Raw genomic sequence first — 57,671 nt, 5'->3', positions numbered from 1 at the left:
ATCCTTGGGTTCTTCGGTAACTTATTAGCGTCAACAACACACTATAGTAGTGGTCCAGCGCCTATTCTTTATGGCTCAGGCTACATCACACAAAAACGTTGGTGGACAATGAATATCGTATTAGGATTCGTCTACTTTATCATCTGGATTGGCTTAGGCTCATTATGGATGAAATTAATCGGTATATTTTAATCAATTCAATATCAATTAAAAAATCATCACCTATACCACATATGCTTGGGTAAGGGTGATGATTTTTCTTATTCTGTAATTGGTCTTCTTTTCATTTTTAAATATTGAGATGTACTGTATAACACAATACCTATCCAGATAAAGATAAACGTAATCAATTGATTGATATCAAACGGTTCGTTAAATAAGAAGATACCTAAAACAAACATAATGGTTGGTCCAACATATTGGATGAACCCTGTTAAAGATAGTGGAATACGTTTTGCGCCTGCTGAGAATAGTATTAAAGGAATCGCTGTAATCGCACCAGAGAATAACAACCAGAACGATGACATGTTCATACCAAAGCTAAGTTGGTGCTGTTGCCATAAATAACCAACATAGATTAATCCTGCAGGAGCTGTGACAATACATTCTACTGTAATACTACTAATCGCATCGATATGGACAACCTTTTTCAATAATCCATAAATTCCAAATGAAAATGCCAACATGAGAGACACGATTGGGAATTCTCCTACTTTCAATGTCATGTAAAGTACACCAATAAATGCAAATAGTATCGCTAACCATTCAAATTTATTAAATCTTTCTTTTAGGAAAATGAGCGCTAATAAGATACTCACTAACGGATTAATATAATAACCTAAGCTAGATTGTAATACATGTCCATTCGTCACCGCCCATATAAACGTCCCCCAATTAATCGTTATCACATAACCAGCAACGACGATGGCTACAAGTTGTATAGGATGTGTCACCAATTGATTCACATCTCGAATAAATGCTTGTCTCTGATTCTTGCCAATCAATAAAATAAAAATCATGAATATCGCTGAAAAGATAATTCTAAAGGCTAAAATTTCAAATGCACCAATATGATGAATCAGTTCCCAATATATAGGCAAAATGCCCCATAAAACATATGCACCTAGTGCGAAAAATATGCCTTTTTTATATTCATTATTCATCAAAGTCCTCCCTTCACACGTCTCAATCGTTATAATAATATCAGTCTACTAATAAATGAATCAGAAAAACAATAGTTTGTTTATAAAAATACATCCCAACATATTGAACGCTTAATTCAACAATTGGGATGTTCATTCATATACTCATTATCAACGATTAAAGATAGTTTATTTAAGGACTCATAGTCAGTCATTAGCCACCGAAAAAGAGATCAATGATATCTGATTTTCTATTCTTATCATCTTTATAAAATTCCGTATAACCACAATTTTTACAAGTAATGGTTATAAAATTATTATGTTGTAAATCAAAAACTTTTGAGAGCCCTGAACCAGTTGCAGAAAGTGTGCCCTCTTCGACTTCAGTATGTCCGCATTTAACACACCCTTGATGTTCAACCATTTGTCATCTCCCCCTTTATTTAAAAACTTGTCATTAATCTATACCTGACAATATAATCATTCAAACGTTTAATCTATTAACCTTATTTAATTGAAATATTAATTAAATAATAATTAAAACTAATTTATTTTCGGCATAACATTTTTGTTACACCAATAAAATTTTCTATGCGTTTATCATCAATCGGAGTATGATTAATTATTATGTTTATCAGAAAGAGGGTATTATTTTGAAATCAATGCAACGACAATCATTAAGTTGGTTACCATACATAAGCATTGTCATCTTACTACACATTATTGGATTTAGCTTTTTATGGTTTGCAGGTAAAGATCATCATATTTTATTTGGCATGGGTATATTGGCATATACGTTAGGTTTACGTCACGCTTTCGATGCCGATCATATCGCTGCTATCGATAATACAGTTAGAAAGTTATTACAACAACGTCGCGACCCTGTAGGTGTCGGCTTTTACTTTTCAATCGGTCACTCTACCGTCGTATTTTTAATGGCAGTATTACTAGGCATATCAGTCAAATGGGCTAAAAGTGAATTACCCCATTTCCAAGACATAGGTGGTACGATTGGCACGTTAGTTTCCGGATTTTTCTTAGTTTTAATTGGTATCTTAAATTTAATTATTCTAGTATCTCTAGTTCAATTATTTATGAAATTACGTAAACAAAAAGGCATAGATGAAGAGGAAGTGAATGAACTTTTAGAATCTAGAGGCTTTATCACTCGATTTGTAGGAACTTACTTCAAAGTCATCAGTAGAAGTTGGCACGTATTACCATTAGGTTTCCTCTTTGGTTTAGGGTTTGATACAGCAAGTGAAATTGCATTGCTCGCGTTGTCATCTGGTGCTTCTCAACAAGCTATTTCATTTATAGGTATCTTATCATTACCTATTTTATTTGCAGCAGGTATGAGTTTATTAGATACCTTAGATGGTGTAGTGATGAAATCTGCCTACAACTGGGCATTCTTTAATCCTATTCGTAAAATCTATTACAACATTACAATTACAACCATTTCAGTTATCGCAGCTTTAATAATTGGCCTAATAGAATTGTTACAAATTATGGCTGATAAATTGGCGTTATCAGGTGGCTTTTGGTCACTAATTCAATCCATTCAATTTGACTATTTAGGTTATATTTTGGTTGGTTTGTTCTTAATCACATGGTTGATTTCAACATTGATTTGGAAATTCGGAAAAGTTGAGCAACGTTGGTCTTAAATCTTTGCTATTCCATTGATAACCACGTAAACTTAGCGCAACTAATCATTTAAATAAAAATAATCGGGGTATTCGTTCATGAATAAAAAAATCGCATTAATTACTGGGTCTTCAACAGGCTTAGGCTTAGAAACTGCTTCACTACTTGCTAAAAATGGATATAAAGTATACGCAACGATGCGTCATTTAGAAAAGCAAGATGGACTCATACAATTATCACAGCAAGACGGTATAGACTTAGAAGTCAAACAACTAGATGTTACAAACTTAGATCATATCAATCAAGTCGTTACTGACATTATCAATACTGAAGGTCGTATTGATATCCTTATTAATAACGCAGGTGCTGGCTTTGTTAAAACAACGGAACTCGCAACAGATGATGAAATCATGTGGCAATTGAATTTAAACTTAATGGGCGTCATACGTATGACAAAAGCAGTCTTACCATATATGAGAAATCAAAGAGAAGGTCGTATCATTAATATATCTTCTGTTGGCGGTCTTGTAGGTCAACCATTTAACGAAATTTATTGTGCAACTAAATTCGGTGTAGAAGGTTATACGGAAGCGATGGCTAGTTACGTTCAACCGGAATTCAATATTAAATTTACTCTCATTGAACCAGGTGGCATTCAATCAGAATTCACAAACAATGTGATGGCACAACTACAGTCTACGGGTGGTCTTAAAGATGATGAGTACAAGCCAATCCTTGATTCATACTTAGGTGGTCTTAAAGAGAATTATGGCGCGGGGTCATCTCAAACTTCTGAAGAAGTCGCTACCGTCATACTTAATACGTTAGAAATGGAAGAACCACCTATTCGTACTCGTACATCAGACTGGTCTGAAGCATTTACTGAACTTAAAACACAAGCTGATCCAACGGGTAAAGAACAACAACGTCGCGTTGTTAAATTATTAGGAAAATAGATTTACAACATAAAAGCAGTAGTAAGTCATTTTAAACACTGACCTACTACTGCTTTTTTAATTTATTTAATCAAGTTATATTTAGCCATACTATCAAGCGCTTCTAGAATTGCCTCTTCTTGTGTTCCAATTGGGCGCCAACCAAGTATTGATTTAGCGTGTTCGTTACTTACATTTCTATTCATATCAAGTAACAATTTACCTTCTTTAGCCTCTTTATTAAACTTCGCACCTAAACCTAATACAAAGTTAGGCAATTTCTTTGTAGATGTATGAGTAGCTAATTCAGGACGTTGATGTTTAATTAATTGGGCAATTTCTGGCATTGAAATTTGTCCGTCTGCCGTGGCGATAAATCGTTGGTTATTGGCCTCAGGTGTAGTCATCGCTAAAATGTGTAAACGCGCCACATCTCTGACATCAACTACATTTAATGGGATATTAGGCACACGTTTCAATGAACCATTAACGAGATTTTTAATAATATTAAAACTTCCGGATACGTGGCTATCTAATGATGGCCCTAACATTGCTACAGGATTAATCGTCGCAAATTCTAAATCATTATCCTTATTCTTAACGAAGTCCCATGCCGCCTTCTCTGCTAATAACTTAGATTTTTCATAAGCTGACAATCCCGGTTCATCTTGGTTTGTCCAGTTTTCTTCGGTAGTGACACTAGATTGATCTTTATTACTAAAACCAACAGCACCAAAGTTTGACGTCATCACTACACGTTTCACATTCGCTTTCTCCGCTGCTCTCAAAATTCGTTGAATACCTTCAATTGCTGGTCTAATGACTTCCGTTTCATCTTCCGGAATATCAAAAAATACTGGTGAAGCGACACTCAATACATATTTACAATCTTTCATCGCTTCATTCCAATGTTCATCCTTCGATAAATCCGCTTCTACAAATGATAATTTTTCAGTTTTTATGTGGTGATCATTTAATGTTTTAATTACTTGTTTCTTTTTATCTAAAGAACGTAACGTCGTACGTACCTCATAGCCATCTTTTAATAGTTCACTAATGATACGCATTCCTAAGAACCCGCTACCACCTGTGACCAAGACTTGTTCATTCATATTTAACCTCCTCAGGTTAACTTATTTGAGCTTTGATTATAACAGGTTATATGACATTCAACTAATTATATGAATATTACCAATGTTTTGTTATCATTTTAAATCAACCGAAATTTTATGAAATAAGCGTAAAAAATGGTATCTTAAAGTAATCTAATCACGATAAGCTATACAATGGCCTTATCTATTTACAAAGGAGGATACAACCTAATGTTCTTAGCTTGGAATGAAATTAAAAGAAACAAACTTAAGTTCAGTTTAATTATTGGGATTTTAGTACTCATAAGCTATTTATTATTTTTATTATCTGGACTTGCAAATGGGTTAATCAAAATGAATACAGAAGGCATTGAAAAATGGCATGCTGACGCTATTATTTTAAACAAAGATGCCAATCAAACCGTAGAACAATCTGTATTTGATCAATCCAAAGTGAAAGACAACTTCAAAAAAGCAACATCCTTGAAACAACAAGGTGTCATCGTTTCTAATAAACAAAAAGAAGAAAATGCCTTACTCTTCGGTGTGACATCTCATTCATTTTTAGTGCCAAAATTAGTTGACGGGCATCAAGTAAAAAAGACTAATGAAGTGGTGATTGACCAAACCCTTAAAGATAAAGGATTCAAAGTTGGCGATACATTATCAATGTCACAATCAGACGAGAAATTGAAGGTCGTTGGTATTACAGAAAGTGCGAAGTACAATGCATCACCAGTGATTTTTTCTAATAACAAAACGATTGAAAAGATCAATCCAGCGCTATCAAAAGATAAAACCAATGCCATTGTCGTGAAAGATAAAAATTGGAAGGATCATAAGCTCGATAGTGATTTAGAAGGCGTATCTATCAATGCATTTATTGAAAATTTACCGGGTTATAAAGCGCAAAATCTAACTTTAAACTTTATGATTTCTTTCTTATTTGTAATTTCAGCAACGGTTATCGGTGTGTTCTTATACGTCATGACGCTACAAAAGACTAATCTATTCGGCGTCTTAAAAGCACAAGGCTTCACTAATACCTATCTAGCTAAAATGGTATTAGCACAAACCTTTATATTGTCACTGATTGGTACGGCAATTGGACTGGGACTAACATTATTAACGAGCACTATCCTGCCTGACGCTGTTCCAATACAGTTTAATATCATCACACTACTTATATTTGGTATAGTACTCATCATTATTTCATTATTGGGAAGTCTATTTTCAGTCTTATCTATTAGAAAAATTGATCCATTGAAAGCAATTGGATAGAAAGGAGTATGCAAATGTTACAATTTAAAGCTGTCACGAAATCATTTAAAGATGGTAACCAAACCATAGAAGCTGTTAAATCAACTGATTTGTCGTTTAATCAAGGCGAACTCATCGCCATTGTAGGGCCATCTGGTTCTGGGAAAAGCACTTTTTTAACAATGGCAGGCGCATTACAAACACCTACTACGGGTGACATATGGATTAATCAACAAAATATTACCCAATTAAAACAAAAGGCCCTTGCCCGTATTAGAATTCAAGAAATTGGATTTATTCTACAATCCACTAATTTAGTGCCATTTTTAACGGTTAAACAACAATTTCAGTTACTTAAAAAGTATAAAAAAGATGTACTCAATAAAGATGAATATAAAGATTTACTAAATCAATTAGGCCTGACCGAAATAGAGAACCAACTCCCTAGCGAAATTTCAGGTGGTCAAAAGCAACGTGTTGCCATTGCCAAAGTAATCTATACTAACCCATCAATCATATTGGCCGATGAACCCACTGCTTCGTTAGATACAGACAACGCGATGGCCGTTATGAAAATCTTAGAACATCAAACAAAGCAACGAAACAAAACATGCATCATCGTTACTCACGATGAACGATTAACCCAATTCTGCGACAAAGTCTATCACATGCAAGACGGTGTGTTACAAGCCCAACAACAATCATGGTTCTGATTTAAAATCATTTCTACTATTTCAAACAATGTTGTTATAATAAAAACAAATTAACTATTGTGAGGTTTTAAAATGCTACGTACAATTGAAATGTTAGCGTGTGTGGTCGTTTGTTTATTAGCAATTGTCATGATTGTTTGGAATATCATCCATGGTTTTAGTTTATCTGTATTTATTCCATTTCTTATTATCGCATGTATTAGTATTTATTATTTTGTTAGAGCGTTTAAGGACAATCATAATTAAAACGAATCATTTTTCATATAAAAGTTGGACACATCATTAAAGTGTGTTCAACTTCTTTTTGTATATTAAATGTTTTTACATCAATTAAGTATTATTATTTTAATAAGTTGCTACAAAACTATTTATTTAATTTGTTTAATAGTATATATTAAAGTTATGAATAATAACGAGGTGACATAATGAATAATTATCAGTTTGAAAGACCAACAAACCGAGTTGTGGAAATGATTCTAGGCATTATGGGAAGTATTTTCGGTATGCTTGGTGGATTATTTGCGATTATGGTGGGTAGTATCGGTAATGAATTTGAGGCATCAGATAGTGGACAAGTTTTCGGACTAGGTGTCGCTGTCATCCTTACATGTATTATCACTTTAATCTTAAGTTGTATCATCAATAAGAAAAGAGTTTTAATGGGTGTTTTATTAGTAATTGGTGGCCTGTTAAACTTCATCTTTATCGGTTTCTTTGGTATCTTATCAGGTATTTTAATTTTAGTTGCTGGTATTCTGGCTTTAATTCGAAAATAGCAACGCACTGACCTTCATCATTCTATCGGATGAAGGTTTTATTTTTTATATTAAATTAATATCCCCTACAACATCAAATGTAATCAATAGCACAAATCACTTCAATAGCACTACTTTTTTATTTATACCAAATGATATTTGGTCATTTTTTATAATTTTGTGATATTATTTCATTAATAAGTGATATTTTAAGGGGAACATAGATGATCAGGGAACAATTAAGACCATTTCGTAATAAAAATGTCGTAGTCACTGGTAGAGTTGAATATGTAGGTTATAAAAATAAATTGAATCGCGATATTCCATATTTGCGCAATGTCAAAATCTTATTAAAAGATGTCCAAATTAATGGCGCTATGATTGACCATATATGGCTTTTTGAAAGGCAAAAATATTATGACATTGGGTTTTCACTTCTTTATAAAAAAGTAAAATTCAGAGCAACTGTAGTACCCTATTTAAAAGTGGGAGAACACTGTTTCAAAGAAGATTACGGTATCCAACGAAAAAGTCGATTGATGACTGAAGCAGAATATAATGACAACAAACCTTTTATTAAATAACTTCTATCATACATTAATGCGCATGTTATCTAAGTACTTCACGTACTCCTAGATACATGCGCATCTCATTATTCTTTCATTTTTGATTTTCTAGCTTGTTGTGCACGTTGCCATTCTCCTAATAACATAAATAATCCCATAATTGTTAAGAAGATGATAGGCATTAATCCTAATTCAAAATAATTCATCATATAACCATATGTGACACCTACAACTAATACAACTGGCATAATTAAACCTAATATTTTACTACCTGTTCGAGATAAAAAATATTGCAACGCTAAAATGATGACATAAATAATAACAGGAAAGAAAATACTCAAAAATTTCAACGTGCTATTCCGTCCTTTCGTTAAAATTTAAAAATACTTCATTCATCTCTTTATTCATCATTACATTTATATCATTTCACATGCAACCCTCTATAGCGATTCAACGTACCTATCAGTTCTTGTTTACGTGGTAAGGCTAAATTACCTGGATGACCTTGATGATGTGACATCGCCTCTAACCCTTGTTCGTCAATCAATTGATAAATAGCATCGACTATCTCTACAATCGTCTGCTCGTTATTCACCTTATGACGTTGCATATAATCTAACATCATTGCCAAACAATTAGTCTGACTATCATCTACTAATTGTTCTAATCCAGATATATCAATCGCCTCTTTACCATACATCACTGCATGTTGGCCTTTTCCTTTTAATCGACCGTCTTTACCCTTTTTAGTAAAACTTGACGTAAGTGGGACTCTTGACGGGATGTTACCAAATGATTGTTGTGAAATCATATCTCGTTCATATCCAGTGGAATGTGCTATTGCCTTAGCTTCTTCAGTGACATCTTTGAGTACATATTCATCCATCATCAGTACTTGATCAGCCACTTCAAAGTAATCGCCTGATCCACCTACAATTAAAATAGTCGATACATCATAGTCATCATATAATGGTTTCACTTTATTTGAAAATGGTGTAATGGGTTCTTTCTCGGGCGCTATTAACTTTTGCATACGGCCATCACGAATCATAAAATTCGTAGCCGAGGTATCTTCGTCAATTAACATTACTTTTGATTGTGCTTCAAGTGCTTCCATGACATTGGTGGCTTGTGATGTACTACCACTTGCATTATCTGTTGAAAATTGACTTGTGTCTTTTTTACCTGGTAGGTGATCAATAAATGGTTGTATATTAACTTTTTCAACGCTACGACCGTCTTCAGCGCGAATCTTCATTGCACTGTCGTTGGTAATAACATATTCTCGTCCATCACCTGCAATATGGTCATAGACACCTCTCTCTAATGCTCGTAATAATGTTGACTTACCATGATAGCCACCACCCACAATAAGGGTAATGCCTTTAGGTATTCCCATACCCTTCACCGCTTCACCAAACGGCACATGCATAGTCGTCTCAAATGACTTAGGACTTATAAATGATTTAGCCTTGGACATTGGTCCATCAGATATACCACTTTTCCTCGGTAATATGGCACCATTAGCTACAAATGCGATAAGTCCTTGTTGCTCGAGTTGCGCTCTAATATAAGTTTGATTTAATTTTAATTCAACCTGTTGTTTTAAAGATGCTTGATCAATTTGTTGATAGTTAAGTGCTTGAGATACAAGCTGAGGTAATAGTTCGGTCAGTGTTATTGCTGCAGCTTTGCCTAATATTTTGCGTCCTGCAGCTGGAAGACCTACCTCGAGACGCACTTCTATATTATTGTTGTTAATTACTACTGATGTTCTTTTCAACATTTCTTGACCACAACGATCGATCAATAGCTTGTGTTGTCCTTTTGATTTAGAAACTAACGATTTCAATACATGTGTGACATTTCTTGTTAAAAAGTCAGCAACAGCTACACGCTTTTCTTCAGTATCTAAATATTTATCTGGTATCTCTACAATATCTCTATCAATGATTAATCTTATTTTAGATGGCGGCGCATATGGATCCACTTGTATATGATCAATGGCTAATTGAAAGTCATTAAAATCATAGACATTTTTAATACGTTTATAAGCACCGTACTTTTGACCATCTAATTGAAATAATGTCTTTTTTAAGTCTTGTGCTTGTTTCATTAATCATTCTCCTTAGTATTTGAATCATCTATTCATTCATACTACCCGATAGCCATTTTCCACTAAACACATAAAAGCCATCTTTAGCTATAAAACTAAAAATGACTTTTGTTTTGACTCCATTATTCTATTTTAGACTGACGTTATTCTGACCAACCTGCGTTAATAATGTCGTCTGTTTTACGTACACGCCCCATGAATGGGAATATATAGTTTACTTCATACTCATATTCTTGTGCTGATAATGCGCCCATCGCATCTTCAGCAAAAATAATATGATACCCATGTTGATACGCTTCTCTAGCTGTTGTATCTACACCGAAACCTGTCGCAACACCACTTAAGACAATGGTATCTATACCACGACGTCTTAATTGTAAATCTAATTCCGTACCATAAAAGCTACCCCATTGATGTTTTGTAATACGGAGCGCGTGCTTAATGTCATCTAATTCAGGTGTTAACTGATCAAATTTTTGACGGTCACCCATATCAGCAGCTCCTTTAGCCACCATACTTCTATCGGCAATTGGATTTAACATATCCTTACCATCTGTAGTACCAACTTTGAAAAAGACATTCAATGCACCTGCTTGTTCAAATGCACGTGCTAATTTACCTGCATTTTCAGTAATTGTAGCGTATGGATAAGGATGATACGTCATCGGTAAATCTTTCTGTAAATCTACAGCTATAAATGCTACTTTTTTAGGATTAAGTGGTTCTAATTGATTATCCATTAATATCATACTCCTTTATAAATTAAATAATTGCTGCACATTTTTGTATAAAATCTTATCTTTATCTTCCTCACTGATATCTAATTGATCAACAAAATCTAATGTATCTTTCATAGAAACATATGGATAGTCACTAAAATATAAAATATGATCAGCACCTACTTGTTCATACATTTGCATAAATGGTGGTGCATAAGTATAACCAGAAATTGAATAATAAATATTCTCTTTAAGATAATCACTGACTTTTTTCTTTAGATGAGACAATTGTGGTGGAATTAAAGTATCCAATCTTTGAAGTGCGTATAATACACCTTCCCCATTATGTCCTGTCACTATTTTTAAATCGGGATACTTATCAAATGTACCACTCAACACGATGCGAATTAAGTGAATAGCTGTTTCGATGTGCCAGCCCCATCCAGCAGAAGCAAATTGCATTGCAACATCACTTGAAAAATTACCTTTGTAATACGTATCAATCACATTGTCAGGTGGAATGGCTGGATGTAAATAGATAGGTACATTTAATTGTTCAGCCTTTTCAAAGAGTATTTCAAATTTAGGATGGTCTAAATAGTCTCCTAACGTATGCCCATTTATAATCGCGCCTTTAAATCCAAATTCATTCACAGTACGCTCTAATTCTTGTGCGGCTAATTCTGGCTCAATGGTGGGTAGCGTTGCAAATCCAGCAAGTCTTTCAGGATGCTTTTGAACTGCTTCACCAAGTAAATTATTTGCCTTAGTAGACAGTTGGATTGCCTCATCTCTCTAATTGTTGTGTACAAGGTGCAGTTAGAGACACAATTTGCTTTGCCACTCCCGCTTCATCCATTTCAGCAATACGATTGTCACCTAAGTTCTTCAAACGGTTCATGATAGGTGCTACCGCTTTCGCATGTGGACCATTAGGATCTTCATCTTTAAAAGAATCTAACTCCTCTATAACAAAATGTTCTTCAACAGCAATGACTGGTTTAGATTGAGTCATATAAAAAAGCCTCCTTACAGCAAGAGATATAAAACATCTCAAACTACATTTATATATAAATCAAATGAATTATAACGCTTACCGTATGACAATGCGAATAATTGGGTTGATTTAATTTTCAATACTTTACTAACTGATAGTAATCCATATTATTGGTCAAATCATATTTATAACGATTGAAATCCGTTATAAAACCATCAAATATAAAATGATGCATTAATACAAATATATATTTACACTCCTTGAATTTAATATAAATTTACAAAACATTAACTTAACAATTACTTCAAATCAATTTAATTATTTTATTCTATTAATGTAACAATTATATATAATATTGGGAGGAACGTTTGTATGTTTTTAAATTCAAAATGGGGAAAGATGACTATCGCAGGTTCAATTTTAACGATGACTTTATTTAGCACAAGTCATCCAACACTAGCTTCAGCAGGTGGTCAAGCACCCGATAGTCAAAATACTAACAATAGCGAAGCCATTGCCATGGGTAATACTAAAAATCCTAAGAATGTAATCTTCTTAATTGGGGATGGCATGGGACCATCATTTAATACAGCCTACCGTTACTACGCTGATAATCCTAAAACTAAAGAGATGGATAAAACAGCTTTCGACAACTATCTTAAAGGAACAATGCGCGTACATAACGATGATGATAAAGAAAATATTACCGACTCAGCAGTTGCTGGTACAGCACTTAGTACTGGTAAGAAAACATTTAATGGTGCTATCGGTGTAGATAATAACAAACAAGCTCAAAAAACAGTATTAGAACAAGCAAAAGAAAGCGGTAAGTCTACGGGATTAGTTTCGACTGCGGAAATTACTGACGCTACACCCGCTGCATATGCTGCACATGTTGACGACCGTGATAAAAAAGATGAAATCGCTAAACAATTTTACAATGATAAAATCAACGGCCAACATAAAGTAGATGTACTTCTTGGTGGTGGCTCTAAATACTTTGGTAAAGAAAATGGAAACCTAGATAAAAAATTCAAAAAAGACGGTTATGACGTCGTATCAAATAAAAATGAATTAGCTAATTCTAAAAGCGACCAAGTATTAGGTCTATTTGCGGAAGAAAATATGCCACTACAAATTGATGCACCTAAGAAAAATCCAATGTTAGCTGATATGCAACAAAGTGCATTAAAGAAACTTGAGAAAAATAATAACGGTTTCTTCTTAATGGTAGAAGGTGCTTCAATCGATAAGACAGCCCACGCTAATGATGTCATAGGTGTCATGTCAGAAATGGACGGTTTCAACAAAGCATTTGAAAATGCGATGTCATACGCTGAAAATCGTGATGATACTTTAGTTATCGCAACGGCAGACCATTCAACTGATGGTATGACAATTGGTAGTGGCGAGGAATATAAATGGAACCCAGATGCTATCCATAAAATGAACAAATCAGGTGCACATATGACAGAACAAATTGCAGAGGGTAAAGATGTAGAAAAAGTCATCAAGAACGGATATGGCTTTGACATGAAGTCTAAACAAATAGATAAAATCAAAGACGAAGCAGATAAATTAAAAGATGTAAAAGATAAAGCCAAAAATGAAGACGATCCTAAAATTGAAAAACAACAAGGCAAACTTCAAGATGCTATCCAAAAACCTATTAACGACAAATCAAGAACAGGTTGGACAACATACGGTCATACTGGCGAAGATGTTAACACATACGCATATGGCCCAGGTTCAAACTTATTAAATGGCAATATCGATAACACCGATCAACCTAAAAACCTATTCGACTTCTTTAGCAGCGACGTCACATCATCATAGAATGAAATAAAGCAACATAACTTACTCTCATGCCACAATATCATTGTGAAATAAGTCTTAATCATTATATATATCCTTTGTTAAATATCAAAAATGCCAACTACCATTGATTTATTGTGGTAGTTGGCGTTATTTGATGTATTTATTAAAATTAAAGTATGTCATCTAATTTTCCTTCTATATTTTTTAATTCAATCTTTGCGCTATCAACCCAATCTCCCTTAGTTGAATCTTCCATTTTATTAATAAATTTTTGTGTGTTCTTATAGTGCACGTCTTTAGGAGTAATACTGTCAAACACTAAGTGTGCATCTGCACCAATGTCTTTATATACGTCATTAGCCTTATTAGTACCAGTCATTCCTATCGTTACTTTATTTGTATTCTCATCTTTAAAAGCGACTGATGTAGTTCCTGTTGACTTATCTGTATAGCTATCGATATATTCCAAGTTATCAGGAAAATCCCCACCATCTTTCAATTTACTCATTTGTTCTTCAACCTTGTTATAACTTAAATTCTTAAGATTAGCATTCTCTATCTCATAACTTATTTTTGAAATAGCCGTTGTTTCTTCAGTATCACTATTGATATATGTACTTAATTCACTATCTTTATTATTCATTTGATATTCACTACTCAATTTAATTCCATTCCTTTCTTGAAATTTCAAGATTTTTTGTTTTTTTAAATTAAGGTTTACTTACTTTTTTAGTAGGTTCATACATTACTCTGTCTGTAAAGTAAATATCGTTATGTTTATCTTGTACAAATGTATACTCTATTGATTTATTACCTATAGAAGACCCCTTTAAATCACCGTTACCTTTTAATATAAGTTTAGGCTCTTTATTTGTAGGAATATTAAAATGTTTTCTTATTTTTTGCACATTACTATCTTTATTAGAAAGTTGATATTCTGCGGAATAGCTAGGGACTTCAGAATTATATTCTATATGTCCATTTTTATAATTTGTTAAATCATCAAAATTAGCAAATTGAGAGAAAAATTTAAAATCTTTTATTTTTTGTTCTAATTTCTTATTTGTAATCTTTTTATTTATTTCTATACTCTGTTTCTTAATTTTAATAGGAATTCTTGTTTCATCATTATGTCCTTTTCCTTCGCCATCTTTATAAATTTTTCTTATATAATAGTGTCCATTAGCTTTTTTGGTATTTCTATTAATATATAATCATTCCTTCTGTAACTAACTTTCCTTTTTTATCAGTTACCGAAATATCAGAACTTACTACCCAAGTTCCTTTATCATCTTTATCAAATTCTTCATCTCTATAACCTTCTTTATCATACAAATCTTCTAAATTTTTAATTGGATACATGTTTAATGTTTTTGAAAAGCTTTCTTTAATTTCATTCTCTTTTTTAAGTTTCATTGAATACCAAATCCCTCCTATGATTAGTACAATTGCTAAAGGTATGATGATGACTAAAAACCATTTTTTAGATATATTCATAGATTCACATCTTTCTATAAAATAATATTCTTCATTTTTATTTTAATATAAATTAACATGTTTTTCATTGAAAAAATTTGACATAATACAATTATGTTATATAAATAATTCTATCTTTCTATGTAATATAATCTTTATTAGCTTTACCTTTTCGAATATTTGTTAAAATCATATCTATAATTATTACTCATGTTTATAAATTAAAGAATGACTAAGCAACTTTTACATTGCTTAGTCATTCTTCAATTCATTTTACTCTTCTTCTTGTTCTTTAATGAACTGTTCAATTTCTTCCTTTGCATAATCAAATTCAGGTACAATACAGAATTTTTTGTATCTATAATAATTAAATCCAGTAACTTGTCCAAGGGGTGCTACAGATGCTTTATCTGTATAACTATCAATATAATTTAAATTTTTAGGCAGTTCTTTATTTTTTTCTTAGATTTACTCAAGTTTAATCCCTCTTTTTAAAAATTAATATGTGGGTTGATAACTTATACTATCAGAAAATTTAACCATTTCTTTTTTATTACGCACAAATTCATAATCTATTGTTTTGACGTCACCAGATTCACCACTTAATTTCCCTGAGCCCTTTAGTATTAATTTAGGTTCTTTATTTGTAGGAATATCAAAATGATCTCTTATTTTTTTCACATTATTATTACTATTGGATAAATTATATTTTAAAGAATAACTTGGAACTTCCGGATTATATTCTACTTTTCCATTTTTATAAGTAGATAAATTTTTAAAATTACCAAATTGTGAAAAGAACTTAAAATTTTTGATTTTCCTTTCTAACTCCTTATTATTTATTTTTTTAGTTAGTTGTAATTTGTTATTTTTTAACTCTATAGGATATCTCCTTTTTTCTTCATCATCTTCATAATTATCAGGATTATTTTTATACCTGTTTATAAAATAGTAACCTTTTGCTTCTTTTTTGTTTCTGTTAACTTTCAAAAGCATACCTTCTGATGTTAAATCTTCGTTCTTTTTTTGCAATGACAGAGACGATTGTAATATCCATACTCCTTTATCATCTTCATCAAATTCTTCATCTCTATATCCTTCTTTATCATACAAGTCTTCTAAATTTTTTATTGGATACATCTTTAATGTTTTTGAAAAGCTTTCTTTAATTTCATTCTCTTTTTTAAGTTTCATTGAGTACCATAAACCTATAATAATGATTACAGTGCTAATAGATATTGTGATGACTATCAACCATTTTTTGGATATATTCATAAATTCTCAACTTTCTATAACATATTATTAATTATTCTCATTTTAATATATGTTGCCATCTTTTCATTAAAAAATTGGATATTCTTCACTTCATTTTTCTCTCTTCTTGCTCTTTAATGAATTGTTCTATTTCTTGAATTTCTTCTTTTGCATAATCTAATTCAGGAATCATACCGAATTTTTGTATCTATAACAATTAAATTTATTTTGCAGTCGGTTGGAATTCAATAGAATCTGTAAAATAAATATTATTTTTCTTTCCTTCTTCAAAAGTATATTCTATTGACTGATTTCCTAAAGAATCTCCACTTAGTTTCCCTGTACCTTTTATAGTAAATTTAGGTGCTTTTTTTGTTGGTACTTTATATATTTCTCTAATTTTTTTCACATTAAAATCACCATTAGATAATTGATATTTTGCTGAATAACTTGGAACTTCAGGATTATAATCTATATCACCATTTTTATATTTTTCTAAATTTTTAAAATTAGCATATTGAGCAAAAAATTTGAATTTTTCAATTTTATTTTTTAACTTTTTATCTTTGATTTCTTTATTAAGAATAATTTTATTTTCTTTAAATTTAATTGGGACTTTAATCTCCTTATGTTTAAGTCTACCATCTTTATCTTCATAAACTTTTTCAATATTGTATGATCCCTGGGTTTCTTTAGTATTTCTATTTATGTAAATAACCATGCCTTCTGATACTAATTCACCACCATCCTTTTCAACATTCATTGTTGATTGCAATATCCACTCACCCTTATCATCTTTATCAAACTCTTCATCTCTATATCCTTCTTTATCATACAAGTCTTCTAAATTTTTTATTGGATACATCTTTAATGTTTTTGAAAAGCTTTCTTTAATTTCATTCTCTTTTTTTAGTTTCATTGAATACCATCCCCCTACAATTATAATTACAATAAAGGGATTATGATTACTAACAACCATTTTTTAGATATATTCATAGATTCACATCTTTCTATAAAATAATATTCTTCATTTTTATTTTAAATAAATTGACATGTGCTTCTTAGTATCTATAACAATTAAATTTATTTTGCAGTCGGTTGGAATTCAAGAGAATCAGTAAAATAAATATTCTTTTTCTTGCCTTCTTCAAAAGTATATTCTATCGATTGAATTCCTAAAGAATCTCCGCTTAATTCTCCTGTACCTTTCATTGTAAAAGTTGGTGCTTTTTTAGTGGGTACATCGTAAGTTTCTCTTATTTGTTGTACATTAAAATCGTTATTATTTAATTGATATTTTGCCGAATAACTTGGAACTTCCGGGTTATATTCAATATCACCATTTTTATATTTTTCTAAGTTCTTAAAGTTAGCATATTGAGCAAAAAACTTAAAATTTTCAATTTTATGTTTTAATTTTTTATCTTTTATGTCTTTATTGATATTAATCTTATTGTCTTTTAACTCAACAGGGTACTTTGTAATTTTCTTTCCTAAATCATATTTATTAGAATCATTACTGAACTTATTCACAAAATAATATCCTCGAGCTGTTTTTGTATTTCTATTAAGTTTTAACAGCATTCCTTCAGAAACTAACTCGCCGTTACTATTAGTTGTAGTCATATCTGAATTCAACACCCATGTCCCTTTATCATCTTTGTCAAACTCTTCATCTCTATATCCTTCTTTATCGTACAAGTCTTCTAAATTTTTAATTGGATACATGTTTAATGTTTTTGAAAAACTTTCTTTAATTTCATTCTCTTTTTTAAGTTTCATTGAGTACCATAAACCTACAATTATAATTAAAATAAATAAAGGGATTATGATTACTAACAACCATTTTTTAGATATATTCATAGATTCACATCTTTCCATAAATAATATTCTTCATTATTATTTTAATATAAATTAACATGTTTTTTCATTGAAAATTTTGATATTATCCAATTATGTTATACAAATAATTCTATTTTTCTATGGAATATAATCTTTACTAGATTTACCTTTTCGAATATTAGTTAAAATCATATCTATAATTATTACCCATCTTTTTAAACTAAAGAATGACTAAGCAACTTTTACATTGCTTAGTCATTCTTCAATTACTCTTCTTCTTGTTCTTTAATGAACTGTTCTATTTCTTGAATTTCTTCTCTTTCATCTTCAAATTCAGGTATGATTCCAAATTTTCTGTATTCGTAATAATTTTCTCGAGCTAAAGGTCCAAATTCAGAGTTTTTCCAATCGATATAATCAAAGGTCACATTTAATTTACCTTCATTATTAAAATCAAATTCACATGATGTCCATGGTTCTTGATTATTTTCTATGAATAGTTCTCTGAGGCTTTTAAATAGTTTATAGAGAGTAAAAGATAACTTGCTAAATATCTTTTCTGAAACATTATAATCTTTAGGAATATCAGTATAGTAATGTAAATCGTCACTTCCAGGTATAGTATAATTAAAAAATACTTCTCCTCCTTCTTCATCTATATAAGCCATTGTATAAATCTGTTCCCATTCTGTTGGTATCATCTCATTAATATGATTCGCAATTTCTTGATACATTTTATTTAAGTTTTCTTCAAATGCCATTTTTCTCACTCCTAAATATTTTTAATACTTTTTATGTCTTTTTCATTATTTATTTCATATTCAACTTGAAATTCTGTAGGTCTTTGACTGTTCCCTCTATATTTCACTTCAATTTTAATGTTTTTTTACTTCTCTGCCTTTGTCAATGGCTTTTTGCCATTCTTTCTCCATCTTATACCATTGCCCATTCTCTTTAAATGGTCGGTTGATGTATTTACTTTGAGGTACGAGATTGTCTATATCTTTAGACCCTCCGAATGCTCGTGCTATTAAATGACCACCGTCATCATCTGGTAATCGGTCTTCTCTTCCAACTGTTCGTTGCGCGTATGGATTGCGGCCGCCATCATGAGGTGTAAAATCTTCTGCATATACTTCTTTTATACGACCTTTGTGATCCGTTCGATACACATGTCCATGCGATGTTGTATATTCGATATTGGCTTTCAATTTTTTAGGTTTCATAAATCTTTTTTCATAATGGTCACCATACTCAACCTTTGTAAGATTTGGGTCTTCTTGATAATGAACATGGTTGGAACCATGACTTTGACTACTACTTACATGCTTACCTTCACTCTTTACCATACTATCTTTTGGTGTGTGTGTCACTTGATGATTTGGTGTGAAAGTACGTTGAATATTCTTTATAGATATTCGGAATTTTATAACAAAAAATGGAGTAGATGACTGGTTTTTAAATTAAAAAACAGGCTGGGACATAAATATATTTCAAGTTACATTCATATTTAGGCAGTAGTTGACTGTAAAGTCATTCTTTTTCTTATAGAAATTAGAATGACTTTCACATGCGTATTGACTCATGTGTTCAAATTAAGCTTTAGCGGTATACATGAACTAAAGTTCATGCATAAAACCGTCTAAGTAATACATTACAAAGACGTTCTAAATGTTCCAAGCTTTTTCATTTCTAGTCATCCTTGCCGGGGGGACGGGCCCCAAACATAGAGAATTTCGAAAAGAAAATCTACAGACAATGCAAGTTGGGGATGGACAAAGATAAAGAAATACTTTTTTCTTTAGAAATTAGTATTTCTTATGCATGAGTTTCACTCATGTATTTCTATTTTAAAGTACACATTAGCTGTGGCTAATGCGTAAGAACCACTACATAATCAATGATTAATGGTTCTTTATTATTTCTGTCCTACTCTCTATAACTATAAAAAATAGCTATGAAAAATCTATCGTCATAGATTTCTTCATAGCTAATCTTAGTATGTTTTATACGTCATCATTTGATTAAAACTTTTTGTAATAAATTTTGATACCTATGATGGTCAACATACCTAGTAATACTAGTCCGGCAATTGCCATAAATACGTATAGAAAAATCATACCCCAATGTGTCGTAGGTTCGACTTCTACGGTAGGTGCTTGATGTCCTTTCGTAAATTGACGATCGTAATCGACATATAATTGATTATCGTCAGACACTTTTAATTGATATTTACTTTTATCTTTAGGTACTAAATCATATAAATCTTTTTTTACTTCATATTTTTTACCGTCTATTTCATGTTCACCTTTTGAAATGACTTTACGGTAGTCGTATTGCTTAAATGCATGTTCAGTTAAAGCATTCGCCAGTTTTTGACGGGCATGCTTCGCTTGTTCATCAGGGTACGGCTTAACATTGAATATGCCTGTTACGATTCTTAAATGATTTCGTTTGGCAGTTAATTCTAAATTGTATCCATTGTCACTTGTCCCTGTTTTTAAACCATCAACATCTTTCATACCATCTGCTTCATTAGGTGATGATGTATTGGTATTATGTAATTCTTGATTTGACTGCTTATCTTTAGATAGTTTTGTAATTTTTAAAACATCTGGATGTGCATTCAATATATGATTACTTAATAATGACATTTCACGTGCAGTTGTATGCGAAATCGTATCATCTTTATAACTTTTAGGCTCATATGGTTTTAATATTTTATTATTAGCTCCACTTGGATTCGTAAACTTTGTATCCTTCATGCCTAAGTCTTTAGCTTTTTGATTCATTCTATCTGTAAATTTCGAAGAACTACCATCAATATGTTCTGCCAATACTAATGTCGCAGCGTTACTTGATTCTAATGCCGCTTGCTTCAATAATTGATTGATTGTAACGGTTGTTCCTTCTTTAAGTGGAAATGTAGTTAAATTAGGTAATTCTGACATTTTTTCATATCGTGATGTTATTTTCACTTTATCATTCATTTTAATTTTGCCTGATTTAATATTGTCATAAACCAAATTCATCGTCATCAATTTAGTAGTAGATGCTGGATCTACTTGAGTATTTGCATGATAATCATAAAGTATTTGACCATCTTTAGTTGTTACTATCATCCCTTTTGGATTGTATTGCTTATCAATATCTTGATGTTCTTGTTTAGCAATATCGACCGGAGACTGTTCAGCAAAAACAGTTGGCGATATTAAGACTAAACACATCATAATCATCATTAAACTAGTAAAAACTTTTTTCAACGATGCTCCCCCTTTAGTTTGCTTTACGCAATCATTCTTAAAACTAGATGTAACTTGCATTAATATACATTGCTGAAGTCATTAACGTTTTTCGCACAAAACACTTTTAAATCCTCAAATTAAATTAATTATATGTATATTGCATACGCATAAGTATTATAACGCAAACTTATATCCAATTTAAAATCAAAATCAAATTTATTCGTTTTTATTAATTTAATCATTTGAACCGGACATCATGTGTCCTCTTAAAAGCTTTATTACTACTTCTATATGTAATGCCTTTGAATTTATTTCAAAAAAAATCAAATACGTGGTTGCATTGAAAATAATCTTATAGTAGTATACTAACAATATCAAGTATATAAAATATATTTAAGGGAAGGTAAGTATTTATGCGCTTAGGATACTATTAATTAGACTGATGTTAGGTATTACATTTACAATACATGGATCACAAAAGGTATTTAGCGGATTTAAAGAGCCTATGGAAATGATGTCTGGGTTAGGATTTCCTGCATTTTTAGGAATTATATTAGGATTATTTGAATTTATCGGTGGTATTTTAATGATTATCGGATTATTTTCAAATTACGTTGCTGCTGGATTTATCGTCATTATGTTAGGTGCCCTATTTACAGTACACTTATCACAAGGTTACATGGCTTCTGAACTCGTCATCTTATTACTAGTTATGAGCATTGCGGTTATGGTTTCTTATAACTGGAAGAAATTATTGGAAATATATTAAAAAAATTGAAGCCTGAGACATTTTAATTATGTCCCAGGCTTGATTTTCATATAGAGGATTTATTTTAATCGTCTTTTTGATTGTCTAATACTTTTCCAGTTTTAGCATCGACAGTCACTTCATGCTTTTCTTTACCTTTTTGTAGATCAAAGTTATAAACTAACTTGCCATCATCTTTTGATAATGACCACTCTTTCACATCTCCATCAAAGTCTTTTTGCGCTGATTTAATAGCATCTTTATAATTCTTCACATCACTGTATTTAAATGTGTCATTAGACTGATTAGATTCACCTTTTTCAGTTTCTTTGTGAATCACTTTTTTATCTTTATCATTGATGATAACTTCTGACTCTTTATTATTTTTCGTGTCTTGTTGTTCTACTTTATAGACCCAGTCACCATTTGATTTCTCATAAGAAATATCTTTTAAATCTTGGTTTTTATATGTTTGTTGTGCCTTTTTAATTGCATCTTCAGGCTTTGTCTTAATATCTTTAACCGCTACAGTGGCGTCTTTCGTACCTTCATCTTTCTTATTTGAAGCAGAATCACTGCCACCATTACCGCACGCACCTAATAAAATGGCTGCTGATGATAATAAAGCTATTGTTTTAGTATGTTTCATTACTAATCTCTCCTTTATATTAGATAATTTTTCATTCCCGCTTCCAATATAAAGAAACCTCTTTTAAAGTTTTGTTAATATATTGTAAAAATATCGTTAATAAACAAAAAATAATGAATTAATATTCACTATTTGATTTAAACTCTCTTTTTATTACCCTTATACATTTTACTAATCTCTTAAATTATACAATTAACACTTATATTAACTATGTATATATGTGTATAAAATTAAATTTATTTATACATTTGAAATTGATGTAATTGTTTTGTAATATTGTCATTGAATCGTAACATTTTACTTTTTTAACGATTCAACTAAAAATGAGAGGGAGATTCGTATGAATAAAACTGCCAAAGCAATTGTCTCATCAACTTTAGCCATCGGAACAGTATTCGGAGTCGGAGCCTCATTAGATGTAAATCCTAATCAAGATGTACATGCCGCTACAACACCTTATTATAATTATAAAGGTTATGTTAATAATGACGGATCATTCTTACTAAATAAAAGCTTTAAGAATGCCGTAAAATATGGAAATGTTACTTTCAATGGTACAAAAATTGTTAATTTAAGTGGCACTTCGTCTAAAATTAATGATTTTACTAAATATGACCAATCTTTTTCTTCTATTAAACCTGGGAAAAAGCAAGCAACATCTGTACACATCAAAGTCAATAATATTACTATTAAACAATTAAAATCTGTTTATGGTAATGATCTTCAAGAAATGAGAGATATACAAGGTAATAAACATCCAAACACTGACTCTTATCAACTTAAAAGTCCAAAAACAGGTTTTTACCATACTCCGGTAACCATTTCACAAAAAAATGGACAAGTCACTTCAGTAACAATAGGTTTTGACGGATCAGGCGCATAATTAATATATAAATAGTAAAATAAATGCATATAAAAATGGGGCATCCTCATTCTCAGGATGTCCCTTTTTATATATATTATACGTCGAGTCTTCTACTTGTTAATGCTTTGATCATTTCTGGATCGGCATGTGAGAAGAATTGACTATCGTTACTATCTAATGTTGCGATTTGTGCTTTATCTTCATCTGTTAGTTCAAAATCAAAAATATCTAAGTTTTGTTTCATTCTTTCTGGATTAACTGATTTTGCTAAGACAACAATGTCTCTTTCTACTAACCAACGTAGTACAACTTGTGCGATTGATTTACCGTATTTGTCACCAATATTTTGTAACGTTTCGTTACTAAATAAATTATTTTTCCCTTCAGCAAATGGTGCCCAAGCTTCAACAAGTACACCTTCTTTTTGCAGTGATTGTACTTCATTTTCTTGTTGATGGAACGGATTAATTTCAATTTGGTTTACTTGAGGTTGCACTTTGTTATGAATACCTAGATCAACAACGCGATCAACACCAAAATTAGATACCCCAATCGCTTTGATTTTTCCATTTTCTTGTAGCTCTTCTAATGCTTTCCAAGATCCGTAAACATCATTATATGGTTGGTGAATTAATACTAAATCAATATAATCTAATTGCAATCTTTCTAGAGAACGTTCGATTGATTTTAATGTATCTTCATAGTTAACATTTTCAATCCATACTTTTGTAGTAATAAATAATTCGCTTCTATCAATACCAGATGCTTTAATACCTTCGCCTACTTCTGTTTCATTCATATAACTTTGTGCTGTATCTATATGGCGGTAGCCTGCTTGAATCGCATTAACTACGGCGTCTTTTGTTTGTTCTTGTGGAATTTGAAACACACCAAATCCTAATGCTGGTATTTCAATTGTTTCGTTTAGTTTTATTGTTTTCATATGAAAACCTCCTACTATTTATAACTACACCTTACACTATAGAGTTCACTCTATAGCAAATTTATTGTCTTTTATTTTCCCAAATCTTTTTCAAATTATATTCTTGAGCCGCTTCATCATTGATTTTAGCAATATGGTCATCATATGTTTCAATTTTATATTTTAATAATTCTCTTGCATTATGAATGGTCTTCAAATGTTCATCTAATTCTTCAAGTTGTTTGTTGAGTACTTCTTTCTGTTGGTTTTGAACCGCCTCATCTTTAGGTAATTGACCTAATCTGCAAAATTCAACGAGCAATTCAATCGTTACACCAGCTTGTCTTAAATGCTTAACTAAGTATATCCAATTTAAATCTTTCATTTGATAGATGCGATATCCATTTTTATCACGTTCAACTGGTGGAATTACGCCTACCTTTTCATAGTATCTTAAAGTATCTTGAGAAATATCCATCAATTCGACAACTTCTTTTGTATTCATGACTACGACCTCCACTCCTGTTACAAACATTGTAAACCATGGAGCGTGCTCAAGGGCAAACCTTTTTTCATACAAAAAGCCATATCATAGTGAATCGTGATCACTACAATATGACTCAATCAATTTTATAAATCCAAGTCGAGTCTCTGACCCTTAAAATAATCTATCACGTAAGGATCGTGTGAGATGATAATCATTTGAATTTGTGTTAATTCCTTTAGCATGTTGAGAATCGTTTCTTCATTAATAATGTCTAAATTCGTAGTTGCTTCATCAAGTATTAATATTTGCGGCTCTATAATAAGTGCTTTAGCAATCCAAAGTCGCTGAAATTGGCCACCACTCAATGTACTTACACGTTGATCTAAAATCGACTGAGGTAGAAGACATTGTTTAAGCACTGCCGCGATTCTCTCTTGATAAGTTGAAGGATCAAAATGATAATTTTTTAACGGGGCTAATAAGATATCACGTACTCTTTTTCGATAATCTAATGTATTGCTTTGATATTGTGGTACATATTGAATCTGTTTCATCCATCTTTTCATTTGAGTGTCTTTTCTTGAAATGCCATTGTACTTGATTTGGCCAGTATAATCTAAATCTAATCCAGCTATTATTTTCGCTAAAGTAGACTTCCCGCTACCACTTTTTCCACATATCATTAAATGACCTTCTGTTAAATCTAATGTTATATCTTTTAAAATTGGTTGATGTTGAATACTTTTAGACAGTTGTTTGATTGTAAGCATATTGCTTTCTCCTATGCGCAATGTCGATTAATTTCTTCGTATAATCATCTTTGGGATGTTGAAGTATCTCCTTAGCAGTACCATTTTCTATGAGATGACCTTCTTTCATAATACTAATATGTGTCGCATCATCTTCTACTAAATTAAGATCATGTGTAATAAATATCATCGTCATCTGCTTTTCCTTCATTAACTTAGAAAGATAACGCATTACCTTTTGACTATTTTTCTGATCAAGTGCACTTGTAGGTTCGTCTAAAACTAAACATTGAGGCTTGCTAATCAATGCCATCATTAGCGCAACTCTTTGAGCCATACCACCACTCAATTCGAAGGGATAAGATTTTAATAAACGTTGCGGCTCTTCTAAACCAAAGGCTGTCATCATTTCAATCAACTGCACACGTCGCTCTGGCTTGGTCAACTTCGATGATTGTGCTTGATATAACATATCAAAGTGTTTATCAAGTGTAATATTTTGAAACATGTTACTCGTTGTATCTTGAAACACTGCATCAACATTGGCCAAATTGATATCAATTTGCCCTTGATACGATAATTCTGAAGAAGTCATATTTAATATTGTACGAATTAACAAAGACTTCCCACTACCACTTTCACCTATAACACAATGAAACGCACCCTTTTGAATATCTACAGAAATTGAATTTAATAATGTGCGCGCATTGTTAAAAACACTTAACCGATCGACACTCACAAAGGTTGTTATTTCATTATTTTGTTGTTGATCATTTGAAATAATAAAGCATAACCTCCTAATAGTAGTCCCGGAAAGAAGAATAACCACGGCGCCGCACTAAAGTAACTCTTACCATCAAATAATATTGTCCCTAATTCAGGTGTGGGTGGCTTAATCCCTAGTCCTAAAAAGGCTAACCCTGAAATGCTTAACATAATTTTACCTATATCTGCAGTAATTAGGGCTAGTATATTACTCATTAGATGAGGAATAGTATGCACCAATGTTGTTTTCATCTTAGAATTACCACTTAATACTGCGTAAGTAATAAAAGGTTGTTTTTGTAAATCTCTAGTTAAATTTCTAAAGTAACGTAAATAGCGTCCTAACCATCCTATTGTGAGTGCAAATAGTAATCCTAGCATTGAATCACTCACTAAACTTAAAACAACTAAAGCAATAATAAACGATGGGATAGCTAATAATAAATCCGCTAAAAACATACAACTTTTATCAAACCAACGTCCCTCTATACCTGCAATTAATCCCAGTATTAAACCGATACCGATACTTAACACGATTACTGTCATCGTTAATCCAATCGTCACGATACTTCCCTGAATAAGACGCAATAGAAAATCTCTACCTAACTGATCTGTTCCTAATAAGTGATTGAAATTAGGTGGACGTAATCCTAATGCCTCATTCAACTGTTGTGGGATCAAACTAACAACTATAGTTGCAATCATCATGAATATAAAACCTACTATTATATGTACAGATTTATGCTTATTCATGATTACCCATCCTTTCTAAATTAGGTTGAGTTAACTGCTTGTGCTGAATTCGAGGTTCATTCTTGATCATTAGTATATCTCCCAAGTAATTCGTGACCATAATTGCGACAATCACTATCATGATAATGCCTTGAATTACTGGATAATCACGTTGATTGATTGCAGTAATCAATAATTTGCCTATACCTGACATACTAAAAATCACTTCTAAGATAACAACCTTACCAAACAAATGAATCATACTATTAATCATGATCGTTATTAATGGTGCGATAATATCTTTAATCTGCACATAGATTCGATGTTTTAGTTTAAAACCACGTAATAAGGTTAATTGGTAAGCATCACTTTTAAGCGTTCCTTCTATTAAATGTGCTGTCATTAGAATAATATGACAACCTTCTACTATGACTAGAACTGTAACAGGTAGCACAAAGTGTAACCACGTACTGCTTCCTACAAAGGGTAACCATTGCAAACGAATGCCAAAGTAATACACGAATAATATCGCCAACCAATATTCCGGCATTGAGGTTAAGATTTGAGCGATACTTCTAAGCATTACCCCCCATTTATGACCTGGATTGACGCCAACCACATAACCAATAGCGAATCCTAACGGTAATAAAATAGCCGTTGCAACTACCATTAATGTCAATGTAGGCGTTAATGATTGAATAATCATAGAAGTCACTGGCTCACGAGTACTAAAGCTATAACCGAGATCGCCTGTAAAAGCATGCGAAACCCAGTCTAGATACCTTAATATCACATGATGACCTAGACCTAGTTGATGTTGTACTGCTTCTATATTTTCCTGGGAAATATGTGTGTACCCATGCCTCTGTAAATACAAGATGGCTGGATTTCCTGATGTCTTTTCCACTAACAGAAATATAATGAATGAACTCATAAATAAGTACAGCAATAATTTCAACGTACGTTTAAACATTTTATTGCTTAACTTTCAAATGTTTATAGTCGATAGGCGCATCAGTTAGACCTGAGAATTTAAATGATTCAATTTTATGACTCGTCACAAACGTTTCATTTGGATAAGCAATTGGCACACCATAATAACTACGATTAAAATGTTTAAAGATATCATCCATTGCCTGTTGTTGCTCATCACGGTTAATCTTTTTAGGATATGCATCTAATTTCTCTGATAACACTTTATCGTTTGCAAGCACCCCTGATTTACCATCAATATTTTTAAATACTGAATTCATAAAGTTATAAGGCATTAAGGCATCTGAGTATGTTCTATAGAAAATGAGATCAAAGTCTTTTTTTGTCCATAATGTATCATAATACGATTGAGAATCTAATGTTTTAATCTTTAATTCGATACCTGCTTTTTTCAATTGATCTTGAACTTGTTCTGCTTTATCTTTCCAATTTGGAAATTCTGCAGTTTGAATGACAAGATTGAATGATAATGGTTTACCATCCTTTTCATAAATGCCATTATGATTTTTCTGATAGCCTTCCTCTTTAAGAATTTTTTCAGTATCTTTAATATTATAGTCATGCTGTTGTTGGTTCTTATCATTTACAAATTGAACATCATTTTGGAAAATGCCGCGCATATGTTGATCTGATAATTGATTTGTATTGATGGCTTTACTTATTGCTTCTCTTATTTTGTCATCTTTTAATGTCTTATGATCTGGATTAAAAGCCATTAAATGACTGACTGTACTTGGTCGGTCTTCTATTGTTAAGTCTTTATTTTTCTTATCTTGTTTTAATTGTTGGTCTGATAACATTCCTAACGAACCACCAGAAATATCTACAGAACCACTCTGTATAGCTGAATCTCTAGAATCACCATCTTCTATCGTTTGGAAAGATAAGTCGTATTTAACTGGATGCTCGTGATTGTAATACTTATTCGGTTTCATTGTAGTTTTTTCCTTTCCTGCTTTGTCTACAACGAATGCACCCGTACCAATTGCCTTCTTAAACTTGCCATCGACCTTGCCACCTTCAACTGCATGTGGACTCATAATACGAAGAGGTCTCACTTGTGTTAGTTCATTCAACACCTGATTAGACGGTTGTTTCAATATAATCTGTACTGTATGTGAATCTTTTACTACCACTTGATCTAATTGCTTTAATGTTTCAACAGTCGTTTCTTTATTCATCTTTTTAGCACGTTCAATTGAAAATTTAACTGCTTTCGCATCTAGTTTAGACCCATCAGAGAATTTCACATTATCTTTCAAATGAAATTCATATTCTTTTCCTGAGTTATCAACTTTCCAACGATCTGCTAGACCCGCTTTGATGCCTTTCTTCTTATCGTACTGAACAAGTGAATCATATACTGCGCTATAAACCGGCATCGCAGCATCATAACCTTGTGCATCTAATTTATCTGCTTTCGCTTCTGTTGGTAATGACACATTAATATTGTGATCCTCTTTAGTATGACTTGAACAACCCGCTAATAGTAACGTTGTTGTTGCAACTGATAATAATATTCGCTTTTTCACTATTTTGTTCCTTCTTTCAATGTAGCTTTAATTAAGAATGATTCTTCAAATAATGTACGTAAGTAGTCATTCGGAGATAAATAAAAATCACTATAGTTTGTAAGATTGATAACGTCAGGTACGCTTTCTTTTATCACTGCTACTTCAAAACCTTCTGCGACAAAGCTATCAACGATATGTTTTAATGAATGATCTTGAGATGGCGTCGCACCATATTTATCGATAGTTTCTTTCATAAAATATCTACTTGGATTATTCGTATGATCTGCAAATGTGGCGTAATAAACACCCTTTTCTTTTAAAACTGCTTTTAAATCTCTTGCATGTTGAGGCACATCTTCAATGAGATATAACACTGACGTACTTATAGCTGTATCAAACTTATATCCTGTTGTTTGAGGCTTATCCGTTAAATAGTATTCGAGGGGAAGTTGTTCTTTTAATGTGTTCGCCTTTTCTAATGAGTTGTATGCTAAATCGATGCCCACACCTTTATCAAATTCATGTGTCTGATACAGTTGTCGTAAAAAACCACCCTGATTACAACCAAAGTCTAAAATTGTTTGTCCCTTAATATGGACTGGATCAAGCATCTGAATGATTCTTTGCCAAGATTCTTGATGGTCCCTTGCCATATCATCATCCGTTTCTTCTCCCTTTTTCCACCAAACATCGTATGTATTTCCCATATTATTATCCTTAACTTTTCAAATCGTAATTATTTCGTTTTAAAGATTACTATAAAAAAGTAAATAATACAATATAAATTTATAGCCACAATTAAATTAATTAAAAAAGCCTAAGTGATAGCATGACAGCATATCAATTAGACTTTGAAGACTTATTAAGCTCATTTATCTTTAACCTACTACTATTAAGACGGATGTTAGTTTGACCTCAGACAAACCGAAGTGTACCCTTATCAAATATCTTTCATTATCTCTTTTTATATTGAAGTCGTCTTCACCCTATTTACTTGCAAAGTTATAAAAATAAGATTTCTCAAAAACATTTAACTTAATTTTAATTGCTTTCTAACTATAATTGTCGACAAAAATATTGCAAACACAATATTAATTAATTTAGCTCTATTCGTTACTAAAAAGTAACAAATTCATTTTCCTCTATTCGTTACTAAAAAGTAACAAATTCATTTTCCAAATAATATTATTATTTATTATTCTTTATATGTGGTATATTTGTATTGTAATATTGAAGTTATATATTAGTGTATTATTACATTGAGACTAACCCATTCTTACAAAGCAACATTTAAAAGGAGTATGGTTCAATGTCAAAAAGACAAAGAAATTTAAAACACAGTTTAGAAGAAGAAAAATCACGGGTTAAATTATATAAATCAGGCAAACACTGGATTAAATCAGGTATCAAAGAAATTAAACTCATGCAAATCATGGGATTACCTATCTTTTCTAATCACACAAGTGAAGGTCCTGATGAAACACAAGACAAAGGTAATTTCGTAAAAAGAAATGCTATAAAAGCTACAACCATAGCTGGTGGTGCTTTTACAGTGAACATGTTACATAATCATCAAGCTATGGCGGCTTCTGAATTGCCTATAACTTCAGAACTTTCCACGCAAAGTGAAGCTGTTGCAAATCAAAATTCAACAGAACTTAAACATGCAAGCACCAACGAAAATCCTTCAAATAGCGAATCGGTTTCCTCAGAAAAAACACAAAGTTCAGAAAAAAATGACAATGCTGATAGTACTCAATCTACAGATAGTCAAAGTGATCAATCAAACACACAATCAAGTGAGAGTGTGAAAGATCAAACTGAACAACAAAGTGAATCCGATCAATCACATAACGACAGCCACTCAGAACAATCATCCAAGCAAGATCAATCAGAACATAATAGTACGACATCTAGTGAAAGTGATAGTAAAGATGCTAAAAGTACAACATCTTCTACTAACGACAAATCAACTGATGCACAATCATCACAGAAATCTACATCTAACTCACAAGACCAACAACAAAGTACGTCTAGTAAATCTAAAGTAGATACTAATGAAGGTCAGTCTCAATCATCAACACAAAGTAAAGATAGTCAAACACCAAACAATGCTACAACTAGTGAATCATCATCTAATCAAAATAACATTGTTAAAAGTGAATCGATTACAAATCAAACATCCTATGTGAATGAAAGAATGACACATACTGCTTCTGAAAGTGTAGTCACAACACCTGTTGCAAGTGAGTCTACTAAACCAGCTAATACAACTAAAGTACGTGCGTTTAGTCGATTAGCAGTCAATCGTTTAGCAGCAACATCACCTACACCTATTGCACCAACAACATCACAAGTTGTTGTTGATAAAAACAACTTTACTGATCATTTCACAACAGTAGGTTCTGCAACTTTTGATAAAAACACTGGTATCGCTACATTAACACCTGATGTAGGTAGTCAAAAAGGTGCCATTTCACTAGGTACTAAAATTGACTCAAATAAGAGTTTCCATTTCACTGGTAAAGTTAACTTAGGAACGCGTTATGAAGGTTTTAGTCCTGATGGGGTTACCGGTGGAGATGGTATTGGATTTGCCTTTTCACCTGGTTCTGTAGGACAAATCGGTAAAGAAGGTGCTGCTTTAGGTATCGGTGGCTTAAATAATGCATTCGGATTTAAACTAGATAGTTATCATAATACATCTCAACCGAACGCATCAGCCAGTGCCAATAAAGACCCTGCGAACGTATCAGGTGGTGGCGCATTTGGTGCATTTGTAACTACAAACTCAAGCGGTGTCGCATCAACATATACGGATAACACAAAAACAGCCAATGCAGCGAAATTAACCACACAACCTAATGGTACCTTCCAAGATTTTGTCATTGATTATAATGGTGATACAAAAGTAATGACAGTCACTTATGCTGGACAAACATGGACAAGAAATATTTCAGACTGGATTAAAGCAAGTAAGAACACAAACTTTTCACTATCTATGACTGCTTCAACAGGTAGCGCACGAAATTTACAACAAGTTCAAATTGATCAATTCACCTATACAGAAACTGCTACAGCACAAGTGCACTATGTTGACGCTGATACTGGGAAAGAAATCGTTCCACCTAAAACATTGGCTGGAGATGTTGATAATACAGTTAACATTGACGATCAACAAAGTACAATCACACCTAAAGGCTATCAGTTAGTCAATGTAGATAGTACATATGCACCGACATACAATGCTACAAATAAAACTGTTAAGTTAACTAATGCTGGTCAAGCTATCACCATCTTCTATAAAGATGTTAAAGCGCCAACAATTAATATGACGAACCAAACTAAAGAAATTAATAGTCCTATTTCACCAATCACAGTGAATAGTACAGATAATGGTACCGGAACAGTTACTAATACTGTCACGGGATTACCTGCTGGATTATCTTATGATTCAACATCAAATACAATCACAGGTACACCAACTCAATTAGGCAATAATACGGTGACGGTTACTTCAGTAGACCAAGCAGGTAATTCATCATCATCTACTTTCACTATTAATGTCGTAGATACTACTAATCCTGTGATTGATATCGGTAATCAGTCTAATCAAGTGTTCACACCTATTAACAATGTCACTATCAATACAAGTGATAATAGTGGTTCAACGACTGACACAGTAACTGGGTTACCACCAGGATTAACATATGATCCATCTACTAAAACAGTAAGCGGTACACCATCACAATTAGGTAGTTATACTGTGACAGTTACTTCAAAAGATGCAAGTAACAATACAACAACTAAAACATTTACATGGAATATAGAACGTAATGCAGCTAGTGATTCACTTTCCAACTCTCAAAGCACGTCTACTATAACTAGTACAAGTACCTCTAATAGTACATCAAATAGTAATAGTATTTCGGCTTCGAACAGTACAAGTACGTCATTGAGCGATTCGAAAAGCAACAGTTTAAGTGCATCGACTTCGACGAGCGCTTCGACTTCTAATAGTACAAGTGCGTCATTAAGTGGTTCTCAAAGTGCAAGCACATCTGCAAGTACTAGTAGTAAATTAAGTGATAGCGCAAGTGCTTCAACAAGTGCCAGTGATTCTACTTCTTCTAGTACGTCTGCGAGTGATAGTGCATCCACTTCTAGCAGTACAAGTGCGTCATTAAGTGGTTCTCAAAGCGCAAGCACATCTACAAGTACTAGTAGTAAATTAAGTGATAGCGCAAGTGCTTCAACAAGTGCCAGTGATTCTACTTCTTCTAGTACATCTGCAAGTGATAGTGCATCGACTTCTCGCAGTACAAGTGCGTCATTAAGTGGTTCTCAAAGCGCAAGCACGTCGACTTCGTTAAGTGATAGTACGTCGACAAGCGACAGTACGTCTTTAAGCGACTCTCAAAGTAAAAGTGCTTCAACTTCGTTAAGTGATAGCTCGTCTACGAGCGGTAGCACATCATTGAGTGACTCTGAAAGTACAAGCACGTCTACATCACTGAGCGGATCCGAAAGTACAAGTACATCCACTTCTTTAAGTGATAGTACTTCAACAAGCGACTCAACGAGTACGTCGCTTTCTAACAGTTCATCAACAAGCGGTAGCACATCATTGAGTGACTCTCAAAGTACAAGTACGTCGACTTCATTAAGTGACAGTACTTCTACTAGTGACTCAACAAGTACTTCACTTTCTGATAGCTCATCTACTAGTGGTAGTACGTCATTGAGTGATTCTGAAAGCACTAGTACATCCACTTCTTTAAGTGATAGCACTTCGACGAGTGACTCAACGAGCGGTTCAACGAGTACGTCGCTTTCTGACAGTTCATCGACAAGTGGTAGTACTTCATTAAGTGATTCTCAAAGTACTAGTACGTCGACTTCACTAAGTGGATCCGAAAGTACAAGCATGTCATCATCATTAAGTGATAGCTCGTCTACGAGTGACTCAACAAGTACTTCACTTTCCGATAGTTCATCGACAAGTGGAAGTACATCACTAAGTGACTCTGTAAGTACAAGTACGTCAACTTCTTTAAGTGACAGTACTTCAACGAGCGATTCAACGAGCACTTCACTTTCTGATAGCTCATCGACAAGTGGTAGTACTTCATTAAGTAATTCTCAAAGTACTAGTACGTCGACTTCACTAAGTGGATCCGAAAGTACAAGTACGTCATCATCATTAAGTGATAGCTCGTCTACGAGTGACTCAACAAGTACTTCACTTTCCGATAGTTCATCGACAAGTGGTAGTACGTCATTGAGTGATTCTGAAAGCACTAGTACATCCACTTCTTTAAGTGATAGCACTTCGACGAGTGACTCAACGAGCGGTTCAACGAGTACGTCGCTTTCTGACAGTTCATCTACGAGCGGTAGTACTTCATTAAGCGATTCTCAAAGTACTAGTACTTCAACTTCATTGAGTGACAGTACTTCAACTAGCGACTCAACGAGCACTTCACTTTCTGATAGCTCATCGACAAGTGGTAGTACTTCATTAAGTGATTCTCAAAGTACTAGTACGTCGACTTCACTAAGTGGATCCGAAAGTACAAGTACGTCATCATCATTAAGTGATAGCTCGTCTACGAGTGACTCAACAAGTACTTCACTTTCCGATAGTTCATCGACAAGTGGTAGTACGTCATTGAGTGATTCTGAAAGCACTAGTACATCCACTTCTTTAAGTGATAGCACTTCGACGAGTGACTCAACGAGCGGTTCAACGAGTACGTCGCTTTCTGACAGTTCATCTACGAGCGGTAGTACTTCATTAAGCGATTCTCAAAGTACTAGTACTTCAACTTCATTGAGTGACAGTACTTCAACTAGCGACTCAACGAGCACTTCACTTTCTGATAGCTCATCGACAAGTGGTAGTACTTCATTAAGTGATTCTCAAAGTACTAGTACGTCGACTTCACTAAGTGGATCCGAAAGTACAAGCACGTCATCATCATTAAGTGATAGCTCGTCTACGAGTGACTCAACAAGTACTTCACTTTCCGATAGTTCATCGACAAGTGGAAGTACATCACTAAGTGACTCTGTAAGTACAAGTACGTCAACTTCTTTAAGTGACAGTACTTCAACGAGCGATTCAACGAGTACGTCTCTTTCTGACAGTTCGTCAACTAGTGGTAGTACTTCATTGAGTGACTCTGAAAGCACAAGTACGTCTACTTCAGAAAGTAGTAGTGATTCAACGAGTACGTCACTTTCTGACAGTTCATCTATGAGTGGTAGCACGTCATTGAGCGATTCTGAAAGCACAAGTACGTCTACATCACTAAGTGACAGTACTTCTACTAGCGACTCAACTAGTACGTCGCTTTCTGATAGTTCATCTACCAATGGTAGTACTTCATTGAGTGACTCTGAAAGTACAAGCGCTTCTACTTCATTAAGTGATAGCACTTCAACAAGTACATCGCTAAGTGATTCAACTAGTACGTCACTTTCCGATAGCTCATCTACCAGTGGTAGTACTTCATTAAGTGGTTCCGAAAGCACAAGTACATCCACTTCATTAAGTAATAGTACTTCAACGAGTGATTCAACGAGTACTTCACTTTCCGATAGCTCATCGACAAGTGGTAGTACGTCATTGAGTGATTCCGAAAGCACAAGTACATCCACTTCATTAAGTGATAGTACTTCAACTAGCGATTCAACTAGTACGTCGCTTTCTGACAGTTCATCTACGAGTGGTAGTACGTCACTAAGTGATTCTGAAAGCACTAGTACTTCGACTTCACTAAGTGGATCCGAAAGTACAAGCACGTCATCATCATTAAGTGATAGCTCGTCTACGAGCGATTCAACGAGTACTTCGCTTTCTGACAGTTCGTCAACTAGTGGTAGTACTTCATTGAGTGACTCTGAAAGCACTAGTACTTCGACTTCACTAAGTGGATCCGAAAGTACAAGTACGTCTACTTCTTTAAGTGACAGTACTTCTACTAGTGATTCAACGAGTGCATCACTTTCCGATAGTTCGTCGACAAGTGGTAGTACGTCATTGAGCGATTCTCAAAGTACTAGTACTTCGACTTCGTTAAGTGACAGCACTTCAACAAGCGACTCAACGAGTACTTCACTTTCTGACAGTTCATCTACAAGTGGTAGTACATCATTGAGTGACTCTGAAAGTACTAGTACGTCGACTTCATTAAGCGACAGTACTTCTACGAGTGACTCAACTAGCACATCACTTTCTGACAGTTCATCAACGAGTGGTAGTACTTCATTGAGTGATTCCGAAAGCACAAGTACATCCACTTCATTAAGTGACAGTACTTCTACTAGTGACTCAACTAGCACGTCGCTTTCTGATAGTTCATCTATGAGTGGCAGTACTTCACTAAGTGGTTCTGAAAGTACAAGTGCATCATCGTCATTAAGTGATAGTACTTCGACGAGTGACTCAACGAGTACGTCGCTTTCTGATAGTTCATCTACAAGTGGTAGTACGTCATTGAGTGACTCCGAAAGTACAAGTACGTCTACTTCAGAAAGTAGTAGTACTTCTACAAGTGATTCAACTAGTACTTCACTTTCTGACAGTTCATCAACGAGTGGTAGTACTTCATTGAGTGATTCCGAAAGCACTAGTACATCCACTTCGTTAAGTGATAGTACTTCGACGAGTGACTCAACGAGTACGTCTCTTTCAGATAGTTCATCGACGAGCGGTAGTACATCAATGAGTAGTTCTGAAAGCACAAGTACTTCATCATCATTAAGTGACAGTAATTCAACTAGTGGATCAACTAGTACTTCACTTTCTGATAGTTCATCGACGAGCGGTAGTACATCAATGATTAGCTCCGAAAGCACTAGTACATCGACAAGTGGTAGTACTTCAACAAGTAACTCAACTAGTACTTCACTTTCTGACAGTTCATCTACAAGTGGTAGTACTTCATTGAGTGATTCTCAAAGTACAAGTGCTTCAACTTCGTTAAGCGACAGCACTTCGACAAGTAACTCAACTAGTACGTCACTTTCCGATAGCTCATCTATGAGTGGTAGTACTTCACTAAGTGGTTCTGTTAGTACTAGTACGTCGACTTCGTTAAGTGACAGTACTTCAACAAGCGACTCAACAAGTACATCACTTTCTGACAGTTCATCTATGAGTGGCAGTACGTCATTAAGCGACTCTGTAAGTACTAGTACTTCTACTTCAGAAAGCAGTAGTATTTCTACAAGTGACTCAACGAGCACGTCTACTTCAGAAAGTAGTAGTACTTCAACAAGTAACTCAACTAGTACTTCACTTTCTGACAGTTCATCTACAAGCGGTAGTACATCACTAAGTGACTCTGTAAGTACAAGCACTTCGTCTTCATTAAGTGACAGTACTTCACTAAGTGGTTCTGTTAGCACTAGTACGTCGACTTCAGAAAGTAGCAGTATTTCTACAAGTGACTCAACGAGCACGTCGACATCTGATAGTGCAAGCATGTCTACTTCTGATAGTCAATCACATAGCCATACAAATAGTATTTCTATTAGTGATTCAACAAGTAGCAGTGACTCAAATAGTAATAGCATGTCAGATAGCGCTAGTGTAAGTACATCGGATACGCCAAGTCATAGTCACTCATTCAGCCAATCAGTAAGTAGCAGTGGTTCAACAAGTAGCAGTGATTCAAACAGTCATAGCGCATCAATGTCTACGTCCGAAAAACCAAGTGAAAGTATATCTCATAGTCAGAGCACAAGCGCTTCTACAAGCGACAGCACATCTCAGTCTATGTCACATAGCATGAGTGCATCATCTAGTGAATCAACTAATGTTTCACCAATGCATCCAACTTCTGAGGCACAACATCATGACAACAACAAACCTCATTCAGAAGCATTACCTGACACTGGTGAAGATGACAATCAATCTAAAGGTTTACTATCAGGATTATTATCATTAATTTTCGGTCTAGCTATATTTAGAAAATCTAGAAAAGACAAAAAAGATCGCAAAGAAGATAACAATAATTAATTAGAATAAAATAGAGGCAGAAGCATTGTTATTTCTAAAGTACTCAATTGATTACTCAAAAAATAATGGGTGCTTTTGCCTCTTTATAATCATTTAAAGAAAAGGATTAGTGTGGGAAATTGATGAATATTAAAAACATTAAAAATATCGAATATAAAATTTTATATAAACGTATTCTTTTCACTCTAATGATCATTTTCATATACATATTGGGTAGTAATATTAAAATTGCTGATATGAAATCATCAGCACAACATACGAATCAATTTCTTGATTTAGCTATTTCAAATATCGGCGGAGATATTACAACACTCAACCTATTCTCATTGGGTCTAAGTCCTTGGCTTACAACGATGATTATTATGACATTACTGACCTATCGAAATATGGAGAAAGGTCAAAAACAAACACGTCTAGAACGTAGCTACAAAGAACGTTTTTTCACTATTTTATTAGCATTAATTCAAGGCTATTTTATCTTAAGTGAGTACATTAATAAGGGTATGATTCATCACGCTAATTTCCCTTTAATGTTACTTATCTTAGTAGCCGGCACAATGTTACTCGTGTGGTTAGCTGATCAAAATACTGTTTATGGTATCGCAGGTCCAACGCCTATCGTATTAGTTAGTATTATCAAATCTATGTTTCAAAATAAGCATCTTCAATTGTTGGATACCCAAACAATGATGATCGGTGGAATTATGATATTAGTCGTGTTGATTCTTTTATTATTCATAGAAATGATTGAATATCGCATGATTTACAGAGATATTATGAATATCAGTACATCTAAAAAAGACACTTATGTATCTTGGAAATTAAACCCTGCTGGTAGTATTTCAATCATGTTTAACTTTTCACTGTTCTTCTTATTAGGTGTCTTAATACATTTAGTTGGAAGATGGATCACTGGAGATGCTCAATATCGACCACCATTTTTAGAATTAGATAATCCGATTGGGGTATTGATATTCATCATCATGTTGATCATCTTAAACTATTATTTATCCCGAGTTATGTTGAATACGAAACGTATTGCTAAAGACTTTCAAAAGAGTGGAAATTATTTCGACGGCATTTATCCTGGTGATGATACAAGACATTATTTAGACCGTAGAGCTAAAAAAATTAGTGCAATCGGTGCCTTAATAATTGGTTTTATCATTAGTCTGCCGTTTATTAGTTCTATATTTATATCTGGTATTTATGATCAAATTTCAATTTTTACGCAGTTTATTATTTTAATTTACATTACGATAAATATTACAGAAACAATTAGAACATATTTATACTTTGATAAATATAAATCATTTTTAAACAAATATTGGTAAGGAGTAAGGTATGAAATATTTCGTTCCAGCTTGGTACAACAATGATCAATGGTGGCGTAATTTGAATCAACCATTTTATATAAAAAACGCAATGATAGAGTTTGATGATTCCATTAGTCTCATGTCGATGCATGAAAAAAATGACGAAGATTTTAAACTACTTCATTTAAGTTTTAATCCCAACTTACGTTTATTTCTGCATAAGTATGACTTATATGAAGCGAATATTTGGTCGTTATTTGACGAAATTCAGGGATTCGAAGACATTCCACCTAGATCCTTTCAATTTGAAGACTTAGAGTGGCCTGATAACACTGAATTTTTCTATTCACCTTATTTAATACAGGCTATGAAAGCACATTACGTATCCAAAATTTATTTTAATCAAGACGGTTATTTAATTGTAGTGGCCGATTTTGAACATGATATTCATCAGCGTCGTTATATCTTTGATGAACGTGGTTATTTGAGTGCTATCCGCTATTACAACGAACTCGGTCACGAACAATATCAAGATTATTTAACCGCTTCGGGTGATGTTGTTTTACGTGAAAACCTAGAGACCAATGTTGTTCAAGTTATGGCAGATCATGCGCACCAATTTCATTCCAAGACCTATCCATCAATGGTTGATTTAATTAGAGAACGTTTAAACACATTTTGTAATCAACATATGCAAGCGAATGATAAACTGATTGTTTCATCACATATTGCTCATAACGGCATTTTTAATACGATTAGAAATGACGTGCAAGTATATTACTCCATTTTTAGTAAACGTAATCGTACGATTGACCAACCATTGATTAAGAGTATGGCGCATAGCAACAAATGGCTTGTTGATACACATGAAAATGAACATATCTTACATCAACTCATTGAAACACTAGATACTAAACCTGAAATATTGAGATTTACACCATTCGATACACAAATCTTAGAAAATCTAAGTAGCCAGTTAGATGAAACTTACATAGGTGTTTGGATTGATGGTCTTAATGATGATTATTTACAAATATTCATCAATGATTTAATCACTTATATTAAACGTCATCCATCGTATCGCCTAGTCATTTTAACGAAAAATAGCGCTACACAATTACAACAATGGCTATCTCAATTAATACAAAATGTCAATGAAACGTTCAACGAAGAAGATGAGGAAGATTTAGCCAAATCAGAATTAATCCAAGCAAAATCATCGGAAGACTTTGAGGAATTAGTACAAATTCAATCGGTGCCATTTGAATATGACATATTAAAGGCATTATCCCGACTAAGAATTGTCATTGACCTTAATGATGAGCCAGATTTATTCTTACAAATCGCAAGTATCAGTGTCAGAATTCCACAAATAAATATGCATCAAAGTAGTTATGTTACTCATTTAGAAAATGGCTATTTAATTAATAGTTATGCGGATATTACGACTGCGTTAGATTATTTCTTAAGTACCTTGAAACATTGGAATGGTGCGTTTACATTTAATACCAATATGATTGAAGATTTAAGTTCAGGTCACATTATTGAACAACTTGACCACTTTTTAGAAGGTGATAACCATGCCACGTAAATTTAAAGTATTACAAATTGGTGGAACAGATTTAGAATATCTATTCACGCATAAACCAGAAGTCGCTTGGGACTATTTTGATACACAATTATTTGAATTTGATAGTGGGTATATCGATAGTATTAAAGAGATTGTCGAGGAATCTGGACAGTTTGATTTAGTATTTATACAAGCGAACCTGACAGATGCATTAACACAACTCTTGCATATTGTGAGTCATCCATATAATACACTTGTCGATGCACAATATTGGCCAAGTGGCTATGATGAACTTGATTTAGTACAGAGGTATCTCATTCGTCCTATTCATTATGATACGACGGATGATCTTCATGATAAATTGATATCTATTTCATTTCCTGGGCAATACGGAGATAAGGTGAGTCCAGCTCGAACGCATATCCAATCGCCATCACATATCGAAGTGATTCATTATGGTAATAGAGAAATTCAATTGAAAGGTCATTTCGGTGATGAATTGATTCCGGTGCTCAATTGGCAGCAAAACCTCGTATACGATAAAGATAAAGTGATTGAAGTTTGGCCGGAATTCCGAACTGAAGGTGATGTCACCTTAGAATATACGTTTCGATTAGTATCTTTAAATCCAGAAGAAGGCGTCCTTGAAAAGATTGTTCTAAGTGAGGAAGAACTTGCCGAGCCACTTTATTTACAACGCAGACCCTATACGACATACATTTCAACATCAGTCAGTGTTAAAGGTAATGGTACCGTTCATATCGGCGCCGTACATAAACGTTTGTCACATATTGAATTCGGTCATTTATTACTCGGTAGTCATCGTTTTGTAGATGAAAATCGTGAAGAATTCTTTTATTACTTTAATCCTGGAGATTTCAAACCACCACTTAATGTTTACTTCAGTGGTTATCGTGAAGCTGAAGGGTTTGAAGCTTATTTTCTAATGAATCAATTAGGTGCGCCTTTCTTACTGATTAGTGATCCAAGAATTCAAGGTGGCGCATTTTACTTAGGTTCTGATACGTATGAAAATGGTATTAAACAGGTCATTACCGATACACTAAAACAACTCGGGTTCAAAGAAGATGACTTGATACTATCAGGTTTATCTATGGGATCATTTGGTGCTTTATACTACGGTGCCCAATTAAATCCTAAAGGCATTAACGTTGGTAAACCTTTAGTCAATGTCGGTACTATAGCTAAAAATATGAAATTATTACGACCTAATGATTTCGAAACATCATTAGATATCGCCCTATCACCCGAACATACAATGGCCGAGTCATCACAAACTAACAACGATTTGAAGCATATTAAAGACTTAGACGACAAATTCTGGAATGTCTTTTCAAATAGTCATATTAGCGATACATCCATTGCTATTACTTATATGAAAAATGACGATTACGATCAGTCTGCATTCGAAGATTTGCTACCAGTATTAAGTCGACATCATGTCCATCTGATGAACAAAGCCGTACCAGGTCGACATAATGATGATACATCAACCGTTGTGAATTGGTTTATGAACTTTTATCATATTTTATTAAAAGATCATTTTGGGAGAGACAATCATGCAAAGTAATCAAACATTAGACGTAAGATGGCGCAAAGTGACACGTCATACTTACAAACATGGCGCAACAATACAATTTCACGATGACTACACATATTATGAAAATCAACTCATGCCATCAGGCTTGCAAATTAACTTATGGGAACCAGCCACTACATTTGATAAAGATGGCCATCCGCCTGAACTCCCTATGTTAAAGAGAGGTTATCGTTATGATATTCATCTAGATATTACTGCCACGCCAGCACAAAGTGTTTATGTCATTGTGACCTTTTATTTAAAAAATGGTAAAGCATTCGACCACTGTATGATTAAAGAAACTGATAGCTATTTTATTTATCCAAATGAGGCTTATAGTTATGATATTTGCTTGATGAACGCTGCATGTCATCATCTTATATTTAAGAAAATCACCTTAACTGAACGATATTTTGTAAAGGATAAAGATAAAGAAATCGCCGAATCTATCGAATCATCAACCAATGACATTTTAACGAGCTCTGATGATATAACAGAGACTCATTCATCAGAGGACGGTCGACCACGTACACCACAGGAGAATGTTAACTTAGTCAATCAAATCATGAAAACAACACGTCCAAAACGTGATCATAATTAAAATCCATTAATCAATCAGAAAGGAGGATAACTATGAATCTCAATGTGAATACCGCAATTAATCATATGAGGTTAAAAAAACTTTATAAAATATTAAATAAAATCAATCGTTATAGTGAAGACATGCGTCAATATTCAGATGAACAATTACAAGACAAAACCATAGACTTCAAACAGCAGCTGCAAGATGGTAACGCAACGTTGAATGATATTTTACCTGAAGCCTATGCTGTTGTCCGAGAAGCGTCACGTCGTGTATTAGGTATGTATCACAAAGATGTACAGGTACTAGGTGCAATAGTGATGCATCAAGGAAATATTTCAGAGATGCAGACAGGTGAAGGTAAAACATTAACTGCCACATTACCCTTATACTTAAATGCGCTATCAGGTAAGTCTGTCTTTTTAATCACTACAAATGATTATTTAGCGAAACGTGACTATGAAGAAATGAAACCTTTATATGAATGGTTAGGTCTTACAACATCACTGGGATTTGTAGAGAATCCTCAAGGACCTATATCCAATCAAGAAAAGCAGACGTTATATCATCACGATATTATTTACACAACCAATGGTAATTTAGGTTTTGACTATCTTATCGATAACTTAGCCGATACGAAAGAAAGCAAGTTCTTACCTGAACTACACTATGCCCTCATTGATGAAGTGGATTCTATTATCTTAGATGCAGCACAAACACCACTCGTCATTTCTGGTGCACCAAGAGTACAATCTAATTTGTTTGAAATTGTAAAAGCCTTTGTAGCAACACTTAAAGAAGATCAAGATTTCAAAATGAAAAAGACAAAGCGTGAAATTTGGTTAACTGAACAAGGTATCGAAAAGGCCAATACATATTTTGATGTGTCTAATATCTATGATGCCCCCTACTTTGATTTAGTAAGGAATATTAATCTTGCATTACGTGCCACTTATTTATTTGATCTTAATCTAGATTACATTATTATGGACGGCGAAATCATGTTAATCGACCGTATCACTGGACGTATGTTACCAGGCACTAAAATGCAAGCCGGACTTAACCAAGCCTTAGAAGCTAAAGAGCATTTAGATATTTCAGATGATATGAGTGTCATGGCTACCATTACCTTCCAAAATCTCTTTATGCAATTTGAACGCTTTTCTGGAATGACGGCGACAGGTAAACTTGCGGAGAAAGAATTTTTCGACCTTTATTCAAAAATCGTTATTCAAATTCCAACATCTAATCCTGTGATAAGACGAGATTTACCGGATAAAGTATTTGTGAACGATGATGATAAAAATGTCGCTATTTTAGATACAGTGATTGACTATCATCAAAAGCATCGTCCTGTATTATTAATTACACGTACAGCTGAAGCAGCGGAATACTTTTCAAGTGAATTATTTAATAGACATATCCCGAACAATTTGCTGATTGCACAAAATGTCGCTCGTGAAGCCCAAATGATTGCAGAGGCAGGTCAATTGAATGCCGTTACTGTAGCTACAAGTATGGCTGGTAGAGGTACAGATATTAAACTATCTAAAGAAGTTCACGAACTCGGTGGTCTAACAGTACTGATTAACGAGCACATGGAAAATAGTCGTATCGATAGACAATTAAGAGGACGTGCCGGTCGTCAAGGTGACCCAGGTCAGTCTCAAATTTTTATTTCATTAGATGATTACTTAGTCCAACGTTGGAGCGATTCCAAGTTAAAAGACAATCCATCATTGATGAAACAAGATACAGCATACCTATCTGATAGCCCTACCTTTAATAATAAAATCAAACGTATTGTTAAAAAGGCACAACGTGTTTCTGAAGAAGAAGGCATGAAAGCACGTGAAACGGCAAATGAATTCGAGAAGAGTATTAGTACACAACGTCAATTAATCTATAGTGAACGTAACCGTATACTTAATAGTGAAAACTTAGATGACTTAGACTTTGAAAGTATTGCTCGTGATGTCTTTAATCATGACTTTAAGACTGACGGTAGTATGACAAGAGATCATATTGTTCGTTATATCTATAAAAACTTGAGCTTTAGTTTTGTGGATGCTAATTTTGAATTTAATCATCAAAATCACGATGAAAATATTGAGTTTTTAATAACACAATTTAAAGACCAACTGGCCACTAATAAACAGAAAATTAGTGACAACGAGTTATACCAACAATTTTTAAGAAAAGCAGTACTCAAAGCCATCGACACATCATGGATTGAGCAAGTAGACTATTTACAACAACTCAAAGCGAACGTCAATCAGCGTCAAAAAGGTCAACGGAATTCTATATTTGAATACCATAAAGTGGCATTAGACTCATTTAATGATATGGAACATGATATTAAACATCGTATGATTCGAAACTTATGTTTAAGTATCATTGATGAACAACAAAATGGTGATTTAACCATTCATTTCCCTTAAAAGGAGGGCTATTTATGACAATTTATAACATCAACTTTGGCATTGGTTGGGCAAGTAGCGGCGTAGAATATGCACAAAGTTATCGCGCACAAATGCTACGACATTTAAAAGAAGATGCAAAGTTCATATTTTTAGATTTTATTGCGTCAGAAAATATACAAACCTTAACAGCTAACTTGGGGTTTCAAGACAATGAAGTCATTTGGTTATATCAATACTTTACAGATATCCCAATAGCACCAACTACATATACCATTGATCAACTTAAACTTGATGTCGGAAATACAGTGACACGGACTGAAGTCGATCAACAAGGCAAGGTACAACGTCTCTATTTAGACCATCAACCTCAAACATTTGTAACCTGTTATATGAAAAATGCCGACCAACCCTATGTTGACCGTGCTGAATTTGTCGTTAATGGTATGTTAATTCGAAAAGATTTCTATAGCTACGTTCGTGTCTTCTCTGAATATTACGCACCTTATGATAACTATGCCAAATTGTATATGCGTCAGTTCTACAATGAAAATGGCTCTATCGCCTATCAAGAAATCATAGATGGTGATGCGCATTCCTATGTATTTAACGATGCACGTTTGGATAGTAAAGAAGCCTTTGTTGCTTACTTTATTCAACAATTACATTTAACGCATAACGACATTGTCATATTAGATCGTGCCACTGATATCGGCCAAGCAGTTCTGCAAAATAAAGGCCAAAGTCATGTCGGTGTTGTGGTACATGCAGAACATTATAGTGACAATATCACAGATGGTACGCACATTTTATGGAACAATTATTATGAATATCAGTTTAATCATGCACCATATATTGATTTCTATATTGTGGCTACCGATTTACAAAATCAAATTCTGTCACAACAATTTGCGCAATATACAAAATTTCAACCACGTATTAGAACAATACCTGTGGGTAGTCTCGACCAATTAACAATGCCAAGTGTAGAAAGACAACCATGTTCTATCCTAACCGCTTCACGTTTAGCGTCTGAGAAACACGTAGATTGGATCGCACTAGCAGTCATTAAAGCCAAACAAGCCGTACCACAGCTATCATTTGATATCTATGGACACGGCCCAGAAAAAGATAAAATTCAACAAATCATCAGTGAGCATCATACCGAAGACTACATTCACTTACGAGGTCACGTCAATCTTGATGAAATTTACACACAATATGAATTATTTGTATCAGCATCACAAAGTGAAGGCTTTGGCTTAACACTTATGGAAGCAGTAGGTTCTGGCTTAGGTATGATTGGTTTCAATGTGAACTATGGGAATCCCACTTTCATCTCAGATGGTCAAAACGGTTACTTATTAGATAAACCGACTAAGGAAGAATCTATCGAGGAGATTACAGATCGCATGGCTGATAAAATAGTTCAATACTTTAACAATGGCCCTACATCTCCTCAGCAAGTTTCATATGATATTGCTACACCATTTAAGACAACAGAAATGATTAACAAATGGCAGAATTTAGTCGACGAGGTGCTCTATGATTAATTTATTTGAATATTATAATCAACCGACTCAGTTATTACATCAAACACTTGAACAAGCAGATTATCATAACTTCACCATTTGTATTGAAGATGATGGTTTCTTACCAGATGAAGTGACGTCCCCTTATCAATTCTTTGCGGCTAATCTATTACATGATGACGATCAACCTAAATTCTTTAATGCTGTTGACGTCCCACCATTTTGGGAAATTAGTGGCGATGGGCAATCAGCTCAAATTAAAGATATGGGACATATTAAAGGCGAAATACGTTATCGCCCGCATTATAAAACGCGCATAGTTAGTCATGTGCGTTGGTTCGACGATAAAGGTCGTTTACGTTCTGAAGATCATTATTCAAAACATGGCTTTAAATTTGCTGAAACGATTTATGATTTAGCTGGAAAAGCTATATTAAAGAAATATGTAACCCGAGAAGGTAAAGAAGTGATATATGAAAACTATGTCACAGGGGATTATGTATTAGACTGGCAAGGACAATCCTATTTCTTCCCTTCTAAAGTGGTGTTTATAACCTTCTATCTTCAACAAATTCAAGTGGATTTATCTGAGATCATTATTAATTCTTTATCAACACCGTTCTTAGTCTTACATCATATGAATACAGAAGGTAAAGGCTTATTATTCTGGCAGGAAAGTAGCAACGGTCATGTCCCAGGAAATATGTTGTCAATATTAGATGGTACATTACAACGTCAATTCTCTGTGATGATACCTGATTACAGAGAATATCATACTGTGATGGCACAACTTAATTCTGATCAAGCATCGCATGTTTATCAAGCCGGTTATCTGTATGACTTTGATAAATCAAATCAATATTCAAACCATGCACTCATCCTGACAAACTCAGATGAAATACCGCAGCTTGAACATATTATAGTGGCCCACTCTAATATACAATTCCATATCGCTGCATTAACTGAAATGTCGTCCAAACTCATGGCGAACGATCAACATCAACACGTACATTTATATCCAGCAGCAACTAAAGATATATTTGCGGAACTATACCAACGCTGTGATATTTACCTCGACATTAATCAAGGCAACGAAATTGAAAATGCAGTAGCACGTGCATTTCATCATCAACACGTTATCTTAGCGTGGGATGAGGTTGCACATCAGCGTCCATTTACTGCACCAGAAAACACATTTACATTAGAACAGTTGAACCAGTTTAACCAAGTGTTACACGATATCACTACTAACCATCAACAGTTCGACTTACATCGTACTTACCAAGCTAGACACGCTAACCAACTTACAACTGATACATTCGTGAGTGTAATGCAACAAGCACTGTATGAATAAGTATATAAATAAAAAAAAGCAATTTCTATCCCTTTCGAATAGAAATTGCTTTTTCTCATGTTTATGATGAAATGTAAAAATTAATAGCTATCGAATTAATTAATATATTTCACATCATCAATTATCTAAATATTCCCTTTTAAATCAACTGGTTATGGTTAATCTGACTTAGCTCGGAAATAATTTTTCTACTATCTGAATTTAACTTTTTCACATAGACGGTATTATGTTTGGCTTCGAATTTCTGTACGATAGTATCAATCGCATTCACTGCTGAATCATCCCATAAATGTGCATGGTTGAAGTCTAATTCAATGACTGAATGGTCCACATTAAAGTCAATTTGGTTCATCATGGAATCAATAGATACAAAGAAAATTTGGCCTTCAAAGTATACATGTAACGTCTCATCAAACATCTCTGATGTCACATTCACGTTAGAAATCTTAGTCGCGAAGAAGAGTGCACTAAATACTACACCTACGATAACACCAATGGCTAGATTATGTGTCATCAATACAATAATAACTGTTAGAATCATCACAAAGGCATCAGTTTTTGGAGCATTTTTAATATATTTAAAGGAATGCCAGTCTACTGTTCCAATAGATACCATGACCATAATTCCCGCTAAAATAGGCATTGGAATTTGCACTACTAAATCCCCTAATACAATAATCATAAATATGAGTACTACACCTGCAGTTAATGTCGATAATCGACTTGTCGCACCGGATTTCACATTAATGACAGATTGTCCGATCATCGCACAACCACCCATACCACCGAAGAATCCTGTAATGATATTTGCGATACCTTGTCCACGAGATTCCTTATTTTTACTACTATAAGTATTTGTAAATTCATCAACAATTTTAGCTGTGAGTAAACTTTCTACTAACCCTACAATCGCCATTGAAACAGAAAATGGTAAGATGACTTGTAACGTTTCCAGTGTGTACGGTACTTGTGGAATAATGAAATGAGGCAATGCTTGCTTAATCGTACCTAAATCATCAACAGTATGCACATTGGCACCTGTAAACATATATAATGCTGTTAATAAAATGATCGCAATTAATGGTGCAGGAATTGCTTTAAAGAATCTAGGTACAATATATACGATTAACAAAGTAATAATGACATAAATGTAAGTCGCAATGGATATATTAAAAATATGCTCAATTTGAGATAGAAAGATCATAATACCTAATGCATTAACAAAGCCAATCATTACGGATTGTGGAATGAATTTCATCAGTCTTCCTACTTTTAAAATACCTAAGACAAGTTGAATCAAACCCATTAAAATCGTTGCTGCAAATAAATATTCCACGCCATGTTCTTTCACGAGTGGTGTCACAACAAGTGCAACAGCACCTGTAGCACCTGAAATCATTGCCGGTCGTCCACCAACAATCGCTGTCACTGTCGCTATGATAAACGCCGCATATAAACCAATCATCGGGTCTACCCCCGCTATGATTGAAAAGGCAATCGCTTCTGGAATTAAAGCAAGTGCCACTACAATACCTGCTAGTATATTTTTCATCGGTTGATTAAACCACTGTACTTTCCAACTATCTACCATAACATCCACTCCTTTTCATACTATTTAAATTCAATATTGATAAAGCGCTCATTACGTCCCTATCGTATTTAAAATATGCATATACTTGCACTTTGCATACATATGCCATCACCACTTTTTCCGCAATAAAATAGAGCGAGTAAGAAACCATTGTGTCATTCAACTTGGTTTCATCACTCGCCCATGAAGGTGGCTATCTTATCATCTCATTAGTATTGTTGTTTATTGACTATCCTACGTGCCACTCACTATATGACATATATCAATTGAATCGCGTTTTATTTGTCGAATTGAAACCTTACGCATTATAACATCAAGCACGCTTCAATGGCAAAATTCATTTTGATACTTGCCATCGACTTTTAATATACATCACGCCACATGAATCATGACTTTAGTTCTTCTTGATACGTCTGTCCAAATAATTGATAATGTACAAATTCAGTAACATCGGCTGAACTAACTAATATCAATATCGTATCATTACCGCCAACTGTTCCTAATACCTCATTTAAATTGAGTTGATCGATATAAAAGTTCACACTTTGCGCAAATCCTGGCGATGTTTTGACAATAAGGTATTGATCTTTAATTGTGACCTTTTCAATCTCATCATTGTAAAAGGCTATAAGTTTCGTTTTCGCTTCGTTTTGAGCATTATCATTAAACTTTCGGTAACATCGATCATTATTGGCGGTAGGCATTTTATATATTTTAAGTTCATTTAAATCTCTACTAATCGTTGCCACACTATATTTGATACCAAAATGTTTATCAAGATAGTCAACAATTTCGGCTTTTGAACGTATGTCATTATCTTTCACAATTGTCGATATTAAATCCAATCGTTTACTTTTTCTCATATTTATTTACTCCTTTATCTGCATATTTCACAAAATACAGACAAACTTCATCACAAATACCATATCAAATTTCTTTCATACAATATGTGAAGTATTTCTCATTTATAACAATTTTTATAAAAAGTTTTATATTGATGTATAAAAATCTTCTTAAAATATAGATAGATTTAACATTTATAGTTAATTAATCATGCATGACTATCCATACATTCAATCGAATAAAAAATCATATTATATTAATTATTTATTATCGTATTAACTTAATATACATGTAGTTATAGGTTTTATGCGTTTATATTGCATAATCTATCATCAAATTGCATTGAATAAATATTTTATATGAGATATTCGACATTATCATTGTGAAAAGATTCTCAATCTCTATGTTGAAAGCGCTTTATACTCTAGATGTATTAAATCAAAGGAGGAAATAACAATGGAAAAAGGACCTATCCACGTAAACAGTGAAATCGGCAAATTAAAAACGGTATTACTTAAACGACCAGGTAAAGAATTAGAAAATTTAGTTCCTGATCATCTAAGTGGATTGCTATTTGACGATATTCCTTATTTGAAAGTTGCTCAAGAAGAGCATGACCATTTCGCGCAAGTACTTAGAGATGAAGGTGTCGAGGTTGTCTATTTAGAACACCTAGCTGCAGAAGCCATTGCAGATGCCTCAGTTCGCGAACAATTTATCGACGATATTTTAAAAGAATCACAAAAGACTGTCCTCGGTCATGAAAAAGAAATTAAAGAACTATTCGCAACATTAAATGACCAAGAACTGGTAGAAAAAATTATGGCTGGTGTACGTAAAGAAGAAATTCAATTAGAAACGAATCACCTCGTAGAATATATGGATGACCGCTATCCATTCTATCTCGATCCAATGCCAAACCTTTACTTCACTAGAGATCCTCAAGCATCTGTAGGTAGAGGAATGACTATCAACCGTATGTATTGGCGTGCCCGTCGTCGTGAATCTATCTTCATGACATATATTTTGAAATATCACCCAAGATTCAAAAACGACGATGTCCCAGTTTGGTTAGATAGAAATTCACCATTCAATATTGAGGGTGGCGATGAATTAATTCTATCTAAAGATGTACTTGCAGTTGGTATTTCTGAACGTACCTCTGCACAAGCTATCGAACGCTTAGCAAGACAAATTTTATTCGATGATCAATCTACATTTACTAAAGTACTTGCCATCGAAATTCCAAACAGCCGTACATTTATGCATTTAGATACAGTATTTACCATGATTGACTACGACAAATTTACAATGCATGCTGCGATTTTCAAAGAAGAAGATAACATGAACATCTTCACCATTGAAAAAGATGAACAAGGTCAAGACATTAAAATTACGCACTCAAACAAATTAAAAGAAACATTAGAAGATGCGCTTAACATCGACAATATTGAATTTATCCCAACAGGTAATGGTGACGTTATCGATGGTGCCCGTGAACAATGGAATGACGGTTCTAACACATTGACTATCCGTCCAGGGGTTGTCGTAACTTACGACCGAAACTATGTATCTAACCAATTATTACGTGATAAAGGCATTAAAGTTATTGAAATTACAGGTAGTGAATTAGTACGTGGTCGTGGGGGCCCAAGATGTATGAGCCAACCATTATATAGAGAAGATATTTAATTCAGTATACACATGCACTTTAATAATACATTTTAAAGAAATGAGGAATGAATCATGTCAGAAATTCAACAACCACTTAACTTAAAAGGGAGACATTTATTAAAAGAAGATGACTTTACGAAAAAAGAATTTAGCGATTTAATCGATTTCGCTATTACTTTAAAAGATTATAAACAAAAAGGGATCCCACATCGTTATTTAGATCATAAAAATATCGCCCTATTATTTGAAAAGAATTCTACACGTACACGTGCAGCCTTTACTGTAGCCTCTATCGATTTAGGTGCACATCCTGAATTCTTAGGAAAAAATGATATCCAATTAGGTAAAAAAGAATCTGTTGAAGACACAGCTAAAGTACTAGGAAGAATGTTTGATGGTATCGAATTCCGCGGTTTCTCACAAGAGATGGTTGAAGACTTAGCTAAATATTCAGGTGTACCTGTGTGGAATGGTTTAACGGACGCATGGCATCCAACACAAATGTTAGCTGACTACATGACAGTTAAAGAAAACTTTGGTCATTTAGATGGCATCAAACTTACTTATGTGGGTGACGGACGTAACAATGTGGCTAACTCACTACTTGTGGCTGGACCAATGCTTGGTGTAGACGTAACAATTTGTTCTCCTAAAGCACTCTTCCCATCTCAAGACTATATTGATATTGCAGAAAGACGTGCCAAACAAGACGGTGGTTCAATCACAATTACAGATAATATTGACGAAGGTGTTAAAGATGCCGATGTTATCTACACTGACGTGTGGGTATCTATGGGTGAAGAAAGTGAGTTTGAATCACGTATTAAATTATTAAAAGACTATCAAGTTAATAGAGCTATGTTCGATAAAACTGGTAAAGATAGCACGATTTTCTTACATTGTTTACCAGCCTTCCATGATACAAATACCACATACGGTCAACAAATCAAAGATGACTATGGTTTATCTGAAATGGAAGTCACTGACGAGATATTTAGAAGCAAACATTCTAAAGTATTCGATCAAGCAGAAAACCGTATGCATACGATTAAAGCTGTGATGGCGGCTACGCTAGGATAGTTTGCAATTAAAAAGAAGACGCAGGTTTGGTTACGATACCCTCATATCACTGAACTCCTATATATGAATCACAACTGAACCTGCTTATTTATTCAAAGGAGACATGACATATGAGTGAATCAGATGGAAATAAATTAAGTAAAACCTCCTTGATTGGTCTCGTCATTGGTTCAATGATTGGTGGCGGTGCATTTAACATTATTTCAGATATGGGTAATCAAGCTGGTGGTTTAGCCATCATTATTGGTTGGATTATCACAGCAATTGGTATGATTTCCCTAGCCTTTGTCTTTCAGAACTTAACGAATGAAAGACAAGACTTAGACGGTGGTATCTATAGTTATGAACAAGCCGGGTTCGGTGATTTTATTGGATTTTCAAGTGCTTGGGGTTATTGGTTTGCAGCCTTTCTAGGCAATGTGGCCTATGCCACATTATTAATGTCAGCGGTCGGTAACTTCTTCCCGATCTTCAAAGGTGGAAATACCTTACCAAGTATTATCGTTGCTTCTATCCTTTTATGGGGCGTGCATTACCTCATCTTAAAAGGTGTAGAAACAGCTGCGTTTATTAATAGTATCGTTACTGTTGCCAAACTCATCCCTATCTTACTTGTCATCGTATGTATGATTGGTGCGTTTAACTTTGAGACCTTTAAAGCTGGTTTATACGGCATGACAAGTGGCGATACTGGCATATTCAGTTGGGGTGACACATTAGGCCAAGTGAAAAGTACAATGCTTGTAACGGTCTGGGTATTTACAGGTATTGAAGGTGCAGTTGTCTTTTCAAGCCGTGCTAAAAGTAAAAAAGACGTAGGTACTGCAACTGTGATCGGTCTTATCTCTGTATTAGTCATCTATTTCTTAATGACTGTTCTCGCACAAGGTGTCATTCAACAGAATCATATTTCAGAACTATCTAACCCATCTATGGCTGCAGTCTTAGAACATATTGTAGGACATTGGGGTTCAGTACTAGTCAACATTGGTTTAATCATTTCAGTATTAGGTGCTTGGTTAGGATGGACACTACTCGCAGGTGAATTACCATTCGTCGTTGCGAAAGATGGCCTATTCCCTAAATGGTTTGCAAAAGAAAATAAAAATAAAGCACCTGTCAATTCATTATTAATTACGAATATATTAGTACAAATCTTTTTAATCAGCATGTTATTCACAGAGAGTGCTTATCAATTCGCCTTTTCACTCGCATCCAGTGCGATCCTTATCCCATATATGTTCAGTGCTTTCTATCAAGTTAAATACACTTACTTAACGAAGGAACGTGCTACAACGAAACAATGGGTTATTGGTATTATCTCTTCTGTTTACGCGATTTGGCTCGTTTATGCAGCGGGTATAGATTACTTACTATTAACCATGTTGCTCTATATCCCAGGCTTATTCGTTTACCAAACCGTCCAAAAAAATAACCGGAAACCTTTAAGCAAGGTTGACTATATCTTCTTTGTATTAATCACAATTCTAGCAATCATCGGCATTTTTAGATTAATCACTGGTGCCGTAAATGTATTCTAATTAAGGAGTGAACGATATGGATAACAAAATCGTCATCGCGTTAGGCGGTAATGCTCTACAAACTGATGATGGCTCAGCTGACGCACAAAGAAAAGCAATACGTTCGACAATGCAAGCACTCAAACCTTTATTTGATACTGATGCAGACATTGTTATCTCTCATGGTAACGGTCCACAAATTGGTACGATGTTAATCCAACAAGCTAAAGCAGATAGTCCACAAACCCCTGCCATGCCGCTTGATGTTTGTGGTTCCATGACCCAAGGTATGATAGGATTCTGGATAGAGACGGAAGTCAACAGAGTACTTGCTGAAATTAAGAGTCCAAGACGTGCAGGTACAGTAATTACTCGTGTTGAGGTCGACGAACATGACCCCCGTATGTCTAACCCAACTAAACCTATTGGACCATTTTACACTAAAGAAGAAGCTGAGCAATTACAGCAAGCCAATCCAGAATCAACTTATAAGGAAGATGCTGGACGTGGTTACCGTAAAGTGGTACCTTCACCTTTGCCAGTGTCTATTTTAGAGCATCAACTCATTAGTACATTAGTAGAGAATCAAAATATCATCATTGCATGTGGTGGCGGCGGCATACCAGTTATTAAGCGCAACGACACATATGAAGGTGTCGAAGCTGTAATAGATAAAGACTTTGCCAGTGAACGCTTAGCACAACTCATCGACGCTAATACTTTAATGATATTAACGAACGTAGAGCATGTATATATCAACTATAACGAGCCTAATCAAGAGGCATTAACAAACGTTGACGTTGCAACGTTAAAACAATATGCCAAAGATGGTAAATTTGCCGAGGGTTCTATGCTTCCTAAAATCGAAGCTGCCATTGATTTTGTTGAAAGTGGTGAAGGCCGACGCGCGATTATCACTAATTTAGATAATGCATATGAAGCATTCAAAGGACATGTTGGCACACAAATTGAGCATTAATCACTAAGGTGGTGACTTTATGACAAACAACCAATCACGAGGCATTGCAATCGATAATTCAATAATCACAAATCATAGTGATCAGTGTCTTGAACGACTTGCCCAATTGATTCACATCCCTTCTGTTGCTTTACAACCTTACAAAAATGAATGTATCGTTAGACAATATAACAAAGGACAAGTCATTTACTATTCTTCTGACGAATTAACACATATTTACTATTTGATTGATGGTTATATATTAAGAGAACAATTTAGTATGAATGGTGATGTATACCGCATCTTAAACAAGGATGATAAATTATTCCCCATGCATAACCTCTTTCAAGAGAAGACGACGAATGAAATGTGTACAGCCATTACAGACTGTATCATGATTGCCGTTCCCATTGATCTTATTGAATATCTATGTAGAAACAATGACAAAGTGTTTATTAGAATTTACCAATTGTTATGTAACAATCAGAAACAACAAATTGAATATCATATGGCACTCAGTTCTAAAAGTGCAAAAGAACGCGTGATTAAAATATTAATTTATTTATGTCACATGATTGGTTATGATAACGACGAATTTT

The 57,671-nt window shown here is 33.8% G+C and carries 49 protein-coding genes and 3 pseudogenes (2 of these 52 running past the window's edge); 24 read left to right on the top strand and 28 right to left on the bottom strand.

All coding sequences use genetic code 11. The annotated features are described in order from the left end of the window. On the top strand, positions 1–192 hold the 3' end of the coding sequence (locus EL082_RS00790) for an anion permease (RefSeq protein ID WP_002466590.1). The gene continues 1,227 nt to the left of window position 1, outside the view; only the last 192 of its 1,419 coding nucleotides appear in the window; the start codon falls outside the window, past its left edge; its stop codon occupies positions 190–192. Positions 193–260: 68 nt separating this feature from the next. On the opposite strand, the gene rarD is transcribed toward EL082_RS00790, so the two are convergent. Continuing rightward, on the bottom strand, positions 261–1,163 hold the full coding sequence (rarD, locus tag EL082_RS00785) for an EamA family transporter RarD (protein ID WP_103286341.1): 903 nt from the start codon (positions 1,161–1,163) through the stop codon (positions 261–263). A gap of 193 nt (positions 1,164–1,356) precedes the next feature. Further along, entirely contained in the window at positions 1,357–1,566 is a 210-nt protein-coding gene (locus EL082_RS00780) for a zinc ribbon domain-containing protein (protein WP_002466596.1), read from the bottom strand. Between the two features lie 190 nt (positions 1,567–1,756). Here EL082_RS00780 and EL082_RS00775 point away from each other — a divergent pair, with 190 nt between their 5' ends. Both EL082_RS00775 and EL082_RS00770 read left to right on the top strand, forming a co-directional pair. Continuing rightward, entirely contained in the window at positions 1,757–2,812 is a 1,056-nt protein-coding gene (locus tag EL082_RS00775; RefSeq protein ID WP_103286342.1) for a HoxN/HupN/NixA family nickel/cobalt transporter, read from the top strand. 78 nt (positions 2,813–2,890) lie between these two features. Next, entirely contained in the window at positions 2,891–3,748 is an 858-nt protein-coding gene (locus EL082_RS00770; protein WP_103286343.1) for an SDR family oxidoreductase, read from the top strand. Positions 3,749–3,810: 62 nt separating this feature from the next. On the opposite strand, the gene EL082_RS00765 is transcribed toward EL082_RS00770, so the two are convergent. After that, positions 3,811–4,839: an SDR family oxidoreductase gene (locus EL082_RS00765; protein ID WP_103286344.1), complete on the bottom strand. Its 1,029-nt coding sequence runs from the start codon at positions 4,837–4,839 to the stop codon at positions 3,811–3,813. Positions 4,840–5,049: 210 nt separating this feature from the next. Between EL082_RS00765 and EL082_RS00760 the strand changes: the two genes are divergently transcribed. The 5 genes from EL082_RS00760 (at position 5,050) to EL082_RS00745 (ending at position 8,130) form a co-directional block, all read left to right on the top strand. Continuing rightward, on the top strand, positions 5,050–6,099 hold the full coding sequence (locus EL082_RS00760) for an ABC transporter permease (RefSeq protein ID WP_115265195.1): 1,050 nt from the start codon (positions 5,050–5,052) through the stop codon (positions 6,097–6,099). Between the two features lie 14 nt (positions 6,100–6,113). Continuing rightward, positions 6,114–6,791, top strand: coding sequence for an ABC transporter ATP-binding protein (locus EL082_RS00755; protein WP_103286346.1), 678 nt, complete (start codon positions 6,114–6,116; stop codon positions 6,789–6,791). Between the two features lie 72 nt (positions 6,792–6,863). Continuing rightward, on the top strand, positions 6,864–7,037 hold the full coding sequence (locus EL082_RS11870; protein ID WP_023374294.1) for a hypothetical protein: 174 nt from the start codon (positions 6,864–6,866) through the stop codon (positions 7,035–7,037). 179 nt (positions 7,038–7,216) lie between these two features. Then, positions 7,217–7,567: a DUF4064 domain-containing protein gene (locus tag EL082_RS00750; protein WP_103286347.1), complete on the top strand. Its 351-nt coding sequence runs from the start codon at positions 7,217–7,219 to the stop codon at positions 7,565–7,567. A gap of 203 nt (positions 7,568–7,770) precedes the next feature. Beyond that, a complete protein-coding gene (locus EL082_RS00745) occupies positions 7,771–8,130 on the top strand; it encodes a hypothetical protein (RefSeq protein ID WP_047211278.1) in 360 nt (119 codons plus the stop codon). 68 nt (positions 8,131–8,198) lie between these two features. Here the strand turns inward: EL082_RS00745 and EL082_RS00740 are convergent, their stop codons facing one another. The 5 genes from EL082_RS00740 to EL082_RS12010 all read right to left on the bottom strand — a co-directional run bounded on the left by EL082_RS00740 (position 8,199) and on the right by EL082_RS12010 (position 11,962). Then, positions 8,199–8,462 carry a hypothetical protein gene (locus EL082_RS00740; RefSeq protein WP_002466695.1) on the bottom strand — a complete coding sequence of 88 codons (264 nt, stop codon included), beginning with the start codon at positions 8,460–8,462 and terminating at the stop codon, positions 8,199–8,201. A 71-nt stretch (positions 8,463–8,533) separates the two neighbouring features. Further along, positions 8,534–10,228: an ABC-ATPase domain-containing protein gene (locus EL082_RS00735; protein ID WP_103286348.1), complete on the bottom strand. Its 1,695-nt coding sequence runs from the start codon at positions 10,226–10,228 to the stop codon at positions 8,534–8,536. A 143-nt stretch (positions 10,229–10,371) separates the two neighbouring features. After that, entirely contained in the window at positions 10,372–10,968 is a 597-nt protein-coding gene (locus EL082_RS00730; RefSeq protein ID WP_103286349.1) for an isochorismatase family protein, read from the bottom strand. 15 nt (positions 10,969–10,983) lie between these two features. Beyond that, positions 10,984–11,724 carry an amidohydrolase family protein gene (locus tag EL082_RS00725; RefSeq protein WP_232012203.1) on the bottom strand — a complete coding sequence of 247 codons (741 nt, stop codon included), beginning with the start codon at positions 11,722–11,724 and terminating at the stop codon, positions 10,984–10,986. Between the two features lie 10 nt (positions 11,725–11,734). Then, positions 11,735–11,962, bottom strand: a complete 228-nt coding sequence (locus EL082_RS12010; protein ID WP_232012198.1) for a hypothetical protein — start codon at positions 11,960–11,962, stop codon at positions 11,735–11,737. A 354-nt stretch (positions 11,963–12,316) separates the two neighbouring features. On the opposite strand from EL082_RS12010, the gene EL082_RS00720 reads away from it, so the two are divergent. After that, on the top strand, positions 12,317–13,780 hold the full coding sequence (locus tag EL082_RS00720; protein WP_103286350.1) for an alkaline phosphatase: 1,464 nt from the start codon (positions 12,317–12,319) through the stop codon (positions 13,778–13,780). Between the two features lie 151 nt (positions 13,781–13,931). Here EL082_RS00720 and EL082_RS00715 read toward each other — a convergent pair whose 3' ends face one another. The 9 genes and pseudogenes from EL082_RS00715 to pbp4 form a co-directional block, all read right to left on the bottom strand. Next, positions 13,932–14,423, bottom strand: coding sequence for a hypothetical protein (locus tag EL082_RS00715; RefSeq protein WP_142380560.1), 492 nt, complete (start codon positions 14,421–14,423; stop codon positions 13,932–13,934). 49 nt (positions 14,424–14,472) lie between these two features. Continuing rightward, a pseudogene (locus tag EL082_RS00710) lies at positions 14,473–15,259 on the bottom strand (tandem-type lipoprotein). A 252-nt stretch (positions 15,260–15,511) separates the two neighbouring features. Then, a pseudogene (locus EL082_RS12005) lies at positions 15,512–15,607 on the bottom strand (TIGR01741 family protein); the annotation flags it as partial. Positions 15,608–15,736: 129 nt separating this feature from the next. Continuing rightward, the gene (locus EL082_RS00700) at positions 15,737–16,513 is read right to left on the bottom strand and encodes a tandem-type lipoprotein (protein WP_103286351.1); all 777 of its coding nucleotides are present in this window, start codon (positions 16,511–16,513) and stop codon (positions 15,737–15,739) included. A 202-nt stretch (positions 16,514–16,715) separates the two neighbouring features. Further along, positions 16,716–17,471 carry a tandem-type lipoprotein gene (locus EL082_RS00690; protein WP_103286352.1) on the bottom strand — a complete coding sequence of 252 codons (756 nt, stop codon included), beginning with the start codon at positions 17,469–17,471 and terminating at the stop codon, positions 16,716–16,718. A gap of 104 nt (positions 17,472–17,575) precedes the next feature. Next, positions 17,576–18,355 carry a tandem-type lipoprotein gene (locus EL082_RS00685; protein WP_103286356.1) on the bottom strand — a complete coding sequence of 260 codons (780 nt, stop codon included), beginning with the start codon at positions 18,353–18,355 and terminating at the stop codon, positions 17,576–17,578. 245 nt (positions 18,356–18,600) lie between these two features. After that, positions 18,601–19,095 carry a TIGR01741 family protein gene (locus tag EL082_RS00680; RefSeq protein ID WP_103286353.1) on the bottom strand — a complete coding sequence of 165 codons (495 nt, stop codon included), beginning with the start codon at positions 19,093–19,095 and terminating at the stop codon, positions 18,601–18,603. Positions 19,096–19,106: 11 nt separating this feature from the next. Further along, positions 19,107–19,743 (bottom strand): annotated as a pseudogene (locus EL082_RS00675) (DNA/RNA non-specific endonuclease); the annotation flags it as partial. Between the two features lie 615 nt (positions 19,744–20,358). Further along, positions 20,359–21,597 carry a penicillin-binding protein PBP4 gene (gene pbp4, locus EL082_RS00670; RefSeq protein ID WP_103286354.1) on the bottom strand — a complete coding sequence of 413 codons (1,239 nt, stop codon included), beginning with the start codon at positions 21,595–21,597 and terminating at the stop codon, positions 20,359–20,361. Between the two features lie 424 nt (positions 21,598–22,021). Here pbp4 and EL082_RS00665 point away from each other — a divergent pair, with 424 nt between their 5' ends. Next, positions 22,022–22,348 carry a DoxX family protein gene (locus tag EL082_RS00665; protein WP_103286355.1) on the top strand — a complete coding sequence of 109 codons (327 nt, stop codon included), beginning with the start codon at positions 22,022–22,024 and terminating at the stop codon, positions 22,346–22,348. 64 nt (positions 22,349–22,412) lie between these two features. Here EL082_RS00665 and EL082_RS00660 read toward each other — a convergent pair whose 3' ends face one another. Then, a complete protein-coding gene (locus tag EL082_RS00660) occupies positions 22,413–22,976 on the bottom strand; it encodes a PepSY domain-containing protein (protein ID WP_002466898.1) in 564 nt (187 codons plus the stop codon). Positions 22,977–23,316: 340 nt separating this feature from the next. Between EL082_RS00660 and isaB the strand changes: the two genes are divergently transcribed. Further along, positions 23,317–23,859 (top strand): immunodominant staphylococcal antigen IsaB family protein, encoded by a 543-nt coding sequence (gene isaB, locus EL082_RS00655; RefSeq protein ID WP_002466900.1) that lies wholly within the window; start codon positions 23,317–23,319, stop codon positions 23,857–23,859. Positions 23,860–23,935: 76 nt separating this feature from the next. Here isaB and EL082_RS00650 read toward each other — a convergent pair whose 3' ends face one another. The 8 genes from EL082_RS00650 to EL082_RS00615 all read right to left on the bottom strand — a co-directional run bounded on the left by EL082_RS00650 (position 23,936) and on the right by EL082_RS00615 (position 30,710). Further along, on the bottom strand, positions 23,936–24,784 hold the full coding sequence (locus EL082_RS00650; protein ID WP_103286137.1) for an aldo/keto reductase: 849 nt from the start codon (positions 24,782–24,784) through the stop codon (positions 23,936–23,938). 61 nt (positions 24,785–24,845) lie between these two features. Then, positions 24,846–25,268: a MerR family transcriptional regulator gene (locus EL082_RS00645; RefSeq protein ID WP_047210537.1), complete on the bottom strand. Its 423-nt coding sequence runs from the start codon at positions 25,266–25,268 to the stop codon at positions 24,846–24,848. 125 nt (positions 25,269–25,393) lie between these two features. Beyond that, positions 25,394–26,020, bottom strand: a complete 627-nt coding sequence (locus EL082_RS00640; protein ID WP_103286136.1) for an ABC transporter ATP-binding protein — start codon at positions 26,018–26,020, stop codon at positions 25,394–25,396. Then, a complete protein-coding gene (locus tag EL082_RS00635) occupies positions 25,995–26,738 on the bottom strand; it encodes an ATP-binding cassette domain-containing protein (protein WP_103286135.1) in 744 nt (247 codons plus the stop codon). Before EL082_RS00635 ends, EL082_RS00640 begins: the two co-directional genes overlap by 26 nt. A gap of 8 nt (positions 26,739–26,746) precedes the next feature. After that, a complete protein-coding gene (locus EL082_RS00630; RefSeq protein ID WP_103286134.1) occupies positions 26,747–27,517 on the bottom strand; it encodes an ABC transporter permease in 771 nt (256 codons plus the stop codon). Further along, positions 27,510–28,469, bottom strand: a complete 960-nt coding sequence (locus EL082_RS00625; protein ID WP_103286133.1) for an ABC transporter permease — start codon at positions 28,467–28,469, stop codon at positions 27,510–27,512. The genes EL082_RS00630 and EL082_RS00625 overlap by 8 nt, the downstream gene beginning before the upstream one ends. Before the next feature lies 1 nt (position 28,470). Further along, positions 28,471–30,021: an ABC transporter substrate-binding protein gene (locus EL082_RS00620; protein ID WP_103286132.1), complete on the bottom strand. Its 1,551-nt coding sequence runs from the start codon at positions 30,019–30,021 to the stop codon at positions 28,471–28,473. Beyond that, positions 30,021–30,710, bottom strand: coding sequence for a class I SAM-dependent methyltransferase (locus EL082_RS00615; RefSeq protein ID WP_103286131.1), 690 nt, complete (start codon positions 30,708–30,710; stop codon positions 30,021–30,023). The genes EL082_RS00620 and EL082_RS00615 overlap by 1 nt, the downstream gene beginning before the upstream one ends. Before the next feature lie 602 nt (positions 30,711–31,312). Between EL082_RS00615 and EL082_RS00610 the strand changes: the two genes are divergently transcribed. The 8 genes from EL082_RS00610 (at position 31,313) to gtfB (ending at position 49,406) form a co-directional block, all read left to right on the top strand. Then, on the top strand, positions 31,313–39,031 hold the full coding sequence (locus EL082_RS00610; RefSeq protein WP_126474880.1) for a KxYKxGKxW signal peptide domain-containing protein: 7,719 nt from the start codon (positions 31,313–31,315) through the stop codon (positions 39,029–39,031). Between the two features lie 122 nt (positions 39,032–39,153). Further along, entirely contained in the window at positions 39,154–40,365 is a 1,212-nt protein-coding gene (secY2, locus tag EL082_RS00605; protein WP_103286073.1) for an accessory Sec system protein translocase subunit SecY2, read from the top strand. Between the two features lie 10 nt (positions 40,366–40,375). After that, positions 40,376–41,938, top strand: coding sequence for an accessory Sec system protein Asp1 (gene asp1, locus EL082_RS00600; protein ID WP_103286072.1), 1,563 nt, complete (start codon positions 40,376–40,378; stop codon positions 41,936–41,938). Then, positions 41,928–43,508, top strand: a complete 1,581-nt coding sequence (asp2, locus tag EL082_RS00595; protein ID WP_103286071.1) for an accessory Sec system protein Asp2 — start codon at positions 41,928–41,930, stop codon at positions 43,506–43,508. Before asp1 ends, asp2 begins: the two co-directional genes overlap by 11 nt. Then, complete coding sequence (gene asp3 / locus EL082_RS00590) at positions 43,498–44,118, top strand: accessory Sec system protein Asp3 (RefSeq protein WP_103286070.1); 621 nt, start codon at positions 43,498–43,500, stop codon at positions 44,116–44,118. The genes asp2 and asp3 overlap by 11 nt, the downstream gene beginning before the upstream one ends. Positions 44,119–44,150: 32 nt before the next feature. Further along, positions 44,151–46,541, top strand: a complete 2,391-nt coding sequence (gene secA2 / locus EL082_RS00585) for an accessory Sec system translocase SecA2 (RefSeq protein WP_103286069.1) — start codon at positions 44,151–44,153, stop codon at positions 46,539–46,541. A gap of 14 nt (positions 46,542–46,555) precedes the next feature. Beyond that, positions 46,556–48,073 (top strand): accessory Sec system glycosyltransferase GtfA, encoded by a 1,518-nt coding sequence (gene gtfA, locus EL082_RS00580; RefSeq protein WP_103286068.1) that lies wholly within the window; start codon positions 46,556–46,558, stop codon positions 48,071–48,073. Then, entirely contained in the window at positions 48,066–49,406 is a 1,341-nt protein-coding gene (gtfB, locus tag EL082_RS00575; RefSeq protein WP_103286067.1) for an accessory Sec system glycosylation chaperone GtfB, read from the top strand. Before gtfA ends, gtfB begins: the two co-directional genes overlap by 8 nt. A 139-nt stretch (positions 49,407–49,545) precedes the next feature. Here gtfB and EL082_RS00570 read toward each other — a convergent pair whose 3' ends face one another. Beyond that, positions 49,546–50,997 (bottom strand): SulP family inorganic anion transporter, encoded by a 1,452-nt coding sequence (locus tag EL082_RS00570; RefSeq protein ID WP_103286066.1) that lies wholly within the window; start codon positions 50,995–50,997, stop codon positions 49,546–49,548. 386 nt (positions 50,998–51,383) lie between these two features. Further along, entirely contained in the window at positions 51,384–51,860 is a 477-nt protein-coding gene (locus tag EL082_RS00565; protein ID WP_103286065.1) for an arginine repressor, read from the bottom strand. A gap of 436 nt (positions 51,861–52,296) precedes the next feature. Here EL082_RS00565 and arcA point away from each other — a divergent pair, with 436 nt between their 5' ends. From arcA to EL082_RS00540, 5 genes are all read left to right on the top strand, one after another. Further along, complete coding sequence (gene arcA / locus EL082_RS00560; RefSeq protein ID WP_015364606.1) at positions 52,297–53,532, top strand: arginine deiminase; 1,236 nt, start codon at positions 52,297–52,299, stop codon at positions 53,530–53,532. Positions 53,533–53,586: 54 nt separating this feature from the next. After that, a complete protein-coding gene (argF, locus tag EL082_RS00555) occupies positions 53,587–54,594 on the top strand; it encodes an ornithine carbamoyltransferase (RefSeq protein WP_002466993.1) in 1,008 nt (335 codons plus the stop codon). A 110-nt stretch (positions 54,595–54,704) separates the two neighbouring features. After that, entirely contained in the window at positions 54,705–56,135 is a 1,431-nt protein-coding gene (gene arcD, locus EL082_RS00550; RefSeq protein ID WP_103286064.1) for an arginine-ornithine antiporter, read from the top strand. Positions 56,136–56,151: 16 nt separating this feature from the next. Further along, positions 56,152–57,093 carry a carbamate kinase gene (arcC, locus tag EL082_RS00545; protein ID WP_103286063.1) on the top strand — a complete coding sequence of 314 codons (942 nt, stop codon included), beginning with the start codon at positions 56,152–56,154 and terminating at the stop codon, positions 57,091–57,093. Between the two features lie 19 nt (positions 57,094–57,112). Next, positions 57,113–57,671, top strand: the 5' portion of a protein-coding gene (locus tag EL082_RS00540; RefSeq protein WP_002466992.1) for a Crp/Fnr family transcriptional regulator. The gene runs 155 nt beyond the window's last position; only the first 559 of its 714 coding nucleotides appear in the window; its start codon is at positions 57,113–57,115; the stop codon falls past the right edge of the window.

It is taken from the genome of Staphylococcus warneri, from assembly GCF_900636385.1.
Classification (GTDB): Bacteria; Bacillota; Bacilli; order Staphylococcales; family Staphylococcaceae; genus Staphylococcus; species Staphylococcus warneri.
This window is presented reverse-complemented; position numbering and strand designations above follow the sequence as displayed.

Excerpts from the sequence above, each read along its gene's own strand:
- secY2 (WP_103286073.1), top strand. The coding sequence starts at position 39,154 with ATGAATATTAAAAACATTAAAAATATCGAATATAAAATTTTATATAAA.
- EL082_RS12010 (WP_232012198.1), bottom strand. The coding sequence starts at position 11,962 with ATGACTCAATCTAAACCAGTCATTGCTGTTGAAGAACATTTTGTTATA.
- EL082_RS11870 (WP_023374294.1), top strand. The coding sequence starts at position 6,864 with ATGCTACGTACAATTGAAATGTTAGCGTGTGTGGTCGTTTGTTTATTA.
- rarD (WP_103286341.1), bottom strand. The coding sequence starts at position 1,163 with ATGAATAATGAATATAAAAAAGGCATATTTTTCGCACTAGGTGCATAT.
- EL082_RS00625 (WP_103286133.1), bottom strand. The coding sequence starts at position 28,469 with ATGTTTAAACGTACGTTGAAATTATTGCTGTACTTATTTATGAGTTCA.
- asp2 (WP_103286071.1), top strand. The coding sequence starts at position 41,928 with ATGCCACGTAAATTTAAAGTATTACAAATTGGTGGAACAGATTTAGAA.
- EL082_RS00765 (WP_103286344.1), bottom strand. The coding sequence starts at position 4,839 with ATGAATGAACAAGTCTTGGTCACAGGTGGTAGCGGGTTCTTAGGAATG.
- EL082_RS00730 (WP_103286349.1), bottom strand. The coding sequence starts at position 10,968 with ATGGATAATCAATTAGAACCACTTAATCCTAAAAAAGTAGCATTTATA.
- EL082_RS00685 (WP_103286356.1), bottom strand. The coding sequence starts at position 18,355 with ATGAATATATCTAAAAAATGGTTGTTAGTAATCATAATCCCTTTATTT.
- EL082_RS00780 (WP_002466596.1), bottom strand. The coding sequence starts at position 1,566 with ATGGTTGAACATCAAGGGTGTGTTAAATGCGGACATACTGAAGTCGAA.
- EL082_RS00610 (WP_126474880.1), top strand. The coding sequence starts at position 31,313 with ATGTCAAAAAGACAAAGAAATTTAAAACACAGTTTAGAAGAAGAAAAA.
- arcA (WP_015364606.1), top strand. The coding sequence starts at position 52,297 with ATGGAAAAAGGACCTATCCACGTAAACAGTGAAATCGGCAAATTAAAA.
- EL082_RS00660 (WP_002466898.1), bottom strand. The coding sequence starts at position 22,976 with ATGAAACATACTAAAACAATAGCTTTATTATCATCAGCAGCCATTTTA.
- EL082_RS00570 (WP_103286066.1), bottom strand. The coding sequence starts at position 50,997 with ATGGTAGATAGTTGGAAAGTACAGTGGTTTAATCAACCGATGAAAAAT.
- EL082_RS00760 (WP_115265195.1), top strand. The coding sequence starts at position 5,050 with ATGTTCTTAGCTTGGAATGAAATTAAAAGAAACAAACTTAAGTTCAGT.
- EL082_RS00720 (WP_103286350.1), top strand. The coding sequence starts at position 12,317 with ATGTTTTTAAATTCAAAATGGGGAAAGATGACTATCGCAGGTTCAATT.
- EL082_RS00745 (WP_047211278.1), top strand. The coding sequence starts at position 7,771 with ATGATCAGGGAACAATTAAGACCATTTCGTAATAAAAATGTCGTAGTC.
- arcD (WP_103286064.1), top strand. The coding sequence starts at position 54,705 with ATGAGTGAATCAGATGGAAATAAATTAAGTAAAACCTCCTTGATTGGT.
- asp1 (WP_103286072.1), top strand. The coding sequence starts at position 40,376 with ATGAAATATTTCGTTCCAGCTTGGTACAACAATGATCAATGGTGGCGT.
- EL082_RS00770 (WP_103286343.1), top strand. The coding sequence starts at position 2,891 with ATGAATAAAAAAATCGCATTAATTACTGGGTCTTCAACAGGCTTAGGC.
- EL082_RS00775 (WP_103286342.1), top strand. The coding sequence starts at position 1,757 with ATGATTAATTATTATGTTTATCAGAAAGAGGGTATTATTTTGAAATCA.
- EL082_RS00690 (WP_103286352.1), bottom strand. The coding sequence starts at position 17,471 with ATGGTTGTTAGTAATCATAATCCCTTTATTGTAATTATAATTGTAGGG.
- EL082_RS00630 (WP_103286134.1), bottom strand. The coding sequence starts at position 27,517 with ATGAATAAGCATAAATCTGTACATATAATAGTAGGTTTTATATTCATG.
- EL082_RS00615 (WP_103286131.1), bottom strand. The coding sequence starts at position 30,710 with ATGGGAAATACATACGATGTTTGGTGGAAAAAGGGAGAAGAAACGGAT.
- secA2 (WP_103286069.1), top strand. The coding sequence starts at position 44,151 with ATGAATCTCAATGTGAATACCGCAATTAATCATATGAGGTTAAAAAAA.
- arcC (WP_103286063.1), top strand. The coding sequence starts at position 56,152 with ATGGATAACAAAATCGTCATCGCGTTAGGCGGTAATGCTCTACAAACT.
- EL082_RS00700 (WP_103286351.1), bottom strand. The coding sequence starts at position 16,513 with ATGAATATATCCAAAAAATGGTTGATAGTCATCACAATATCTATTAGC.
- gtfB (WP_103286067.1), top strand. The coding sequence starts at position 48,066 with ATGATTAATTTATTTGAATATTATAATCAACCGACTCAGTTATTACAT.
- EL082_RS00640 (WP_103286136.1), bottom strand. The coding sequence starts at position 26,020 with ATGCTTACAATCAAACAACTGTCTAAAAGTATTCAACATCAACCAATT.
- EL082_RS00565 (WP_103286065.1), bottom strand. The coding sequence starts at position 51,860 with ATGAGAAAAAGTAAACGATTGGATTTAATATCGACAATTGTGAAAGAT.
- EL082_RS00650 (WP_103286137.1), bottom strand. The coding sequence starts at position 24,784 with ATGAAAACAATAAAACTAAACGAAACAATTGAAATACCAGCATTAGGA.
- EL082_RS00755 (WP_103286346.1), top strand. The coding sequence starts at position 6,114 with ATGTTACAATTTAAAGCTGTCACGAAATCATTTAAAGATGGTAACCAA.
- EL082_RS00750 (WP_103286347.1), top strand. The coding sequence starts at position 7,217 with ATGAATAATTATCAGTTTGAAAGACCAACAAACCGAGTTGTGGAAATG.
- EL082_RS00680 (WP_103286353.1), bottom strand. The coding sequence starts at position 19,095 with ATGGCATTTGAAGAAAACTTAAATAAAATGTATCAAGAAATTGCGAAT.
- gtfA (WP_103286068.1), top strand. The coding sequence starts at position 46,556 with ATGACAATTTATAACATCAACTTTGGCATTGGTTGGGCAAGTAGCGGC.
- isaB (WP_002466900.1), top strand. The coding sequence starts at position 23,317 with ATGAATAAAACTGCCAAAGCAATTGTCTCATCAACTTTAGCCATCGGA.
- argF (WP_002466993.1), top strand. The coding sequence starts at position 53,587 with ATGTCAGAAATTCAACAACCACTTAACTTAAAAGGGAGACATTTATTA.
- EL082_RS00645 (WP_047210537.1), bottom strand. The coding sequence starts at position 25,268 with ATGAATACAAAAGAAGTTGTCGAATTGATGGATATTTCTCAAGATACT.
- asp3 (WP_103286070.1), top strand. The coding sequence starts at position 43,498 with ATGCAAAGTAATCAAACATTAGACGTAAGATGGCGCAAAGTGACACGT.
- EL082_RS00665 (WP_103286355.1), top strand. The coding sequence starts at position 22,022 with ATGTTAGGTATTACATTTACAATACATGGATCACAAAAGGTATTTAGC.
- EL082_RS00735 (WP_103286348.1), bottom strand. The coding sequence starts at position 10,228 with ATGAAACAAGCACAAGACTTAAAAAAGACATTATTTCAATTAGATGGT.